General features: G+C 68.4%; 41 protein-coding genes and 1 pseudogene (1 of these 42 cut by a window edge). 35 read left to right on the forward strand and 7 right to left on the reverse strand.

All coding sequences use genetic code 11. The features are described 5' to 3' along the window. A protein-coding gene (locus tag EV640_RS12000; protein WP_133726539.1) for a quinone-dependent dihydroorotate dehydrogenase crosses the window boundary here: on the forward strand, window positions 1–257 show its end. 817 nt of this gene lie to the left of the window's left edge; 257 of the gene's 1,074 nt are visible here — the last part of the coding sequence; its start codon lies off the left edge, out of view; its stop codon occupies window positions 255–257. A gap of 68 nt (window positions 258–325) precedes the next feature. Here EV640_RS12000 and EV640_RS12005 read toward each other — a convergent pair whose 3' ends face one another. After that, a complete protein-coding gene (locus EV640_RS12005; RefSeq protein WP_036475994.1) occupies window positions 326–934 on the reverse strand; it encodes a DUF3043 domain-containing protein in 609 nt (202 codons plus the stop codon). 130 nt (window positions 935–1,064) lie between these two features. Here EV640_RS12005 and EV640_RS12010 point away from each other — a divergent pair, with 130 nt between their 5' ends. The 5 genes and pseudogenes from EV640_RS12010 to def form a co-directional block, all read left to right on the forward strand. Further along, complete coding sequence (locus tag EV640_RS12010) at window positions 1,065–1,481, forward strand: HesB/IscA family protein (RefSeq protein WP_036476139.1); 417 nt, start codon at window positions 1,065–1,067, stop codon at window positions 1,479–1,481. Window positions 1,482–1,855: 374 nt separating this feature from the next. Then, entirely contained in the window at window positions 1,856–2,731 is an 876-nt protein-coding gene (ctaC, locus tag EV640_RS12015) for an aa3-type cytochrome oxidase subunit II (RefSeq protein ID WP_133726540.1), read from the forward strand. A 2-nt stretch (window positions 2,732–2,733) separates the two neighbouring features. Next, complete coding sequence (gene ctaD / locus EV640_RS12020; RefSeq protein WP_133726541.1) at window positions 2,734–4,458, forward strand: aa3-type cytochrome oxidase subunit I; 1,725 nt, start codon at window positions 2,734–2,736, stop codon at window positions 4,456–4,458. Further along, window positions 4,458–4,859 (forward strand): cytochrome c oxidase subunit 4, encoded by a 402-nt coding sequence (locus tag EV640_RS12025; protein ID WP_036475996.1) that lies wholly within the window; start codon window positions 4,458–4,460, stop codon window positions 4,857–4,859. Before ctaD ends, EV640_RS12025 begins: the two co-directional genes overlap by 1 nt. A gap of 129 nt (window positions 4,860–4,988) precedes the next feature. Then, a pseudogene (gene def, locus EV640_RS12030) lies at window positions 4,989–5,561 on the forward strand (peptide deformylase); the annotation flags it as partial. A gap of 127 nt (window positions 5,562–5,688) precedes the next feature. Here the strand turns inward: def and trpD are convergent. Next, the gene (gene trpD / locus EV640_RS12035) at window positions 5,689–6,771 is read right to left on the reverse strand and encodes an anthranilate phosphoribosyltransferase (RefSeq protein ID WP_235181058.1); all 1,083 of its coding nucleotides are present in this window, start codon (window positions 6,769–6,771) and stop codon (window positions 5,689–5,691) included. Between the two features lie 200 nt (window positions 6,772–6,971). Here trpD and ctaE point away from each other — a divergent pair, with 200 nt between their 5' ends. The 4 genes from ctaE to qcrB all read left to right on the forward strand — a co-directional run bounded on the left by ctaE (window position 6,972) and on the right by qcrB (window position 11,326). After that, entirely contained in the window at window positions 6,972–7,619 is a 648-nt protein-coding gene (gene ctaE, locus EV640_RS12040; protein ID WP_084479604.1) for an aa3-type cytochrome oxidase subunit III, read from the forward strand. A gap of 60 nt (window positions 7,620–7,679) precedes the next feature. Then, window positions 7,680–8,477 carry a cytochrome bc1 complex diheme cytochrome c subunit gene (qcrC, locus tag EV640_RS12045; protein ID WP_036476005.1) on the forward strand — a complete coding sequence of 266 codons (798 nt, stop codon included), beginning with the start codon at window positions 7,680–7,682 and terminating at the stop codon, window positions 8,475–8,477. 63 nt (window positions 8,478–8,540) lie between these two features. Continuing rightward, window positions 8,541–9,593 (forward strand): cytochrome bc1 complex Rieske iron-sulfur subunit, encoded by a 1,053-nt coding sequence (qcrA, locus tag EV640_RS12050; RefSeq protein ID WP_036476007.1) that lies wholly within the window; start codon window positions 8,541–8,543, stop codon window positions 9,591–9,593. Window positions 9,594–9,598: 5 nt separating this feature from the next. After that, window positions 9,599–11,326 carry a cytochrome bc1 complex cytochrome b subunit gene (qcrB, locus tag EV640_RS12055; protein ID WP_051501241.1) on the forward strand — a complete coding sequence of 576 codons (1,728 nt, stop codon included), beginning with the start codon at window positions 9,599–9,601 and terminating at the stop codon, window positions 11,324–11,326. Window positions 11,327–11,576: 250 nt separating this feature from the next. On the opposite strand, the gene EV640_RS12060 is transcribed toward qcrB, so the two are convergent. The 3 genes from EV640_RS12060 to hisS all read right to left on the reverse strand — a co-directional run bounded on the left by EV640_RS12060 (window position 11,577) and on the right by hisS (window position 16,301). Further along, window positions 11,577–13,007 carry a replication-associated recombination protein A gene (locus EV640_RS12060; protein ID WP_036476009.1) on the reverse strand — a complete coding sequence of 477 codons (1,431 nt, stop codon included), beginning with the start codon at window positions 13,005–13,007 and terminating at the stop codon, window positions 11,577–11,579. Between the two features lie 67 nt (window positions 13,008–13,074). Further along, the gene (aspS, locus tag EV640_RS12065; RefSeq protein WP_051501242.1) at window positions 13,075–14,907 is read right to left on the reverse strand and encodes an aspartate--tRNA ligase; all 1,833 of its coding nucleotides are present in this window, start codon (window positions 14,905–14,907) and stop codon (window positions 13,075–13,077) included. Window positions 14,908–14,960: 53 nt separating this feature from the next. Beyond that, window positions 14,961–16,301, reverse strand: a complete 1,341-nt coding sequence (gene hisS / locus EV640_RS12070; RefSeq protein ID WP_133726542.1) for a histidine--tRNA ligase — start codon at window positions 16,299–16,301, stop codon at window positions 14,961–14,963. Between the two features lie 82 nt (window positions 16,302–16,383). Between hisS and EV640_RS12075 the strand changes: the two genes are divergently transcribed. The 20 genes from EV640_RS12075 to metK all read left to right on the forward strand — a co-directional run bounded on the left by EV640_RS12075 (window position 16,384) and on the right by metK (window position 38,037). After that, window positions 16,384–17,808 carry a DUF349 domain-containing protein gene (locus EV640_RS12075; RefSeq protein ID WP_036476012.1) on the forward strand — a complete coding sequence of 475 codons (1,425 nt, stop codon included), beginning with the start codon at window positions 16,384–16,386 and terminating at the stop codon, window positions 17,806–17,808. Between the two features lie 94 nt (window positions 17,809–17,902). Next, on the forward strand, window positions 17,903–19,606 hold the full coding sequence (locus EV640_RS12080; protein WP_051501243.1) for an endolytic transglycosylase MltG: 1,704 nt from the start codon (window positions 17,903–17,905) through the stop codon (window positions 19,604–19,606). After that, window positions 19,603–20,583, forward strand: a complete 981-nt coding sequence (locus EV640_RS12085) for a shikimate dehydrogenase family protein (protein ID WP_036476013.1) — start codon at window positions 19,603–19,605, stop codon at window positions 20,581–20,583. Before EV640_RS12080 ends, EV640_RS12085 begins: the two co-directional genes overlap by 4 nt. 8 nt (window positions 20,584–20,591) lie before the next feature. After that, window positions 20,592–21,839 (forward strand): chorismate synthase, encoded by a 1,248-nt coding sequence (aroC, locus tag EV640_RS12090; protein ID WP_051501265.1) that lies wholly within the window; start codon window positions 20,592–20,594, stop codon window positions 21,837–21,839. Then, window positions 21,839–22,399: a shikimate kinase gene (locus EV640_RS12095; RefSeq protein ID WP_051501244.1), complete on the forward strand. Its 561-nt coding sequence runs from the start codon at window positions 21,839–21,841 to the stop codon at window positions 22,397–22,399. Before aroC ends, EV640_RS12095 begins: the two co-directional genes overlap by 1 nt. Continuing rightward, window positions 22,396–23,559: a 3-dehydroquinate synthase gene (aroB, locus tag EV640_RS12100; RefSeq protein WP_133726543.1), complete on the forward strand. Its 1,164-nt coding sequence runs from the start codon at window positions 22,396–22,398 to the stop codon at window positions 23,557–23,559. Before EV640_RS12095 ends, aroB begins: the two co-directional genes overlap by 4 nt. A gap of 110 nt (window positions 23,560–23,669) precedes the next feature. After that, entirely contained in the window at window positions 23,670–24,233 is a 564-nt protein-coding gene (efp, locus tag EV640_RS12105) for an elongation factor P (protein WP_036476014.1), read from the forward strand. Between the two features lie 8 nt (window positions 24,234–24,241). Continuing rightward, window positions 24,242–24,667 (forward strand): transcription antitermination factor NusB, encoded by a 426-nt coding sequence (gene nusB / locus EV640_RS12110; protein WP_036476015.1) that lies wholly within the window; start codon window positions 24,242–24,244, stop codon window positions 24,665–24,667. A 127-nt stretch (window positions 24,668–24,794) separates the two neighbouring features. Further along, complete coding sequence (pyrR, locus tag EV640_RS12115; protein WP_036476016.1) at window positions 24,795–25,391, forward strand: bifunctional pyr operon transcriptional regulator/uracil phosphoribosyltransferase PyrR; 597 nt, start codon at window positions 24,795–24,797, stop codon at window positions 25,389–25,391. Then, window positions 25,391–26,386, forward strand: a complete 996-nt coding sequence (locus tag EV640_RS12120; protein WP_133726544.1) for an aspartate carbamoyltransferase catalytic subunit — start codon at window positions 25,391–25,393, stop codon at window positions 26,384–26,386. Before pyrR ends, EV640_RS12120 begins: the two co-directional genes overlap by 1 nt. Further along, window positions 26,383–27,759 (forward strand): dihydroorotase, encoded by a 1,377-nt coding sequence (locus tag EV640_RS12125; RefSeq protein WP_084479605.1) that lies wholly within the window; start codon window positions 26,383–26,385, stop codon window positions 27,757–27,759. Before EV640_RS12120 ends, EV640_RS12125 begins: the two co-directional genes overlap by 4 nt. Then, complete coding sequence (locus tag EV640_RS12130) at window positions 27,756–28,340, forward strand: PH-like domain-containing protein (RefSeq protein WP_051501246.1); 585 nt, start codon at window positions 27,756–27,758, stop codon at window positions 28,338–28,340. Before EV640_RS12125 ends, EV640_RS12130 begins: the two co-directional genes overlap by 4 nt. After that, a complete protein-coding gene (carA, locus tag EV640_RS12135; RefSeq protein ID WP_133726545.1) occupies window positions 28,337–29,707 on the forward strand; it encodes a glutamine-hydrolyzing carbamoyl-phosphate synthase small subunit in 1,371 nt (456 codons plus the stop codon). Before EV640_RS12130 ends, carA begins: the two co-directional genes overlap by 4 nt. Further along, window positions 29,700–33,095, forward strand: coding sequence for a carbamoyl-phosphate synthase large subunit (gene carB / locus EV640_RS12140; protein ID WP_036476021.1), 3,396 nt, complete (start codon window positions 29,700–29,702; stop codon window positions 33,093–33,095). The genes carA and carB overlap by 8 nt, the downstream gene beginning before the upstream one ends. Further along, window positions 33,092–34,009 carry an orotidine-5'-phosphate decarboxylase gene (gene pyrF, locus EV640_RS12145; RefSeq protein WP_036476024.1) on the forward strand — a complete coding sequence of 306 codons (918 nt, stop codon included), beginning with the start codon at window positions 33,092–33,094 and terminating at the stop codon, window positions 34,007–34,009. Before carB ends, pyrF begins: the two co-directional genes overlap by 4 nt. 125 nt (window positions 34,010–34,134) lie before the next feature. Next, the gene (gene mihF / locus EV640_RS12150; RefSeq protein ID WP_036476025.1) at window positions 34,135–34,455 is read left to right on the forward strand and encodes an integration host factor, actinobacterial type; all 321 of its coding nucleotides are present in this window, start codon (window positions 34,135–34,137) and stop codon (window positions 34,453–34,455) included. After that, window positions 34,452–35,087, forward strand: coding sequence for a guanylate kinase (gene gmk / locus EV640_RS12155; RefSeq protein WP_051501247.1), 636 nt, complete (start codon window positions 34,452–34,454; stop codon window positions 35,085–35,087). Before mihF ends, gmk begins: the two co-directional genes overlap by 4 nt. Next, a complete protein-coding gene (rpoZ, locus tag EV640_RS12160) occupies window positions 35,084–35,347 on the forward strand; it encodes a DNA-directed RNA polymerase subunit omega (RefSeq protein WP_036476028.1) in 264 nt (87 codons plus the stop codon). Before gmk ends, rpoZ begins: the two co-directional genes overlap by 4 nt. Window positions 35,348–35,434: 87 nt before the next feature. Next, window positions 35,435–36,775: a bifunctional phosphopantothenoylcysteine decarboxylase/phosphopantothenate synthase gene (locus EV640_RS12165; protein ID WP_051501248.1), complete on the forward strand. Its 1,341-nt coding sequence runs from the start codon at window positions 35,435–35,437 to the stop codon at window positions 36,773–36,775. 44 nt (window positions 36,776–36,819) lie between these two features. After that, window positions 36,820–38,037 (forward strand): methionine adenosyltransferase, encoded by a 1,218-nt coding sequence (gene metK / locus EV640_RS12170; RefSeq protein WP_036476033.1) that lies wholly within the window; start codon window positions 36,820–36,822, stop codon window positions 38,035–38,037. Window positions 38,038–38,163: 126 nt separating this feature from the next. On the opposite strand, the gene EV640_RS12175 is transcribed toward metK, so the two are convergent. Continuing rightward, on the reverse strand, window positions 38,164–38,850 hold the full coding sequence (locus tag EV640_RS12175) for a TVP38/TMEM64 family protein (RefSeq protein WP_051501249.1): 687 nt from the start codon (window positions 38,848–38,850) through the stop codon (window positions 38,164–38,166). A gap of 86 nt (window positions 38,851–38,936) precedes the next feature. Between EV640_RS12175 and EV640_RS12180 the strand changes: the two genes are divergently transcribed. Then, window positions 38,937–40,955, forward strand: a complete 2,019-nt coding sequence (locus tag EV640_RS12180; RefSeq protein WP_051501250.1) for a primosomal protein N' family DNA-binding protein — start codon at window positions 38,937–38,939, stop codon at window positions 40,953–40,955. A gap of 58 nt (window positions 40,956–41,013) precedes the next feature. Here the strand turns inward: EV640_RS12180 and EV640_RS12185 are convergent, their stop codons facing one another. Further along, window positions 41,014–42,060, reverse strand: a complete 1,047-nt coding sequence (locus EV640_RS12185) for an alpha/beta fold hydrolase (RefSeq protein ID WP_166645922.1) — start codon at window positions 42,058–42,060, stop codon at window positions 41,014–41,016. Between the two features lie 158 nt (window positions 42,061–42,218). Between EV640_RS12185 and leuS the strand changes: the two genes are divergently transcribed. The 4 genes from leuS to EV640_RS12205 all read left to right on the forward strand — a co-directional run bounded on the left by leuS (window position 42,219) and on the right by EV640_RS12205 (window position 48,130). Next, window positions 42,219–44,774 carry a leucine--tRNA ligase gene (leuS, locus tag EV640_RS12190; RefSeq protein WP_133726547.1) on the forward strand — a complete coding sequence of 852 codons (2,556 nt, stop codon included), beginning with the start codon at window positions 42,219–42,221 and terminating at the stop codon, window positions 44,772–44,774. Continuing rightward, entirely contained in the window at window positions 44,774–45,775 is a 1,002-nt protein-coding gene (locus tag EV640_RS12195) for a DegV family protein (protein WP_036476035.1), read from the forward strand. Before leuS ends, EV640_RS12195 begins: the two co-directional genes overlap by 1 nt. A 130-nt stretch (window positions 45,776–45,905) precedes the next feature. Then, window positions 45,906–46,853, forward strand: a complete 948-nt coding sequence (locus EV640_RS12200) for a ComEA family DNA-binding protein (RefSeq protein WP_051501251.1) — start codon at window positions 45,906–45,908, stop codon at window positions 46,851–46,853. Next, on the forward strand, window positions 46,850–48,130 hold the full coding sequence (locus EV640_RS12205; protein ID WP_133726548.1) for a ComEC/Rec2 family competence protein: 1,281 nt from the start codon (window positions 46,850–46,852) through the stop codon (window positions 48,128–48,130). The genes EV640_RS12200 and EV640_RS12205 overlap by 4 nt, the downstream gene beginning before the upstream one ends. Window positions 48,131–48,204 lie beyond the last annotated feature (74 nt).

The raw sequence follows: 48,204 nt of genomic DNA on the forward strand, positions 1-48,204 counted from the left end.
AGGCCGCCGGGGCCGGCGGGCTCAGCGGTCCGGTGCTCGCAGAACGGTCCAAACAGGTGCTGATCCGACTGCGCGCCGCGCTGCCGCGCACCACCACGATTATCTCCGTCGGTGGTGTGAGCACCGGGGCAGAGGTCGCCGAACGGCTCGCACTCGGAGCCGACCTGGTCCAGGGCTACACGGCCTTCGTCTACGAGGGCCCCTTATGGGTCCGGCGGATCAACCGTGACCTGCGCTCCGCGCTGCGAAGCGGCTGATGTTGCCGCTGATGTCGCCACTCATGTTGCAGTTGCGAAGCGGCTGAAGTCCCGCCGAGGCTGCAGGCTCAGGCGGGGAAGTGGCCCCGGGAGACCAGAGGCTTGGGCAGGCGGAGCCGACGGATCTGCAGTGAGCGCATTGCGGCGTAGAACGGAAGACCGCGTTCGCGGTTCTCGACACCGAACTTGGCGTCGATCTTCTTACGCACGACGCGCCCGACCCACACGGCCTCCACGAGCACGGCGAGGACGAAGAGCCACAGGATCTGGCTGACGATGATGCGCATCTCTTGGTTCATGACGAAGGATGCGAAGAGGAAGACCAGCACCAGGACGAGCATCCACTCACCGATGCCGAATCGTGCATCGACATAGTCCCGGACGTAGCGACGCTGCGGACCACGGTCACGGGCCGGAAGATACTTCTCCTCACCGGTCTCCATCGCCCGGCGCATCTTCACCCGCTGATCGGCCATCTGCTGGCGCTGCGCGGCGCGGGCGACCTTCCGGTCGTTCTGCACCAGCGGCCGTTTGCGGGCCGCCTGCTGCTGGCTGCGCTTTGGTGTCGGCACACCCTTCTTCTCAGGCTGGCGCTTGGTGGTCTGGGCCTGCTCGCGGGCAGCCGCGGCCTCGGCTTCGGCAATATTCTCGGCGGAGTTTCTCTTACGTCCTAGCACCCTGCCAGTGTAGCGGGAATAATGGGGCCGGACCCTGCAACGTGCTGGGCCGACGGGAATGAACCTCGTGGCCCCTGGCGTTGTTACCGTAGAGCACAGGCCTGCCGCTACAACGAGAGAGGTGTATTCCATGAGCACCACCACCCAGGACACCGCCGCCGGATCCGCTGCTGAGTCCGCATCAGCCGAGATCACCGGATCCGCCGTCGATGGCTTCAAGACCCACCAGGTCGAACTCAGCGGTACTGCCGCTGAGAAGGTCTCCTCGCTGCTTCAGCAGGAGGGACGTGAAGATCTCCGGCTGCGCGTGGCCGTGCAGCCCGGAGGCTGCTCCGGATTGATCTATCAGCTCTACTTCGACGAGCGCGTGCTCGATGGAGACGCACTGCGCGACTTCAGCGGTGTCGAGGTCGTCGTGGACAAGATGAGCGTGCCCTACCTCGAGGGCGCGAAGATCGACTTCGAGGATTCGATCTCCAAGCAGGGGTTCACCATCGACAACCCCAACGCCGGCGGCTCCTGCGCCTGCGGCGACTCCTTCCACTGATCGAGTTCCGCAGCACCCCGCTGGGCGCCGCGATCAGGGTCTGAGGCTGGACTCCTGCCCGGTCAGCTGGGTCACAACGTCACAAAGCAGTCATATCGGCGGCGGATTCACTGTCTGCCGGCCCGAGCGAAACTCCGCTTCTCCCGTTTTCTACACGGGGTAGAAGCGGAGTTTTCTCGTCTCCAGGGCTCGGTGGGGGACTCGAAGGAGCAGATCAGTTGCGCCGGCCGCGGGTGTCCGTCCTCCCTGTCCTCTACAGGACGTAGTAGTCTGGAGCGCGAAGCGTCCATGGTGGTTCGATCTCTGCGCACAGCGCGGTCAGCGGGTCACGGAGAACGCAACATTCGCACATCGAGATAGAGGAAGGGCCGTCTGTGAGTTCGCATAAACGAACCGGCAGCCGAGGCCGTGCATTGAAGTCAGTTGCACTGGCCAGCGCGGCGGCACTGGTGTTCAGCGCCTGCTCGGAAGAGCAGCCTGTACAACGAGGATGGCTCCCGGGCAGCCGGGACACCACCAGCAACACGGCCGAGATCACTGACCTGTGGGTCAACTCTTGGATCGCGGCGCTGATCGTCGGCCTGATCACCTGGGCATTGATGCTCTGGTGCATGGTGGCCTACCGCCGTCGCAAGGGGGAGACCGGCTACCCGCGTCAGCTCGCGTACAACGTGCCGCTGGAGATCATGTACACCATCGTCCCACTGGTCATGGTGGGCGTGCTGTTCTTCTACACCAACGAGGTCCAGCGCTCGGTCGATGAGCCCTACACCGATCCTGATCTGGTCGTCGATGTCCGAGGCAAGCAGTGGGCCTGGGACTTCAACTACAACTACGACGGCGAGGAGCGCTACTTCGCCGGCGTCCAGGCCGAGCTCACCGGTGAGGAGGGTGTGCGCGAGACGCTGCCCACCCTCTACCTCCCGGTGGACCAGCCCGTGACCTTCGAGCTGAACGCCCGCGACGTCATCCACTCCTTCTGGATCCCCGCCTTCCTGCAGAAGCGCGACATGATCCCGGGTCGCACCAATGAGATCCACCTGACCCCTCAGGAGCTCGGCAGCTTTGACGGCAAATGTGCCGAGCTCTGCGGCGAGTACCACTCGGAGATGCTCTTCAATGTGGAGGTCGTCACCGAGGAAGAGTTCCGTGACTACCTCGAGACCCTGCCCGAGGGTCAGCTCGGCGACGAGTATGACCGCAATCCAAACCTCCACGAAAATGTGGCCGGAACTGAAGGGGACGACTGACAGTGGCGACCCTCGAATACACAGCCGACGAAGCGCGTGAGGTCTCGCGCGTCGTCCCCCGCTCCAAGGGGAAGATCGTCGTCAGCTGGCTGACGACCACCGATCACAAGGTGATCGGTTACATGTACCTGATCACCTCCTTCCTGTTCTTCTGCGTCGGCGGCGTCATGGCGCTGCTGATCCGTGCGGAGCTCTTCGAGCCCGGCATGCAGCTGCTGCAGACCAAGGAGCAGTACAACCAGCTCTTCACCATGCACGGCACCGTCATGCTGCTGATGTTCGCGACGCCGCTGTTCGCCGGCTTCGCCAACGTGATCATGCCGCTGCAGATCGGCGCACCCGACGTCGCGTTCCCGCGGTTGAACGCGCTGGCCTTCTGGTTCTTCCTCTTCGGCGCCCTGGTCGCCATGGCAGGCTTCCTCACCCCACAGGGTGCGGCCTCCTTCGGCTGGTTCGCCTACGCTCCGCTCTCGGACACCACGTATTCCCCGGGCGTCGGTGGAGACCTATGGGTCTTCGGTCTGGCGCTGACCGGCTTCGGCACGATCATGGGTGGTGTCAACTTCATCACCACGATCCTGTGCATGCGCGCACCGGGCATGACCATGTGGCGGATGCCGATCTTCGTGTGGAACACGCTGATCACCTCGATCCTGGTCCTGATGGCCTTCCCGCCGCTGGCGGCAGCGCTCTTCGGACTCGGCCTCGACCGGCGGTTCGGCGGTCACATCTTCGATCCCGAAGCCGGTGGTGCGGTCCTCTGGCAGCACCTGTTCTGGTTCTTCGGACACCCGGAGGTCTACATCATCGCGCTGCCGTTCTTCGGCATCGTCTCCGAGATCCTGCCGGTCTTCAGCCGCAAACCGATCTTCGGCTATAAGGGCCTGGTCTACGCCACCATCGCCATCGCCGCCCTCTCGGTGACCGTGTGGGCCCACCACATGTATGTCACCGGGGCCGTGCTGCTGCCGTTCTTCGCGCTGATGACCATGCTGATCGCGGTGCCCACAGGGGTGAAGTTCTTCAACTGGATCGGCACGCTCTGGCGAGGGTCGCTGACCTTCGAGACGCCGATGCTCTGGAGCCTCGGATTCCTGGTGACCTTCCTCTTCGGCGGACTCACCGGCATCATCCTGGCCGCCCCGCCGCTGAACTTCCACCTCTCGGACACCTACTTCGTGGTCGCGCACTTCCACTACGTGGTCTTCGGCACCGTGGTCTTCGCGATGTTCGCAGGCTTCTACTTCTGGTGGCCCAAGTGGACCGGCAAGATGCTCAACGAGCGTCTGGGCAAGATCAACTTCTGGATGCTCTTCGTCGGCTTCCACGGCACCTTCATGATCCAGCACTGGCTGGGCGTCATGGGCATGCCGCGTCGTTACGCGGACTACATGGTCGAAGACGGGTTCACCACCATGAACCAGTTCTCCACCGTGTTCTCGATGCTGCTCGGCGCCTCGCTGATCCCGTTCTTCTGGAACGTCTGGATCACCTCACGCAAGGGCAAGAAGGTGCTGGTGGACGACCCGTGGGGCTTCGGCGGCTCGCTCGAGTGGGCGACCTCCTGCCCACCGCCGCGGCACAACTTCTATTCGCTGCCGCGCATCCGCTCCGAGCGTCCTGCGCTGGATCTGCACCACCCTGAGCTCGCTGACCGGCACACGCTGCAGACGCCTGCGGGCAAGATCTTCGGCCCGGCAGATCAGTCGGACAAGGAAGGCGTCTGATGAAGGCAAATATCGGATTGTTCCTGGGCCTGGGCATCTTCGTGTTCATCGTGGCCTTCATCTACGGCTTCTGGAGCGGATGGTCAGACATGGCCGGATTCCCGCTGCTGCTGCTCACCGCGGGCATGGGCTTCATGCTCTGGTTCTACCTGCGCATGGTGGCGAAGAACCATGACGTGCTCGACGGGGACAACCCCGAGGGCGAGATCGAGCACATGGCCGGCAACTACGGGGAGTTCGCTCCGTGGAGCTGGTGGCCGCTGGGCCTCGGCTTCTCCGCAGCGTTCGCATTTTTCGGGCTGGCCATCGACTGGTGGGTGTTCTTCCTCGCCCTGATCCCGGGCCTGTTCTTCATCACCGGCTGGGTGATGGAGTTCAACCGGAAGCGCTACGCGCACTGATCCACACCGACACACGTCTCAGGAAGGCCCGCCGTGAGCATCGACTCGCGGCGGGCCTTCCTGTATCCCGGAGCAGGACGTGGCGGGCCTCGTCTCTCGGCGCACGAGGTGATGCGTAGAATTCTGGCTATGACGATCCGCCCCATCACGATCCACGGTGAACCAGTCCTGCATCGACGCGCGCAGGAGGTCGAGCGCATCGACGACTCCATCCGCGAGCTCGTGGCCGACATGATCGAGACCCAGGACGCCGCCCACGGTGTCGGGCTGGCGGCCCCGCAGGTCGGCGTCGGGCTGCGCATCTTCACCTACAGCTTCGCCGACTCCGGGGATCAGCCCTCCCGCGCAGTGATCATCAACCCGCGGCTGCGCCTGATCGGCAAGGTCTCCAAGGAGTCGGCTGACCCGGAGGAGGAGTCCGAGGGCTGCCTGTCAGCCCCGGGGTACAACTACCCGCTCAAGCGCAGCGAGCACGTGGAGATCACCGGCCTCGACCTGCGCGGGGAGCCGCTGCGGTTCGAGGCCACCGGCTGGTTCGCCCGGATCCTGCAGCACGAATACGACCACCTCGACGGCTATCTCTACGTCAACCGGCTCGACCCGAAATGGGCTCGGCGCTGGAAGAAGGCCGTGAAGAAGGAGGGCTGGAACCAGCCCGGGCTGACCTGGCTGCCCGGGGTCGACCCCGACCCGTTCGGCCATGACGAGCCCGAGGACCTTGCCGAGCCGGAGGGACTGGTCGAGCCGGAGAACCTTGCCGAGCCGGAGGGGCTGGTCGAGCACGACGGCGCAGGTCAGTCGAAGGGCACCGGCTCTGCGGAGCGGGGTTTCAGCTCATACCCTGGCTGAACGCCACCCAGCGGCGCAGCACCTGCGCGGCGGCGCCGGAGTCGAGGGCCTCCTCGGCCCGGCGCATATTGGCCCTCAGCCGCTCCACCAGCGGCCCGCCAGCCTGTTCATCGAGACTGGTGAGTCCTCCCGCGGCATTCAGGACGACGGCGTCGCGCACAGGCCCAGGCTCCCCGGAGAGCAGGCGGTGCACGATCTGCGCGTTCTCGGTGCCGGTGCCCCCGCGCAGGTCTGCCACCGCGACCCGGGGGAGTCCGACGTCCTCGGGCTCCAGGACGGTGTGCGAGACCTCTCCGGAGCGGACCTCCCAGATATCGGTGGCCGCCGAGGTGGTGATCTTGTCCCGCCCGTCGCGCCCGCGGAACACCAGGCCGCGGGTGCCGCGCATGGCGAGCACCTGGGCCATCTTCGGTGCCAGCGTGGGACTGGCGCAGCCCAGGGCCTGGGCGGTGACCCGTGCCGGGTTCGAGAGCGGCCCCAGGAAGTTGAACACCGTCCGGATGCCCAGCTGACGCCGGACAGGTCCCACATGGCGCATCGAGGGATGGAAGCTCTGCGCGAAGAGGAACGTGATGCCGACCTCCTCGGCGGCCCGGGCCACCTGCTCTGCGCTCAGGCTCAGATTCACCCCGAGCGCCTCGATCACATCGGCGGCGCCGGCCGTGCTGGAGGCCCCGCGATTGCCATGCTTGACCACTCGAGCCCCGGCGCCGACCGCGGTCAGCGAGGCCATCGTCGAGATGTTCACGGTGCCCAGCATGTCCCCACCGGTGCCCACGATGTCCAGGGTGGGTCCGGGGATGCGGAGCGGCACCGCCTTGTCCATCATGGTGCTGCTCAGCCCGACGAGCTCCTCCGCGACCTCGCCCTTGGCGCGCAGCGCGACCAGGAAGGCCGCGACCTGCCCGTCGCCCAGGGCGCCGCTCATCAGATGCTCCATCGCCCAGGCAGAGGTGGCGGCCGTGAGGTGCTCCCCGGCGAGCAGAGTCTCGAGCAGCTCTGACCAGCTGGCCGGCAACGCAGGGCTGAGGGGAAGCGGATCAGGGGAGTGTGGAGGTTTCACAGCCCCAGACTATCGGCCGATTCCGCGTGGAGTCCGTCCAATTTCGACACGCTGTAGAAATATTGTCGACTTTTTTGACCGGCTCCACCTTGGCGGATCCTGGGAATGGCGCGGAATCCGCCCCCTGACAAGGATCTGGAACCACGCCATAGTGGTCAACGGTGTCGCAAATCGCTGGGGTTTCAGGACATAATGAATGCGTGACGTCTGCAACCCAAGCCCCAATCGCTCCGGCGCGAACCTTGCCGAACCGCCCGAACATGGTGTCCGTGGGCACCATGGTCTGGCTCACCAGCGAGCTCATGTTCTTCGCCGGCCTGTTCGCCATGTTCTTCACACTGCGTTCCACGCAGTCTGAGATGTTCGCCGAGGGTGCCAGTGAACTGGACATCCCGTTGGCCACCACGATCACGGTGATCCTGGTTGCCAGCTCGGTGACTGCTCAGTTCGGTGTCTTCGCGGCCGAGCGGCACCAGCCGCGCCGCACCGGAGGCACGTTCCAGATCCAGCACTGGGGCATGGTCGAGTGGTACATCCTCTCGTTCATCATGGGTGCGATCTTCATCGGCGGCCAGGCCTACGAGTTCGCGGTGATGGTCTCCCATGGGATCACCGTCTCCTCGAACGCCTTCGGCTCCGCCTTCTACATCACCACCGGCTTCCACGGGCTGCACGTTATCGGTGGACTGATCGCCTTCCTCTACGTGATCGCGCGGGCGTACTTCAGCGTGAAGTTCACCCATAAGGAGGCTCACGCCGCCGTCGTCGTCTCGTACTACTGGCACTTCGTCGACGTCGTGTGGATCGCTCTGTTCGGCATCGTCTACCTGCTGCCGCTGTTCGCTTGATTGACCGCGCCAGCCGGCGCACACCAGCTTGTATCGCATCGAAAAGTTAGGAACCGGCACGTGAAGGCACTCTCACAGAAGCGTCGCCACCCGCTCGCGGCAGTGGCGCTGCTCCTCCTGGGCCTCTTGCTCACCGGAGGGCTCTACGCCGCGGCGACCTCCATCAACGAGGCTCAGGCAACCAATGCTGCCGATGCCTACTCCGCCTCCGACGTGGAGGAGGGCGAACGGCTCTTCGTGGCCAACTGCGCCACCTGCCACGGGATCAACGCCGAAGGCTCCGACGCCGGACCCTCGCTGATCGGCTCCGGCGCCGCCTCGGTCGACTTCCAGGTCGGCACCGGCCGCATGCCGATGCAGATGTCCGGACCGCAGGCGCAGAAGAAGCCGGCTCAGTTCAACGACGAACAGACCATGCAGCTCTCGGCCTACGTGGCCTCGCTGGGCTCCGGCCCCGCAGTGGCCGACGAGGAGTACCTCGACGTCGAGCAGGGCAACATCGCCCGCGGCGGTGAGCTCTTCCGGATCAACTGCGCCATGTGCCACAACGCTGCCGCTGCCGGTGGCGCGCTGACCGAGGGCAAGTACGCGCCCGCGCTGGACGGCGTCGAGTCCCGGCACATCTATTCGGCCATGGTGACCGGTCCGCAGAACATGCCCGAGTTCAACGACTCGAACATCCCTCCTGAGGACAAGCGCGACATCATCGCCTTCCTGAAGAACAACGAATCTCAAGGCGTGCCGGGCGGGTTCTCGCTGGGCTCGCTGGGACCGGTCTCGGAGGGTCTGCTCATCTGGACCCTCGGACTGGCCCTGCTGATCGGTTCGATGGTCTGGCTGACCTCACGGTCCTCCTGAGCATCACCGGCAGCACCTAAGCACCCCGCACACGTAAACACTGAAGCAAAGGACGAGAACCATATGGGCGAGCACGGTAACGGCGGTCCGAACTCGGGCGCCGTCATCAAAGCAGGTGAGGGAAGGTCGAGCGGCTACGCCATCGACAACCCAGGCCTGCCCCCGCACCGCCCGCGGTTGACAGACGCGGACGAGAAGGCCGCCAGGCGCGCCGAGCGCCAGGTCTCTGCGCTCTTCCTGATCTCGATCATCGGTACGGTGATGTTCTTCGTCGGCTACTTCGCCGTCGGCGTCACCGACGGTGATCTTCAGATGCTCCGGCTGCAGAACACCCTGCTCGGCGTCGGCGTGGCCTTCGCCATGCTCGGCATCGGACTCGGCGTCGTGCAGTGGGCCCGCGCCCTGATGCCGGACCATGAGGTCATCGAGGACCGCAAGCCGCTGCGCAAGGAAGCAGAACGCGCCGAGGCTGCCCAGACGGTCAACGAGATCGTCGACGAGACCCAGATCAAGCGTCGGCCGCTGCTGCGCAACACGCTCATCGGCGCCGCGCTGCTGGCCCCGCTGCCCGCCGTCGTCGTCTTCCGCGACCTCGATCGCTCCGAGGACTTCGGGCCTGAGCGGATGCGCCACTCGCTCTGGGCCGAAGGGGTGCGCCTGGTGCGCGATCCCACCGGCACCCCGATCCGCGCCTCCGACCTCACGGTCGGCTCCGCGGTGCACGCGATCCCGGAGACGCTGCGCGAGGTCTCCGGGCACGGCGATCGCCTGGCCGAGAAGGCCAAGGCCGTCGTCCTGCTGATCCGGATGAACCCGGATGACTTCGAGCCCGTGACTCCGGGTCGTGAGGATTGGAAGTACGAGGGGATCATCGCCTGTTCCAAGGTCTGCACGCATGTCGGCTGCCCGGTTGCGCTCTACGAGCGTCATACTCACCACCTGCTGTGTCCCTGCCACCAGTCGACCTTTGACGCCGCTGAGGAGTTCAAGGTCATCTTCGGTCCGGCAGGCCGTCCGTTGCCGCAGCTGCCCATCACAGTCGACGATGAGGGCTTCCTCATTGCGCGCAGCGACTTCACCGAACCCGTCGGCCCCACCTACTGGGAGCGTGGCTAGAAATCATGAGCAGTCAGTCTCTGGAATCCAAGTACACCGAGGAGCAGTATTCCGAGGTGGATCAGTACCAGCCGGCGACCCGCACCGGCAAGATCGCGAACTACGTCGATCAGCGTGTGGGCGGAACCGGTATGGTCCGCGAGTTCGGCCGCAAGGTCTTCCCGGACCACTGGACCTTCATGTTCGGGGAGGTGGCGCTGTACAGCTTCGTCATCACGGTGATCTCCGGGGCGTTCCTGACGTTCTGGTTCGATCCCTCCATGTCCAGCACCCGCTATGACGGCTCCTATGTGCCGCTGCAGGGCGTGGAGATGTCCATGGCCTACAACACCGCGCTCCAGCTTTCCTTCGATGTGCGCGGCGGTCTGTTCATGCGCCAGCTGCACCACTGGGGTGCGCTGATGTTCGTGATGGCGATGGCGATCCACATGCTGCGTGTGTTCTTCACCGGCGCGTTCCGCAAGCCCCGTGAGCTCAACTGGGTCGTGGGCTGCACCCTGCTGCTGGCAGGCCTCGGCGCCGGCTTCACCGGCTACTCGCTGCCTGATGAGGTGCTCTCCGGAAACGGTCTGCGCATCATCGACGGCATGCTCAAGGCGATCCCGGTGGTCGGCACCTACATCTCCTTCTTCCTCTTCGGCGGCGAGTTCCCCGGCGACGAGGTCATCCCGCGGCTGTACTCACTGCACATCTTCATCATCCCGGCAGTGATCCTGATCCTGATCGCGGTCCACCTGTTCATGGTGGTCACCCACAAGCACACCCAGTACCCCGGCCCGGGCCGCACCGAGCGCAACGTGGTCGGCTACCCGATCGGGCCCGTGTACGCGGCCAAGGCCGGCGGCTTCTTCTTCGTGGTCTTCGGCGTCCTGGCCCTGCTGGGAGGCACCTTCCAGATCAACGCACTGTGGAACTACGGGCCCTATGACCCCTCCCCGGTGCAGGCCGGCACGCAGCCTGACTGGTACATCGGCTGGTTCGATGGATTGCTGCGCCTGATGCCGGGCTACATCGGCGGCGTTCCGCTTGAATTCGTCATACCGACGCCATGGGGCGGCAACAGCGTGGCAACGCCTGTGCTGGTCACCTTCATCCCGATCACCGCGCTCCTGCTGGGTCTGTTCGTCTGGCCCTGGATCGAGTCCTGGATCACCGGTGACAAGAGGGAACACCACATCCTGGACCGGCCGCGCAACGTCCCCGGACGCACCGCCTTCGGCATGGCCATGATGATCTGGTACTTCGTGATGTGGGCCGCCGCGTCCTCCGACCTGATCGCGACCCACTTCTCGCTCTCGTTCAACGATGTGCTCATCTGGCTTCGAGTCTTGTTCTTCGCCGGACCGATCCTCACGTTCATCATCACCAAGCGGATCTGTCTGGCCCTGCAGCGCAAGGATCGCGAGATCGTGCTGCATGGCAACGAGGCCGGCGTCATCGAGATGCTGCCCCACGGTGAGTTCCGCGAGAAGCACACCCGGGTCAGCGACTACGAGCTCTACACGCTGGTCTCCTACGAGTCGCCCGGGGTCACTGCAGCCCGGCCGAACGCGAAGGGCAAGGTCGGACTGCTGGAGAAGTCACGGGTCAGGATGAACCGGACCTTCTTCGAGGATCGGGTCGAGCCTGTGAGCCGCGAGGAGTACATCGAGGCCCTCTCGCACGACGACCACGGCACTCCCGCAGAGCTGCCTGCCGGCTCCGTCGGAGCGATCGAGTCCCGGAAGAGCTGATCACCCTGGGGCACCGATTATTCGGTGCTCACCATGAAGAAGCGGCCGTCTCCCTCTCGGGAGGCGGCCGCTTCTTCATGTGGCGTGAAGTCACCAGCCCCTCGGGTGTGGGCTGACTGACCCGGGTTGGCGGGCTCGGGCTGACGGGCTCGGGCTGACTGACTCGGGCTGGCGGGCTCAGGTTGCTGGGTCAGGGGGTGCGACTCTCAGCGCCAGAGGGGGATCCCTGCGGGGTGCCGCCTCATGCCCGCTAGGTCCGGTCCGCACCCCGGATGATCATCCGCAGCTTCTCAAGCCGTTCGGCGACCGCGCGCTCGGCCCCGTTGCCGGTGGGCCTGTAGTAGTCCACACCGATCAGCTCATCAGGCACATACTGCTGGGTCGCGACGTGATGCGGCTGGTCATGGGCGTAGATGTAGCCCTTGCCGTGGCCCATCCGGTGTGCACCGGAATAGTGCGCGTCGCGCAGGTGCGGCGGGACCGAGCCGGATCTTCCGGCCCGCACGTCCGCGATGGCGGCGTCGAGCGCCTTATAGGAGGCGTTGGACTTCGGTGCGGTGGCGATATGCACCGTGGCCTGGGCCAGCAGGATCCTGGCCTCTGGCATGCCGATCAGCTGCACGGCGTCGGCGGCGGCCATCGCGGTCAGCAGCGCCGAGGGGTCGGCCATCCCGACCTCTTCACCCGCGGCGATCACCAGGCGTCGGGCGATGAAGCGCGGATCCTCTCCGGCCACCACCATCCGTGCCAGGTAGTGCAGCGCCGCGTCGGGGTCCGAGCCGCGCAGCGACTTGATGAATGCCGAGACGATGTCATAGTGCTGGTCTCCGTCCCGGTCGTAGCGCTGCACGGCGAAGTCCATCGCCTGCTCGGCATCGTGGGCGGTGATCAGCACCGGGGAGTCCTGCGCCTGATCGGCGGCGGCCTCGCCGTCCTCGGGGGAGCGCCCCATGGCGACGGCGGCGGCGGCCTCCAGGGTGGTCAGGACCCGGCGCGCATCGCCGCCGGCCATGCGCAGGATGTGGTCGCGGGCCACGTCCTCGAGCTCGAAGGCCGAGTCCAGGCCACGGGGGTCCTGCAGTGCCCGGGTGATCAGCCCGGAGAGGTCTTCCTGGGTCAGGGAGCGCAGCGTGAGCATCAGCGACCGGGACAGCAGCGGAGCGATGATCGAGAACGAGGGATTCTCCGTGGTCGCGGCGACCAGGATCACCCAGCCGTTCTCCACCCCCGGCAGCAGCGCATCCTGCTGCGCCTTGTTGAACCGGTGGATCTCATCCAGGAAGAGCACCGTGGTCGTCCCGCGCAGGTCGCGGTCCTCCAGTGCGCGGTCCATGACCTGCCGGACGTCCTTGACGCCAGCCCGAATCGCGGAGAGCTCCACGAACTTCCGTGAGGCGCCCCGGGCGAGCACATGGGCCAGCGTCGTCTTCCCGGTGCCGGGAGGACCGTAGAGGATCACCGAGGAGGCCCCGGCGGGGCCGCGGTTGCCCTCGGCCAGCACCCGCAGCGGGGACCCCTGCTCGAGCAGATGCTGCTGGCCCAGGACCTCTTCCAGCGCCCGGGGGCGCATCCGCACCGCCAGCGGCGTATGCCGTCGACGCGCGCCCGTCTCAGTCGCGGCGGCGGGCGCGTCGTCGAAGTCGTCGGAGGCGAAGAGGTCCCCGGTGATCGGATCGGCCACTGCGCCTCCTAGGGCTGGCTGCGTCCACGGATTCGAGAAGGATCCGTTTCAGATTACCCGGTGAGGCTCAGGCCTGAGCCTTCGCCGGTGCCTTGCCCGAGGGGGTGCCCTCGGGCTTGGTCTCCCCGGCAGTCTCGGGCTTCGGCTCGGGCTTGGCGTCCACACCGGCCTCCTTGCGCTGCTGAGCGGTGATCGGAGCGGGCGCCGCGGTGAGCGGATCGTAGCCGCCGCCGGACTTGGGGAACGCGATGACCTCGCGGATGGAGTCCTCCCCGGCGAGCAGGGAGACCACCCGGTCCCAGCCGAAGGCGATGCCGCCGTGGGGCGGCGCGCCGAACTTGAACGCGTCCAGCAGGAAGCCGAACTTCTCCTGGGCTTCGTCCTCGGGGATGCCCATGACCTTGAAGATCCGTTCCTGGACGTCGCGGCGGTAGACGCGCAGCGACCCGCCGGCGATCTCATTGCCGTTGCAGACCAGGTCGTAGGCGTTGGCCAGAGCCGAGCCGGGATCGGTGTCGAAGCTGTCCGCGAACTCCGGCTTCGGTGCGGTGAACGCGTGGTGCACCGCGGTCCAGGCCCCGGAGCCCACTGCCACATCGCCGGCGGCCTGGGCCTGCGCGGCGGGTTCGAACATCGGGGCATCGACCACCCAGACGAAGGACCAGGCCGTCTTGTCGATCAGTCCCACGCGCTCGGCGATCTCGTTGCGCGCGGCACCGAGGAGTCCGCGCGAGGGGGAGACCTCGCCGGCCGCGAAGAAGATGCAGTCTCCCGGGGAGGCGCCGGTGGCGGAGGCCAGTCCGGCCTTCTCGGCCTCGGAGAGGTTCTTGGCCACCGGGCCGCCGAGCTCGCCGTCCTCACCGATCAGCACATAGGCCAGGCCCTTGGCGCCGCGCTGCTTGGCCCACTCCTGCCAGGCGTCGAGGGTGCGGCGGGGCTGCGAGGCGCCGCCGGGCATCACCACGGCACCGACGTAGGGTGCCTTGAACACTCGGAACGGGGTGTCCTTGAAGTACTCGGTGAGCTCGGTGAGCTCCAGGTCGAAGCGCAGGTCGGGCTTGTCGGAGCCGTAGCGCGCCATCGCCTCGTGGTAGGTGATGTGCGGGATCTCGGCGGGCAGCTCGACGTCGATGAGCTCCCAGAGCCGGCGTACCAGCTCCTCGCCCAGGGAGAGGATGTCCTGCTGCTCCACGAAGCTGGCTTCGATGTCGAGCTGGGTGAACTCGGGCTGACGGTCCGCGCGGAAGTCCTCGTCGCGGTAGCAGCGGGCGAGCTGGTAGTACTTCTCGAAGCCACCGACCTGGAGCAGCTGCTTGAACAGCTGTGGGGACTGAGGCAGCGCATACCAGGCGCCGGGCGCCAGACGCGCCGGGACCAGGAAGTCGCGGGCACCCTCGGGGGTCGAGCGGGTCAGCGTGGGGGTCTCGATCTCGGTGAAGGACTCGTGGTGCAGCAGGTCCCGGGCGACCCGGTTGGCCTCGGAACGCAGGCGAAGCGCGCGCTGCGGGCCGGCCCGGCGCATGTCGAGGTAGCGGTGGCGCAGCCGCGCCTCCTCGCCGATCTCGACGTGTTCATCGATCTGGAAGGGCAGCGGGGCTGAGGTGTTGAGCACCGTGACGGTCTCGGCCAGGACCTCGACCTCTCCTGAGGGCAGGTTCGGGTTCTCGTTTCCGGCCGGGCGGCGCTCCACAGCACCGGTCACCTGCAGCACGAACTCGTTGCGCAGCGGATCGAAGTCCGCCTCCTCGCGCACCACGACCTGGGCCACGCCGGAGGAGTCACGCAGATCGAGGAAGGCCACCCCGCCGTGGTCTCGGCGTCGCGCCACCCATCCGGTGAGGGTGACGGTCTGGCCTATGTTCTCGGCGGTGAGGGAGCCGGAGGTGTGTGTGCGAAGCACGGTGTCCTTCCTGAGGGATCAGTTGCTCGAGTGCGGGCCTGCGGCCCGGGGAGTCAGTCGGTGGCCGATTCTACTATCCGCGGGAGCGCGTCCTGGGCCGGGGGCGTCCAGCTGGCCGGATCGGCCGGAGTCTGTGCTCCGGTGCGGATGTCCTTGACCTCATGGGTGCCCTCCTCCTCGGTGAACCAGACATAGGGGATGCCGCGGCGATCAGCGTGGCGGATCTGTTTGCCGAACTTCTCGGCCTTCAGCGCGACCTCCACGTTGATCCCGCGGGCGCGCAGCGCGTCAGCCACGTCCTGGGCGGCGCCCCAGTCGGCGTCGGAGCGCAGCGCCACGAAGACCGCGGCGGGAACCTTGCGGCTGGCCCGGATCCCGCCCTCGGCCAGGATTCGGGAGATCAGCCGGGTGACACCGATGGAGAGACCGACGCCGGGGAAGGTGCGGCTGCCCTTGGCGGCGAGGGACTCGTAGCGGCCGCCGGAGCAGATGGAGCCCAGGGACTCGTGGCCGATGAGCACGGTCTCGTACACCGTTCCGGTGTAGTAGTCGAGGCCTCGGGCGATGGAGAGATCGGCGGTGACCCGACCGGGGACCCGCTTGTTGAGCTCCGCGACGACCTCTTCGAGCTCGCTCAGTCCGGCCTCGAGCAGCTCATCGGGCGCTTTCGAGCCCAGCAGTTCGCGCACGGCGGCGACGAAGGTGGTGTCCGTGGCGCGGATCTGGGCGAGTTCCAGCGCTTGCTGCGCCTGTTCCTGAGTGGCGGCTCCGGAGGAGACCAGCTCCTCGCGCACCTTCTCGGCGCCGATCTTCTCCAGCTTGTCGATGGCGCGCAGCACCGCGGTGGTGTCATGCAGCCCGATGGAGCGGTAGAAGCCCTCAGAGAGCTTGCGGTTGTTCACCCGCAGCATGAAGTCGCCGATCGGCAGCGCCTCCAGCGCCTTGGCCATCACCACGCCGATCTCGACATCGCTGCGGAACGGGAGCGCGCCGTCGCCCACCAGGTCGATGTCGGCCTGGGTGAATTCGCGGTAGCGGCCGTCCTGGGGCCGCTCCCCGCGCCAGACCTTCTGGATCTGGTAGCGCCGGAACGGGAAGTCCAGGTGACCGGCGTTCTCCACCACATAGCGGGCGAAGGGCACGGTCAGGTCGAAGTGCAGCGCCAGACGGGCCTCACGCCCGGATTCCTCCTGAAGGCGAGCGACGGCGTAGATCTCCTTGTCGATCTCGCCCTTCTGCAGCAGCGTGTCGATGGTCTCCACCGCCCGTGATTCGATCGAGGCGAAGCCGTGGCGTTCGAACACCTCACGAAGCGTGTCCAAGACATGCAGCTCCACCAGCCGCTCCTCGGGGAGCCATTCGGTGAAGCCGGAGAGAGAGCTGGTTCGAGCCATGAGTGTGCGCGCAGTCCTTGGGTCGTCGGGGGGAGCCTGGAATCGGGCCCGTTCAGCATAACGGCTCCGGTAGGCTGGTGGGATGAGTCCTGCAGTCAAGCCCGACCACCATGAGACCTCCCTCGCCGAAGCCCGCCGATTCGCTCGGGTGGATGAGGAAGGCCATGTCTACGCACTGGCCCCCGCAACCGGTCAGCCGGTGAGCGCGGCCTCCGCAGTCCCAGAGGTTTCCGCGGCAGCGCCGGAGGCTGACGGAGCAGCGCCGGAGGCCGTCGCGGAGGGCACCGAGGCTGCTGCGACCGAGCCCGGAGAGCCCGAGGCAACCGTTCAGCCACCGGCCGCCGAGACCTACGTCGGGCAGTTCTCCGGCGCCAGCGCCGATGAGGCGCTGCATTACTTCACCCGGAAGTTCGACGAGCTCTACAACCGTGCGCTGCTGCTGCGCGCCCGCGCCGCGGCCGGAGCCGACTCCGCCAAGGCGCTGCATGAGTCCCTGGGACATATCCGCAAGGAGCTCACCGCGGGCACCTGGGTCGGCGACGTGGCGGTGCTGAGCGAGCTGCTGAAGGAGATCTCCACAGAGATCGATCAGCGCGCAGCCGTGGAGGCCCAAGAGGCCGAGGTCGTCCTCGCCGAACACCTGGCGGTTCGCGAGCAGATCGTGGCCGAGGTGGAGCTGCTGGCGGATGCCGACCCGAGCACACAGCATTGGAAGAGCGCCCAGGCGCGGATGAATGAGCTGTTCGAGGCCTGGAAGGCCGAGCAGAAGAAGCCCCCGAGGCTGACGAAGTCCCAGGAAGACCCGTACTGGAAGCGATTCCGCGCCGCCCGTAACCTCTTCGAAAAGAACCGGCGTGCCTTCTTCGCCACCCGGGACAAGGAGCACGGCGACGTCAAGGCCGCCAAGGAGGCGCTGATCGCCGAGGCGGAGCAGCTCAAGGACTCCGATGACTACGGAGCGACCACCAAGGCCTACCACCGGCTGATGGATGACTGGAAGGCCCTGGGCCGCGGCGCCCGCAAGACCGACGACGCGCAGTGGGCCCGATTCCGCGCCGCGCAGGACGTGTTCTTCGGCAACCGGGACAAGGTCAACGCCGAGACCGACGCGGAGTACGCCGAGAATCTCACCGTGAAGCTGGCGCTCCTCGAGGAGTTCGAGGCGCTGATGCCGATCGAGAACCCCGAGGCCATCCGGGAGAAGCACCAGGCGCTGCTGAACCGTTGGGACGCCGCCGGGCGTGTGCCACGGGCGGACATGAAGTCCGTGGAGAGCCGGCTCAAGCGGGTCCAGGATGCGTTCCGTGACGCCGAGCAGACACACTGGCGCAAGACCGACCCCGAGACGCTCGCGCGGCAGAACTCGATGCTCACCCAGCTCGACGAGGCCATTGCTGAACTTGAGGCGGCACTCGCTGCCGCCCAGGTCAGCGGAGACGACAAGCGAATTTCCGAAGCCAAAGAAGCATTGGACGCAAGAAGAAGCTGGCGAGATATGTTGAAGTAACGAATGGATTACACTCTTCAAAGATCCGGTGACCCATGAGCCATTCCCGATGGGTCCCTGGCGTTGTGCCGTCGACATCCAGTAAGGACCCCGCGTGAGCGATCATCAGCCGCATGAGTTGGGCTCCCCGCGCAGCCGTCGCGAGATTCGCGAGGACCGGGAGCGCGAACTCGTGGTGAAGCCTGAGCGTCATAGCGGCGCGCAGAAAAGCGCTCTTGACGAGACGCTGCGATCCGTGAATGCCCGCTCCGCGGCCTCGGCCGCCGCCGCGGCGCAGCGCGACGAGGACGCCGCGGCGGACCCCGGCACGCCCCGGGTGCCGCTGCCCGCCATCGCGCCGGTCCAGGCCACGGTGGTCTTCGACCAGACGGCGATCTTTCATCCGGATGACGTCACCGAGGACAGCTGGGAACGCACGGAATCGCACCTCGCTGCTCCCTCCGCAGTGACCCCCTTCGATCAGGTGATGACCGGCTCCGACCAGGTGCTCTCCGGGGAGGAGGCGGAGGAGGAGTCCGAGTACGCCGTGGCGGAGGATTCGGATCTCCTGTACGACGAAGACCTGGAAGACGACTACTACGAAGGCACCCGCATCGATCACGACGACGACGGCACCCCGCTGCTGATCTCCTCCTCCAGCCATGGCCGCGGCTACCAGACGGTCTCCGCCGTCGAAGGGGGTGCGACCCAGGCGGTGCTGGAGAAGCGCCGGCGTCGCCGCCGTCGGCGCAACCTCACGCTGAGCGTGGCCTTCGGACTCTTCGCGGCGCTGCTCGTGGGCTTCGTGGTCGTGCTGCAGTCTCTGTTCGGCGGGGGCGGCCCCGAGGACTTCGAGACCCAGGCCGGTGATGTCGTGGACTTCACCGTGGAAGAGGGCGACGGTCCCGCGCTGGTGCGCAACCGGCTCCTGGAAGCCGGGATCATCGCCAGCGATGACGCATTCGATGAGGCCTTCGCAGAGCTCCAGGAAGCGCCCGAGCTGCAGCCCGGGGAGTTCGAGCTGCGCGAGCAGATGCCCGCCGAGGATGCGCTGGCAGTGATCTTCGAACAGGGCGAGGCGTTGCACTACATCTCGCTCCAGGACAACACCCGCATCGACGCGGCGCTGAGCTCCATCGCCGCGCAGACCGGGATCCCGGAGAGCGACATCCGGCAGGCCGCCGGGGACCCCGGGGCCTATGGGCTTCCCGAGGAGGCCGAGACGCTCGAGGGCTACCTGGCGGCCGGTGAATACCAGCCCAGCCTCGAGGCCACACCTGAAGAGATCCTGCAGACGATGGTGGACACCACCTTCGAGCGGCTCGACGAGCTGGGCATCACCGAGGAGGACGAGCAGTGGCGCACCGTGATCGTGGCCTCGCTGCTCACGGCGGAGGGCCTGCCCGGTGACTACGAAGAGATCGCCGGGATCATCGAGAACCGACTGGCCCCGAACAACTCGGAGACCGACGGACTGCTGCAGATCGACGCCACCGTGATCTACGGCCTCGGCACGCAGAGCGTGCACTTCACCGAGCAGGAACGGGCCGACGCCTCCAACGAGTACAACACCTACCAGAACCCGGGTCTGCCCCCAGGACCCGTGGCGGCGCCCAATATGGCGACCCTGGAAGCTGCCGCGAACCCAGAGGAGAACGACTTCTTCTACTGGGTCACGGTGGACCTCGAGACCGGAGACACCGAGTTCGCCTCCACCTACGAGGAGCACCTCGGCTACGTGGAGGAGTTCAACGCGTACTGCGAGGACAACCCCGAGATCTGCGAAGGCGAGCCGACCCAGGAGAACGCGGGACCGTGACCCGACAGGCCGCTGTGCTGGGCCACCCGATCGCCCACTCGCTCTCTCCGCTGCTGCACACCGCCGCCTACGATCACCTGGGGCTCGATGCCGACTACCGACGCATCGACGTTCCCGAGCAGTCCCTGCAGGACTTCCTGCGCGGTGAGGGCGCCTCGGAGGACTGGATGGGCTGGTCGGTCACCATGCCGCTGAAGGCCGCCATGGTCGCCGCAGTGGACTCTCCCTCAGCGCGGGTCACCGCGTTGGGTGTGCTCAACACCGTCGTCCACCGACCGATCGGCCATGGTGCCAGCGGCCCCGCCGACTCGGGCAGCGCCGGCGGCACCACCAACTCGGGCAGCGCCAGCAACTCCGGGGGCTCGCGCACGCTCTTCGGGGAGAACACCGATGTGGACGGCATCGTGGCCGCCCTGGGCGAGGCCGGGTTGCACCCGGGCTCATCCTCGGACCGGGGGAGATTCGGGATCATCGGTGCCGGGGCCACCGCCACCGCCGCGCTGGCCGCCGCCGCGGAACTCGGCTACACCCAGGTGCACAGCTACGCGCGCTCGGTCCAGCGCGGCCTGGAGCTGGCACCCGTGGCCGCCGCCCTGAGGCTGCGGCTCAGCGTGAGCGAACTCTCGGAGCTCCCCGAAGACCTGCGCGCCGGCCCTCAGGACCCTGACCGAGTCCGGCTCGACGCCGTGGTCTCCACGTTGCCGCCGCGCGCCGCCGACGAGCTCTCCGCCACCCTGCCCCGGCTGGACCGCCCGATCCCGCTGCTCGACGTCGCCTACGACCCCTGGCCCTCGGCACTGGCCAGCTCCTGGGAGGCCTCGGGCGGCCGCGTGGTCAGCGGTCTGGTGATGCTGCTGCACCAGGCGGTGAAGCAGGTGGAGCTCTTCAGCGCGGCCACCTCGACTCCGGCCGGTGAGCTCCCGAAAGAGTCCCACGCCCAGATGGTGGCAAAGATGAGGCGCTCCATCGGTTTATGATGGACCCCATGTTGCGCTGGCTCACTTCCGGAGAATCACACGGCAAATCCCTCGTCGGAATCCTGGAAGGGCTTCCCGCCGGCGTCTCGCTGAGCACCGCAGCGGTGCAGGAGAAGCTCGCCCGCCGCCGTCTCGGCTACGGCCGCGGAGCCCGGATGAAGTTCGAGCAGGACCAGGTCGCGCTGCTGGCCGGGGTGCGCCACGGCGTCACCATCGGCGGCCCGCTGACCATCGAGGTCGGCAACACCGAATGGCCCAAATGGGAGAAGGTGATGTCTGCGGATCCGGTGGACCCCGCAGAGCTGGCCCACCTCGCCCGCAACGCCCCGCTGACCCGGCCACGCCCCGGTCACGCCGACTACACCGGGATGCAGAAATACGGCTTCGGCGAGGCCCGCCCGGTCCTGGAACGCGCCTCGGCGCGCGAGACCGCCACCCGCGTGGCCCTCGGCGCCGCGGCCCAGTCCTTCCTGGACGAGCTGGGGATCACGACCGTCTCACACACCACGGCCATCGGCCCGGTACAGATCCCGGCCGACACCCCGCTGCCAGGCGCCGCAGACGCATCCGCCCTGGACGCAGATCCGTTGCGCTGCTTCGACGCGAAGACCTCCGAGCGGATGGTCGCCGAGGTCGACGACGCGCACCGCGCAGGCGAGACCCTCGGCGGCGTGGTCGAAGTCATCGTCGAGGGGCTCCCGCCGGGACTCGGCAGCTACGTCCACTGGGACCGCCGGCTGGACTCACGGCTGGCCGGGGCGCTCATGGGCATCCAGGCGATCAAGGGCGTGGAGGTCGGCGACGGCTTCGAGACCACTCGACGCCGCGGGTCTGCCGCCCACGACGAGATCACCCTCGACGAGCAGGGCCAGATCGCGCGCACCTCCAACCGCGCCGGCGGGATCGAAGGCGGCATGAGCATCGGCGGCCCGTTGCGGGTCCGCGCCGGGATGAAGCCCATCGCCACCGTGCCGCGCGCGCTGCGCACTGTGGACACCGCCACCGGGGAGGCGACCACCGCCCACCACCAGCGCTCCGACGTCTGCGCCGTCCCGGCCGCCGGGGTCGTGGCCGAGGCCATGGTGTCACTGGTCATCGCCGAGGCCGTGCTGGAGAAGTTCGGCGGGGACTCGGTGACCGAGGTGCGGCGCAACCTGCGCAGCTACCTCGAGCACCTCCCCGAGCTGGGCGGCGACCCCTCCGGCGCCGGAGCCGACGGCGACCCGCTGCAGGCCCCGGCCGCGATGCAAGACTGATGCGTCAACCGGCAGCCGCGGAACAGCGAGGCGACGGCCGAAACATCGTGCTGATCGGACCGATGGGCTCCGGGAAGTCCACCGTCGGTGCGGCGCTGGCCCGCCGGCTGCACCGGCCCCACGTGGACAGCGACCACTTCTTCGTCGCCCGTCACGGCCCCATCCCGGAGTACTTCTCGCTCCACGGCGAGGACGCGTTCCGGGCCGAGGAGCAGAGCATCGTCGCCGAGCTGCTGGACTCCCCGCGCCCCTCGGTGATCAGCCTCGGCGGGGGCGCGGTGCTCAGCGCCGGCACCCGCGAGCTGCTGCGCGATCAGCAGGTGGTCCTGCTCGACCTCACCGAGGACCAGGCCGCGCTGCGGCTGGGGGACGGGTCCAGCCGACCCATCCTCGGCGCCCACCCGGTGCAGGCCTGGAAGCGCATCTACGCCGAACGCGAGCAGATCTATCGAGACTGCGCTGATATCGTCATGACCCCGGACGATGCCCACATCGACGTGCGCGTCGATCACATCGTGCGAGCCCTCAACACCACCTCCAGGAGAGACCCAAGCGTATGAGTCACCAGGCCGAGACCGAGGCTTCCGCCCCCGCCGCGGAGCCCACGATCATCACCGTCGGGGAGGGCGCGGGCACCGGAGGTCAAGAGCTGGGCTACGACGTCATCATCGGCAACGGGCTGCTCTCCCGGCTGCCCGGACTCGTCGGCCCGCAGGCCGAACGGGTGCTGGTGATCCATCCTCGGGCGCTGCGCGCCACCGGCGACGTCGTCCGGGAGGACCTCGAGAAGGCCGGGTACCAGGCGCTGGTCGCCGAGATCCCGGACGCCGAGGAGGGCAAGCACATCCAGGTCGCCGCGTTCTGCTGGCAGGTCCTGGGGCAGAACGACTTCACCCGCTCCGACGCGATCGTCGCCGTGGGCGGGGGCGCAGTCACCGATGCCGCGGGCTTCGTGGCCGCGACCTGGCTGCGCGGGATCCGCGTGGTCCACATGCCCACCACGCTGCTGGGCATGGTCGACGCCGCCGTGGGCGGCAAGACCGGGATCAACACCTCCGAGGGCAAGAACCTGGTCGGCTCGTTCCACCAGCCGGCCGGGGTGCTCGCCGATCTGGACACGCTGCTGACCCTGCCGCGCAACGAGCTGGTCGCCGGACTCGCCGAGGTGGTCAAATGCGGATTCATCGCCGATGAGCGGATCCTCGACATCATCGAAGCCGCCCCGGAGCAAGCCCAGAACCCGCACTCCTGGCAGATCCGCGAGCTCATCGAGCGCGCCGTCGCGGTCAAGGCCCATGTGGTGGGGCAGGACATGCTCGAATCCGGTGTCCGGGAGTCGCTGAACTACGGCCACACGCTGGGCCACGCCATCGAACTCGCCGAGCGCTATCAGTGGCGCCACGGCGCGGCCATCTCGGTGGGCATGATCTTCGCCGCCGAGCTCGGGCGCGGCCTGGGCCGGCTTGACGACGCCACCGCTGACCGCCACCACGCCGTGCTGACCCTGCTCGGGCTGCCCACCACCTACCGCGATGACCGCTGGAGCCAGCTGCTCGAAGGCATCCGTCGGGACAAAAAGAACCGCGGCGACCAGCTGCGATTCGTGCTGCTCAACGGACAGGGACAGCCGGCCACCGTGGAGATCCCGGACGCCTCGATCCTCTTCGCGACCTACCAGGAGATCGCCCAGCCGGAGACGGGCAGCATGATCTCGCTCTGAGGTCGGCGCGCAAGCCTGTAGAATCAACGGGCGCCGCGTGGAGCAGCCATGGCGTCCAGCCTCGGCTGTGCATCCAACTCCATGCCCTCACGACCCAGGAAAGGCAGATTGTGGCCAGCTCGAACGACATCAAGAACGGCTCCGTCCTCAAGATGGAGGGGCAGCTGTGGAACACGCTCGAGTTCCAGCACGTCAAGCCGGGCAAGGGCGGCGCGTTCGTGCGCACCAAGCTGAAGAACATCCGCACCGGCAAGGCCGTGGACAAGACGTTCAACGCCGGCGCCAAGGTGGAGTTCGCCACGGTCGACCGCTCCAACTACCAGTACCTCTACCAGGACGGTGAGGACTTCGTCTTCATGGACCTGCGCGACTACGACCAGATCACCGTGCCCGCCGCCGTGGTCGGCGACGCCGCGAACTTCCTGCTGGAGTCCCATGAGGTCACCATCGCCCTGCATGACGGGACCCCGCTCTACCTCGACCTGCCGCCCTCGGTGGTCCTGGAGATCACCTACACCGAGCCGGGCCTGCAGGGTGACCGCTCCAACGCCGGCACCAAGTCCGCCACCCTCGAGACCGGACACGAGATCCAGGTCCCGCTGTTCGTGGACCAGGGCACCCGCGTGAAGGTCGATACCCGCACCTCCGCCTATCTCGGCCGAGTCACGGACTGATCCCGCCAGTGGCAAAGCGAAGCAAAGCCCGCCGTCGGGCCCTCGAGATCCTCTTCGAGGCCGAACAGCGAGACATGGACCCCTTCGAGGTCCTGAGGGTCCGCCGCGAGCGCGCGGACCTGATCGTGAACGAATACGTCCTCGAGCTCATCGACGGGGTGAAGTCCGAACAGGAGCACATCGACGAGATCCTCGCCACCTACGCGCGCGGCTGGACCCTGGAGCGGATGCCGCGGGTGGACCTGATGGCGCTGCGCATCGGGGCCTGGGAGCTGCTGTGCAACACCGAGATCCCCGACAACGTGGCGGTCTCCGAGGCCGTCGCCCTGGTCAAGGAGCTCTCCACCGACGACTCACCCAGCTTCGTGAACGGCCTGCTCGGCCGGATCCAGGTGCTCAAGCCCACGCTGGTCGAGGTCGATGACGTAGAGTGAACCCGGCGCGTGAATCACGCGCCGACGCAGGACAGCAGCTGCGCCGCGATGCGGCGGCAGCCGCCGAGAACTGAAGATCCAGACTTCCTTTAAACATCGTCCAGTGAGGCGAGGAAGGAGTCATACGGTGACCCGATCACCCGAGACCTCTCATGTGATGTCCGCCTCCGACATGGACCGGGCGCTCACCCGCATTGCCCACGAGATCGTCGAATCCCACCGCGGGGTCGAAGGTCTGCTGCTGCTGGGCATCCCGCGCCGCGGAACCATCCTGGCCCGCCGGCTGGGCGAGCGGCTCGCCCGGATCGACCCCGGCTTCGATCCCAGCCAGGCCATCGGCTCCCTGGACATCACGCTCTACCGCGATGACCTGCGCGCCCATGGCGCCCGCACCCCGGAACCCACAAGGATCCCCGGCGCCGGCATCGACGGCGCCACCGTGGTCCTGGTCGATGACGTGCTCTATTCCGGGCGCACCGTGCGCGCGGCCCTGGACGCCCTGCAGGCGCTGGGCCGTCCCGCCGTGGTCCGGCTCGCCGTGCTGGTGGACCGCGGCCACCGCGAGCTGCCGATCCGCTCCGACCACGTCGGCAAGAACCTGCCCACCTCCCGGGACGAGCGCGTCTCGGTGCTCCTCGACGAGGTCGACGGCGTGGCCCGCAGCCAGGAGGCCGTGGTCATCCAGCGCGGCGGCGGCATGAAGTCCCAGGCGGGTGAGCGCTGATGCGGCACCTGCTCTCCACCGCGGATCTCAGCCACACCCAGGCGCTGAGCATCCTCGACACCGCCGAGGAGATGGCCGCCGTCTCCACCCGCGAGGTCAAGAAGCTGCCCACACTGCGCGGGCGCACCGTGGTGAACCTCTTCTTCGAGGACTCCACCCGCACCCGGATCTCCTTCGAGGCCGCCGCCAAGCGGCTCTCGGCCGATGTGATGAACTTCTCCGCCAAGGGCTCCTCGGTCTCGAAGGGCGAGTCGCTGAAGGACACCGTGCAGACCCTGGAGGCCATCGGCGCCGACGCGATCGTGATGCGGCACTGGGCCTCCGGGGCCGCCGCGCAGCTCGCCGGCTCGGGCTGGACCGACTGCGCGGTGATCAACGCCGGCGACGGCACCCATGAACACCCCACCCAGGCGCTGCTCGACGCGCTGACCCTGCGCCGCGGCTGGTCCGCCGCGCACGGGGAAGACCCACGCGGCACCGACCTGACCGGGATGCGGGTGCTGATCGTCGGAGACATCCTGCACTCCCGGGTGGCGCGTTCCAACATCTGGCTGCTGCGCACCCTGGGCGCCCAGGTCGGCCTGGTCGCCCCGGCCACGCTGCTGCCGGTGGGTGTGGAGAAATGGCCGGTGAGCGTCTACTACAGCCTCGACGAGGCGCTGGGCTCCGGCCCGGAGGCCGGCCCCGATGCGATCATGATGCTCCGGGTCCAGGCCGAGCGGATGGGCGGCGCCTACTTCCCGACCGCCGCCGAATACACCCGCCGCTGGGGCCTGACCGACGAGCGGCTGGCTCGGCTGGCGGCCCACCGCGGCGCCGCCGGGCAGCGACCGATGATCCTGCACCCGGGCCCGATGAACCGCGGAGTCGAGATCTCCGCCGCCGCCGCCGACTCCCCGATGAACCAGGTCCTGGATCAGGTCTCCCACGGAGTCTCCGTCCGCATGGCCGTGCTGCACCTGCTGCTGAGCAGCTCAGAGAGGAACACCGCATGAGTGACACCCCCACCGCCGCCACCCTGATCCTGGGCGCCCGGCCCTATGGGGAGGCGCCGCTCGACCTGCTGATCAAAGACGGACGGATCGCCGCCCTCGGAGAAGCGGCCCGAGCCCAGGCCGAGCAGCTGAAGGCGGAGCAGGTGACCACCGTTGAGGCGGAAGGACTGATCATGCTCCCGGGCATGGTGGATCTGCACACCCACCTGCGCGAACCAGGCCGGGAGGATGCCGAGACCGTGGAGACCGGCAGCCGCGCCGCCGCCAGGGGCGGATTCACCGCGGTCCACGCGATGGCGAACTCCTCCCCGGTGGCCGACTCCGCCGGCGTCGTGGAACAGGTGCACCGGCTGGGCCGGGCCTCCGGCTGGACCGAGGTCTACCCGGTCGGCGCGGTCACCGTGGGTCTCGCCGGTGAGCGACTCGCCGAGCTCGGCGCCATGGCCGAGTCCTCCGCGCAGGTTCGGATGTTCTCTGACGACGGCATGTGCGTGCACAACCCGGTGCTGATGCGCCGAGCCCTGGAGTACGTGAAGACCGTGGACGGATTCATCGCCCAGCACGCCCAGGAGCCGCTGCTCACCGAGGGCGCCCAGATGAACGAGGGCGACGTCTCCGCGGTCCTGGGACTGCCCGGCTGGCCCGCCGTGGCCGAGGAGTCGATCATCGCCCGCGACGTCCTGCTGGCCCAGCATGTGGGCTCGAGGCTGCACATCTGCCACGTCTCCACCGCCGGATCGGTGGAGATCATCCGCTGGGCCAAGGAGCGCGGCATCGACGTCACCGCCGAGGTGACCCCGCACCATCTGCTGCTCACCGACGAGCTGGTCCGCGGCTATGACCCGGTGTACAAGGTCAACCCGCCGCTGCGCACCGGCGCCGACGTCGAGGCGCTGCGGGCCGGACTGGCCGACGGCACCATCGACGTCATCGGCACCGACCACGCCCCGCACCCCACCCAGGCCAAGGAATGCGAATGGTCCGCCGCGGCCATGGGCATGACCGGGCTGGAGACCGCGCTGCCGGTGGTCATCAAGACCATGATCAACACCGGACTCATGGACTGGCGACGCTTCGCGGAGGTCACCTCGATCACCCCGGCGCGGATCTATCGCCACGCCCATCAGGGCCGGCCGCTTCAGCCGGGGGAGCCCGCCAACCTGATCCTGGTCGACGCCGAGGCCACGCAGACCGTGGACCCCGAGGGCCACGCCAGCAAGGGCCGAAACTCGCCCTTCCGCGGCATGGAGCTGCCCGGCGCGGTGCGCGCGACCTTCCTGCACGGGCACCCGGTGGTGCTCGACGGCGAGCTCAACACCCCGCTGAGCGAGGCCTCCGCGGGCGCCGCCGGATCGTCACAGGTGAGGCCATGACGCTCACGTTTGCCACGCTGGGACTTCCCGCGACCCTGGGCACCACCGCCGCGGACATGACCGGCACCTACCTGAACTACCTGTGGATGGCCCTGGGCATCATCGCGGTGCTGCTGGGCCTGCTCTGGCTCGGCTGGCGCGGACGCAAACGCCGCCAGGGCGGACTGCCGGTGCCCGATGAGGTCCCCGCCACACTCATCGAGGCACAGCCGCGCGCAGCCGCCGAGGGCATGGTCATCGGCACCGTGAAGGCCGGGGACTACCTGGACCGGATCGCCGTCCACGGACTCGGCGTGCGCACCAACGGACGCCTCGAGGTCCACAGCCAAGGCGTCGCCGTGTTCCGCTCAGGAGCCCCGAACTACCTGATCTCCGCGGCCGCGCTCGAGCATGTGCGCACCGACCGGGGAGTGGTCGGCAAGTTCGTCGAACGCGACGGCGCCATCATCATCGGCTGGCGACTCGGCGAGGAACCGGTGGAGACCGCCTTCCGCGCCCGACACGCAGAAGCCCATCAAGAGCTCCTCGACGAGCTCACATCCGTCATCCGTCCCTCCGACGAGGAGTCAGAACCTTCATGACAGCACATCCCTCCGCCACCCCGGCCCAGTCATCGGCCCCGGCCGCGGCCCCGGCCCCGGCCCAGTCACCCGTCGCCACGCAGGCTCCCCTCCAGGCCGCCGCCCCCGCGCTGCTGGTCCTCGAGGACGGCACCGTGCACCGCGGCGCCGCCTACGGCGCCCAGGGCGCCCGCCTGGGCGAGGCGGTCTTCGCCACCGGGATGACCGGCTACCAGGAGACCCTCACCGACCCGTCCTACGCCCGCCAGATCGTGGTGCAGACCGCCCCGCACATCGGCAACACCGGCATCAACGACGAAGACGCCGAGTCCCGCAGGATCTGGGTCGCCGGTTATGTGGTGCGCGACGCCGCCCGTCGGCCCTCGAACTGGCGCTCCCGGCGGACCCTGCACGAGGAGCTCAGCGCCCAGGAGATCATCGGCATCAAGGATGTCGACACCCGGGCGATCACCCGGCACCTGCGCAGCGCCGGATCGATGAAGGCCGGGATCTTCTCCGGGGACCAGGCAGCCCGGCCCATCGCCGAGCTGATCGCCGAGGTCAAGGCCCAGCCCTCCATGGCTGGGGCGCGGCTGGCCGAAGAGGTCTCCACCGACACCGCCTACACCGTCGAGCCGGGCGACCACGGCTGGGGCGCGGAGATCGTCGCCACCGTGGCCGCCATCGACCTCGGCATCAAGACCATGACCCCGGTGCGGATGGCCGAACGCGGACTGCGCGTGCATGTGCTCCCGGCCACGAGCAGCTTCGCCGAGATCGAGGCGCTGAACCCGGACGGGGTCTTCCTCTCCAACGGTCCCGGGGACCCGGCCACCGCGGCGAACCAGATCGGGCTGCTGCGCGAGGTGCTCGATGCCAGGACCCCGTTCTTCGGGATCTGCTTCGGCAACCAGATCCTGGGCCGCGCGCTGGGCTTCGGCACCTATAAGCTGCCCTTCGGTCACCGCGGGATCAACCAGCCGGTGATGGATCACGCCACCGGCAAGGTGGAGATCACCTCGCAGAACCACGGATTCGCCGTGGACGCCCCGGTGGGCGAGGTCCTCACCGCCCCGCAGGACCGCTTCGGCCGGGTCGAGGTGAGCCACTCCAGCCTCAACGACGGCGTCGTGGAGGGCCTGCGCTGCCTGGACATCCCCGCCTTCAGCGTCCAGTACCATCCCGAGGCCGCGGCCGGACCGCATGATTCGGCCTACCTCTTCGACCGATTCGTCGAGCTGATGACCGATGCGCGCACCAAGACCGGGGCCGACACCGTCAGCGCCGCCGACGGTGCGACCGGCCCCGCGAGCACCTCCGGCACCACTGAGACCACTGAGACCACTACCGACACTGAGACCCGTGGAGGGAACCCACTCAATGCCTAAGCGTCAAGACCTCAAGTCCGTCATGGTCATCGGCTCCGGGCCGATCGTGATCGGACAGGCCGCCGAGTTCGACTACTCCGGCACCCAGGCCCTGCGAGTGCTCAAGGAGGAGGGCCTGCGGGTCATCCTGGTCAACTCCAACCCGGCCACCATCATGACCGACCCCGAGTTCGCCGACGCGACCTACGTGGAGCCGATCAGCCCCGAGGTGGTCGCGAAGATCATCGAGAAGGAGCGCCCGGACGCGCTGCTGCCCACGCTCGGCGGGCAGACCGCGCTGAACACCGCGATCGCACTGGACAAGGACGGTGTGCTGGAGAAGTTCGGCGTCGAGCTGATCGGCGCGAACATCGCCGCCATCGAGCTCGGTGAGGACCGGCAGAAGTTCAAGGGCGTGGTGGAGCGCTCCGGCGCGGAATCCGCGAAGTCGCTGATCGTGCACTCCATGGAGGAGGCGCTGGCCGCCGCCCAGGAGCTGGGCTACCCGATGGTGGTGCGCCCCTCCTTCACCATGGGCGGACTCGGCTCCGGCATGGCCTACGACGAGCGGGACCTGCACCGGATCGCCGGCGCCGGGCTGCAGTACTCACCGACCACCGAGGTGCTCCTGGAGGAGTCCATCCTCGGCTGGAAGGAGTACGAGCTGGAGATGATGCGCGACTCCAAGGACAACGTGGTGGTGGTCTGCTCCATCGAGAACTTCGACCCGGTGGGCGTGCACACCGGCGACTCGATCACCGTGGCTCCGGCCATGACGCTCACCGACCGCGAGTACCAGCGGCTGCGCGACATCTCGATCAACGTGATCCGTGAGGTCGGGGTCGCCACCGGCGGCTGCAACATCCAGTTCGCCATCGAGCCCGGGACCGGCCGCGTCGTCGTCATCGAGATGAACCCGCGGGTCTCGCGCTCCTCGGCGCTGGCCTCGAAGGCCACCGGGTTCGCGATCGCCAAGATCGCCACCAAGCTCGCCCTGGGCTACACCCTGGACGAGATCCCCAACGACATCACGCAGAAGACCCCGGCCAGCTTCGAGCCGGTGCTGGACTACGTGGTGGTGAAGGTCCCGCGCTTCGCCTTCGAGAAGTTCCCCGCCGCGGACCCCACGCTGACCACCACCATGAAATCGGTGGGCGAGGCGATGGCGTTCGGGCGCAACTTCACCGAGGCCATGCAGAAGGCCCTGCGCTCCCTGGAGCAGCGCGGCAGCGAGTTCGACTTCACCGTGGCCGAGCCGGAGGAGCTCGAGCAGCTGCTGGAGAAGATGGCGACGGCGACCACCGAGCGGCTGCACCAGGTGCAGCGGGCGCTGCTCTCCGGCGCCTCGATCGAGACCGTCTATGAGATCACCGGGATCGACCCCTGGTACCTGGATCAGCTGCAGCTGATCAACGAGACCGCGATGGCCGTGGCCTCGGCCCCCGAGCTCGACGTCGAGGCGCTGCGCCTGGCCAAGCGGCACGGCTTCTCGGATGAGCAGATCGGCGCGCTGCGGCACATGGACGCCGCGGTGGTCCGCGGGGTCCGGCACGCGCTGGGGATCCGCCCGGTCTATAAGACCGTGGACACCTGCGCCGCCGAGTTCGAGGCCTTCACCCCGTACCACTACTCCTCCTATGACCTCGAGGATGAGATCCTGCACCACGATCAGCCCTCGGTGATCATCCTGGGCTCCGGGCCCAACCGGATCGGGCAGGGCATCGAGTTCGACTACTCCTGCGTCCACGCCACCATGGCGCTGCGCGAGGCCGGTTACGAGACCGTGATGGTCAACTGCAACCCCGAGACCGTCTCCACCGACTATGACGTCTCCACCCGGCTCTACTTCGAGCCGCTGACCCTGGAGGACGTGCTGGAGGTCATCGCGGCCGAGGAGCGCACCGGGGGAGTGGCCGGGGTCTTCGTCCAGCTCGGCGGGCAGACCCCGCTGAAGCTCGCCCAGCAGCTCGCAGACGCCGGGGTCACCATCCTGGGCACCTCCCCGGAGGCCATCGACCTCGCCGAGGACCGCGGCGCGTTCGACCAGGTGCTCCAGCGCGGCGGACTCATCGCGCCGAAGAACGGCACCGCGGTGAGCTTCGAGGACGCCAAGAAGGTCGCCGACCGCATCGGCTACCCGGTCCTGGTCCGGCCCAGCTACGTGCTCGGCGGACGCGGCATGGAGATCGTCTACGACGAGCCCGGCCTGGAGCGCTACATCGCCAACGCCACCGAGGTCACCCCGGAGCACCCGGTGCTGGTGGACCGGTTCCTCGAAGACGCCATCGAGGTCGACGTCGACGCCCTCTACGACGGCGAGCAGCTCTATGTGGGCGGCATCATGGAACACATCGAGGAGGCCGGGATCCACTCCGGCGACTCCGCCTGTGTGCTGCCCCCGATCACGCTGGGCCCCGACGTGCTGGAACGGGTCCGGGTCGCCACCCGGGTCATCGCGGAGGGTGTGGGGGTGAAGGGCCTGATCAACATTCAGTTCGCCCTGGCCTCAGACATCCTCTACGTCATCGAGGCCAACCCGCGGGCCTCGCGCACCGTGCCGTTCGTCTCCAAGGCCACCGGGGTCCAGATGGCCAAGGCCGCCGCGCACATCGGCACCGGGGTCAGCATCGCGGCGCTCCGAGCTGGTTCCGGAGACCCGCTCTCCGGGCTGCTTCCGGCCACCGGGGACGGCTCCGAGCTGCCCCCGGGCGCCCCGGTCTCGGTGAAGGAGGCGGTGCTGCCCTTCGCCCGTTTCCGCACCCCCGAGGGTCGCGTGGTCGATTCGTTGCTCGGCCCGGAGATGCGCTCCACCGGCGAGGTGATGGGCATCGACAAGCACTTCGACACCGCCTTCGCCAAGGCCCAGCAGGCGGCGAACAACCCGCTGCCCACCTCGGGCAAGGTCTTCGTCTCGGTAGCCAACCGGGATAAGCGCGCGATCATCATGCCGGTCAAGCGGCTGGCCGACCTGGGCTTCTCCATCGTCTCCACCGGCGGCACCGCCGATGTGCTGCGCCGCAACGGGGTCGAGACCACCACGGTGGCGAAGATCGCCGACGCCGAGACCCCGGGCGGCACCATCCTGGAACGGGTGGAGAGCGGCGAGATCGCGCTGATCATCAACACCCCCTCGGGCGGTGACGCTCGCAGCGACGGCTACGAGATCCGCGCCGCCGCGACCTCGGTGGGCACCCCGGTGATCACCACCGTGGCCGAGTTCGGTGCGGCGGTGCAGGCCATCGAGGCGCTGGGCCAGTTCAGCTGGTCGGTCGCCTCGCTGCAGGAGCACGCCGAGCGGCTGAAGCAGGCCGAGGCGCGCCAGCAGGCGGAACAGCGCAGGCAGGCGGATCTGCGTGAGCAGGCCGACGCGTCGAAGCAGGCTGAGCCGGTGGGCCAGGCCGGGGCATGACCTCGCCTCTCCCGGGCCGGGCCGCCGGAGTCTCCTTCGGCGCACGCCTGGCCGCGGCGATGCGCACCCACGGCAGGCTCTGCGTCGGCCTGGATCCGCACCCGCAGCTGCTCACCGACTGGGGGCTCACCCAGGACGCCGCCGGGCTGGAGGTGTTCTGCGACCGGGTGCTCCAGGCCTGCATCGGCCGGGTCGGGGTGCTCAAGCCTCAGGTGGCGTTCTTCGAGCGCTACGGGGTCGCCGGCATGCAGGTGCTCAGCCAGGTCCAGCACCAGGCCCGTGCCGCCGGGCTGCTGGTGATCGCCGACGCCAAGCGCGGAGACATCGGGTCCACCATGGCCGGCTACGCCGAGGCGTGGCTGAACCCTGAGGGGGACTTCGGCGCCGACGCGCTCACCGTGAGCCCCTACCTGGGCTTTGGATCGCTGCAGCCCGCGCTCGACGCCGCCGCCCGCCACCGGGCAGGACTCTTCGTACTGGCCCTGACCTCTAACCCTGAGGGTCAGCAGGTCCAGCTCGCTCAGAACGCTCAGGGCGTCACCGTGGCCGGCCAGATCGCCGCCGAGGCGGCGGCCGCCTCCATCGCGCTGGGCCAGTCCCACACCGCAGCAGGTTCCGCAGGGGCTGAAGATCCGCGCGCGGGCGCTGCGCTGGGCAGCATCGGGCTGGTCGTCGGTGCCACGACGGCGGGGCTCGCCGCCCAACACGGAATCGACCTCGCAGCCGGCCGGATGCCGCTGCTGGCGCCGGGCTACGGGGCCCAGGGAGCCGGGGCCGAGGAGCTGCGCGCAGGCTTCGGCGAGTCCTACGCCGAGCAGGTCCTGGTGAACTCCTCGCGCGGGATCCTGAGTCAGGGACCGGACCCAGATTCGCTGACCAGGGCCATCGAGCTGGCGAAGACGGATCTGGGCTGAGGACTCGCCAGGCCGCACTCTCTTGATGTTCCACCCTCCAGCCGTTAGATTCTGCTCATCATCACCTGGTGCCGCCGGCAGAAAACCGTTCCTAGCGGGTGCACCACGGAAGTTGGGGGAGAATCGTGGCACTGCGAGAACTGACCAAGGAAGAGCGGGACACCGCCCGTCGCAAAGCACTGGCCGCCCGCGTGGAGCGGGCCCAGCTGAAGAAGGAGTTCGGCAACGGAGGCATCGGCTTCGATGAGGTGCTGCAACGCGCCTCAAGCTCCGAGGCGGTGGCCCGGCTCAAGACGCTCGAACTGCTGGAGTCTCTCCCCGGGGTCGGCCGCGTCACCGCCACCAAGGCGCTGGAGGACCTGGGCATCTCGGTGAACCGGCGTCTCGGCGGGCTCGGGGTCAAGCAGCGACGAGCCTTGAAGGAGTATCTGGCAGAATTGGGATGACCACCCCAGCCCAAGGAGCCAGTGCATTGTCAGCAGTCCCCGGCAGTCCCGCCGTCACAGTGCTCGCCGGACCGACCTCCGTCGGGAAGTCCACGCTGAGCCGATTCATCCGCACCCACTACCCGGAGGTGCACTTCTCGGTCTCGGCCACGACCCGAGCACCGCGCCCGACCGAGGAGGACGGTGTCGATTATCACTTCATCGATCCCGCTCGCTTCGACGAACTCGTCGAAGCGGGGGAGTTCCTGGAGTGGGCCACCGTGCACGGCAAGCACCGCTACGGCACGCTGCGCTCCACCGTGGATGCCGCCCTGACGGCCGGGAAGCTGGTCCTGCTGGAGATCGATCTGCAGGGAGCCCGCCAGGTCAGGGCCACGATGCCAGAGGCGCAGTTCGTGTTCCTGGCGCCTCCCTCATGGGAGGACCTGGTCTCCCGCCTGGTCGGTCGCGGCACCGAATCTGAGGAGGAACAGCGGCGCAGGCTGGAAACGGCTAAGATAGAACTCGCCGCAGAGCAGGAATTCGACGTCTCGATCATCAACGACGAGCTCGACCGTGCCGCAGCTGAACTTGTAGCCCGCATGGGCTTCACCCATGCATCACCCCAATCTGAAGGACGACTCCCCACGTGACTGAGCAGACCGAAGGCATCATCTACCCGTCGATCGACTCCCTCCTGGAGAAGAGCGCCTCGAAGTACTCGCTGGTGCTCTTCGCCTCCAAGCGCGCCCGCCAGATCAACGCGTACTACGCTCAGCTGCACGAGGGCCTCTTCGAGTACGTCGGACCGCTGGTGGACACCAAGCTCAACGAGAAGTCGATGTCCATCGCCCTGCGCGAGATCAACGAGGACCTGCTGGTCAACCACCCCGCGGTCAACCCCGCCTCCTGATCAACAGCCGCTGCGCACCCGCTCCGCCGGGTGAGCAGCAGGACCCCGCAGTCACCCCCACCTGGGACTGCGGGGTAATCTGGGCGGATGCGCATCGTTCTTGGAGTCAGTGCCGGCATCGCCGCCTATAAGGCGGTCCACCTCCTGCGACTCATGCGAGAAGCCGGTCACCAGGTCGATGTCATCCCCACTCCCGCCTCGGAGAAGTTCGTCGGACGCGCCACCTGGGAGGCGATCAGCGGCCGCCCCGTGACCACCTCGGTGTTCTCCGGAGTCGACGAGGTCCGCCACGTCCGGCTGGGCCAGGAGGCCGATCTGATCGTCGTCGCCCCCGCCACCGCCGATCTTCTGGCCCGGGCGCGGGCCGGTATGGCCGATGACCTGCTGACCACCACGCTGCTGGCCTCCGAGGCCCCCACGCTGCTGGTCCCCGCGATGCACACCGAGATGTGGAACAGCGCCGCCACCGCGGACAACGTCGAGGTGCTGCGATCCCGTGGCGTGGAGGTCATGGAACCCGCCGTCGGCCGGCTCACCGGCAAGGACACCGGCCCAGGACGGCTGCCGGAGCCCGAGCAGATCTTCGCTCGGGTCACCGAGATCCTCAGCAACCCTGAGGACTTCGGATATGCCTCCGCACCGCGCGCCGGAACCTTCCATGCGCCTGACCCCGAGGTTCAGCCGCCGCTCTCGGGCCGGACCGTGGTGGTGACCGCCGGGGGCACTCGCGAACCCCTGGACCCGGTGCGCTACCTCGGCAACCGTTCCTCCGGCAAACAGGGCATCGCGCTGGCCGAGACCGCCGCCGCCGCGGGCGCGCAGGTGCATCTGATCGCCGGGATCATGGACGTCCAGGCCCCGGAGCACATCGCGAACATCACCGTGGAACGCATCGAGACCGCCGCCCAGCTGCAGGCCGCGGTCCAGCGGGTCGCACCGCAGGCGGACCTGCTGATCATGGCCGCCGCCGTCGCCGACTTCCGGCCCACCGCCTACGCCGCGCAGAAGATCAAGAAGACCGAGGACGGCGAGAACCCGGTGATCACCCTGGAGCGCAACCCCGACATCCTCGCCGAGACGGTGCAGCACCGCCGCGCCGAAGGGACCGGGCCGCGCGTCATCGTCGGCTTCGCCGCCGAGACCGGAAGCGCCGAGGCGGACCCGCTGGAGCTGGCCCAGGCCAAGCTGCTGCGCAAGGGCTGCGACCTGCTGGTGCTCAATCAGGTGGGGGAGGCGCTGGTCTTCGGCCGCGACGAGACCGAGATCCACATCCTCACCTCGCCCACGCTCACCGCACCGACTCGAAGCGCACCGGATGGCAGCGCACCCACTCTCAGCGCCGCCGACTCAGCCGTGACGACCCGGCGCGGTACCAAGCACGAAGCCGCCCAGGCGATCATCGCCGCGGCCGCCGCTTACGTCGTGTGAAGCTAGCTCCTCAGGTCGGGATCGGCCTGCCGTAGGATGACCCAGTGACGAATTCCAACACCTCCGCGGCTGGGTCCTCGCTGCGCCTCTTCAGCTCAGAATCCGTGACCATCGGCCACCCGGACAAGATCTGTGACCAGATCTCCGACGCCATCCTCGACGCGCTGCTCGCCGAGGACAAGAACTCGCGAGTGGCCGTGGAGACGCTGACCACCACCGGGCTGGTGCACGTGGCCGGTGAGGTGACCACCTCGGGCTACGTCGAGATCCCGCAGATCGTGCGCAACACGCTGCTGGACATCGGCTATGACTCCTCGGCCAACGGATTCGACGGCGCCCGCTGCGGCGTCTCGATCTCCATCGGTCAGCAGTCCCCAGAGATATTCGCCGGAGTCTTCAACTCCATGGAGGCCCGCGGGGGAGCAGAGGACCGCCGGGACGCCCAGGGCGCGGGTGACCAGGGCATCATGTTCGGCTACGCCACCAATGAGACCCCGTCCTATATGCCCAGCGCCATCTCGCTGGCCCACCAGCTCTCTGCGCAGCTGACCAAGGTCCGCCAGGACGGTCAGCTGGCCTATCTGCGCCCCGACGGCAAGACCCAGGTCACCATCGGCTACGACGGCGACCGTCCGGTCAGCCTCGACACCGTGGTGGTCTCCACCCAGCACACGGCCGAGATCTCCCAGGAGCAGCTCCAGAGCGAGATCAGCGCCCAGGTGATCGCACCGGTGCTGGAACACACCTCTCTGGACCTGGCCACGCTCTCCGAGATCATCAACCCCTCGGGCCCGTTCGTGGTCGGCGGACCCGTGGGCGACGCCGGGCTGACCGGACGCAAGATCATCGTCGACACCTACGGCGGCTTCTCCCGGCACGGCGGCGGCGCCTTCTCCGGCAAGGACCCCTCGAAGGTCGACCGCTCAGCGGCCTACGCGATGCGCTGGGTGGCCAAGAACGTCGTCGCCGCCGGACTCGCCGACCGCGCCGAGATCCAGATCGCCTACGCGATCGGTCGTGCGCACCCGGTGGGCATCTACGTGGAGACCTTCGGCACCGAGAAGGTCGATCCGGCACGGATCTCGGCCGCCATCGACGCGATCTTCGACCTGCGCCCACTGGGCATCATCGAGGACCTGGACCTGCTGCGCCCGATCTACCGCGAGACCTCCAAGAACGGGCACTTCGGCCGCGACGGAGAGAACTTCCCCTGGGAGCGGCTGGACCGGGTGGATGCACTGAAGTCCTTCTTCAACGCCTGAACCGGCTGAGTCGGGGCAGCGTTCGGTCAGCAGGCGCTGCAGGGCTGCTGTGCGGACCTGCGCCTGGCGCGGCGCCGGTGCCACTGCGGGCGGGCGTCGGATGCCCGGCGGACGGCGTGCCTGCGCTCAGGCGGAGGCCCCGGGGAGGCGGTGACTCGAGGTGCCGCGCCAGCTCCGGTAGGCCCAGATGGTCATGGCCACCACCACCGACCAGGCCACACCGATGACCACGCCGTTGACGATGGTCTGATCCGCGATGAAGGCCCCCAGCGCCACCAGCGCGACCTGTCCGGGCACGGTGGCGACCGCACTCGCCACGACGAAGTCACGCTGGGTCACTCCGAAGGCGCCGCTGCCGTAGTTCACCGGCCAATAGGGGACCCCCGGGGTCAGGCGCAGGGCGCAGACCGCCTCGAAGCCGGCCCCCTCCAGATGCGCCTCGACCTTCTCCGCATGGGACCCCAGCAGCTTCCGCACCGCCTGGGTGCCCAGGAAGCGTGCCAGGTGGTACGCCGCGAAACAGCCGATGAGCACCCCGACCACCGAGAGCAGACTGCCCAGCAGGGTGCCGAAGACCAGCCCGCCGCTGACCGCCATGATGGTGACCGGGATCGGGGTCATGGCCACCGCCGCGTAGACGGCGATGAACACGATCCACGCGGCCCAGCCGAAGTCCTCGATGCGCTGCTGCAGCTCGTCCAGAGGCGGCAGCCGCAGATTGAAGGCCGCATAGATCATGCCGGCGAGCACTGCCACGAGCAGCGCATTGCGGATGAAGGAGCCCCAGGCGGGACCGAGGGCTTTTTCGCTCATTGGCTCAACTCTACGCATCTGCCCGTGTCCCTGGTGGGAGATACGATCGCAGGGCAGCGGAAATCACGGCGAGGGGGTGGATCAGCGTGGCGCAGGAGCCGACATTACAGGCGGGGCAGCAGTCGAACCAGCCAGCCCTGCTGGACTCGCTCGCGCCTGCGCCTGCCGCGCAGCTGCCCGCCGGGGCCACCGAAGAGCTCCCCGTGGCGGAGGTGCTGCTGGAGTCTGCAGTGCCCCACCTGGATCGCCCGTTCGACTACGTGGTGCCCATCGACCTCGCCGAGAAGATCGTTCCCGGCTGCCGGGTGAAGCTGCGGTTCTCCGGTCGGGAGATGACTGGATATGTGCTGCGCCGCAAGCAGGAGCCCTCCACCGCCTCACGGCTCTCCCTGATCACCAAGCTCGTCACCGCCCTGCCGGTGCTCTCCCAGGACATCCTGGAGCTCGCCCAGCAGGTCGCCGAACGCGGCGCCGGGGTCACCGCAGATGTGCTGCGCGCCGCCATCCCACCTCGGGCGGCCCGGGTGGAGAAGGACTACGCCGGCCTGCGCGCCCCCGCTGCCGATCTCGACCCCGAGAACCCCCGTCCACGCAGCGCCGCGCTGGCGCTGAAGTCCTATGGGGAGCAGTCGTGGACGACCCAGGTGCTGGATCGGGTGCACGAGTGTCTGGCGGGGGAGGGTGACGCCGTGGTGGTGGTGCCGGACCAGCGCGACGTCGAAGCCCTGATGGAGGTGCTCACCGGGACGCTGGGCAGCGGGGTCGCGGTGCAGCTGACCGCCGAGATGGGTTCCTCCGCGCGGTACCGTTCGTTCCTGGATCTGCGCTACGGACAGGCCCGAGTCGCTGTGGGCACCCGTTCGGCGGTGTTCGCCCCGGTGGCCCGGCTGCGGCTGCTCATGGTCTTTGAGGACGGCGAGCAGACCCACGCTGCGCCACGCGCGCCGTATCACCATGTGCGTGAGGTGGCGCTGCTGCGAACGGTGCAGACCGGCGCTGAGCTGGTGATGCTCTCCACCTCGCGCAGCCTGGAGGTGCAGCGGCTGGTCGAGCGCGGCTGGCTCGCCGAGGCGGCGCCCGAGCGGGAGGACCGCCGGACCGCGGCGCCGCGGATGATCGCCACCGCCGACTCCTATGAACAGGAGCGCGAACCGGCCTTCCGAGCGGCCAGGCTCCCCGCGGCCGCGTATAAGGCGGCCCGGGACGGGCTGACGCAGGGACCGGTGCTGATCCAGGTCGCACGCAGCGGGTTCATCCCGGCGGTGCTCTGTGAACGCTGCCGCAGCCGCCAGCAGTGCCCGCAGTGCCACGGACCCCTGAGCCTGCCAGCTCATCACGGGCAGTCCCGGACGCTGAAGTGCCGCTGGTGCGGGCTGCACCACCGCAACCACCGCTGTACCGAGTGCGGCTCCACCACCTTCCGGGCTGGCACTCGTGGGGCTGATCGCACCGCCCAGGAGCTCGGCCGCGCCTTCCCGAACACCCCGGTGATCTCCTCGACCTCGGATCATCCGATCGCCGAGGTCGGACAGGAGCCAGCCCTGGTGGTCAGCACGCCCGGAGTGGAGCCCGTGGCGCAGACCGGCTACGCCGCCGCGCTGCTGCTCGACGGGGACACCCAGCTCAGCCGTGAGGGCCTGGACGTGCCCCGCCAGGTGCTCTCCCGCTGGTTCCGCGCGGCCTCGCTGGTGCGCCCGCACAAGACTCACGGCGGCACCGTGGTGATCACCGCCGACGCCGAGGAGCTCACCGCCGCTCTGGTGCGCTGGGATCCGGTGGCCTATGCCCGCAGGGAGCTGTACAGCCGATTGGAGCTGGGACTGCCGCCGGCACAGCGGATGCTCAGCCTCACCGGAGACCCGGCCGAGGCTGAGGCCTTCCTCGCCCAGGTGCAGCTGCCCGAGGGCAGGGCGTGGATCGGGCCTGCGGCGCTGGATGATGGGCGGCACCGCTACCTGCTGTTCTTCGGGTACGCCGAGGCCGCCGCAGTGGTCACCGAGATCCGTCGGATCCGACGCACCCACAGCGCGGCGCCCCCGGGAGCCGCACGCGGCAGCCGCGGTCTGCGGATCGCCATGGACGACATCGCAAGCCTGCAGTTCTGATGACGCAGTTCTGATCCTGCAGTTCTGATCCTGCGGATCAGGGGCGGCGCGAGGGTGCTCAGTCCAAGGTGGAGATGAAGCGGCGCAGCGCCCGGGCCGCCTGCGCCGGCTTCTCGTAGTGCAGCAGATGACCGGTCTCACACAGCACCTCGGTGTGCGCCCGTGGGATCATTGCGCGCAGACGCCGCTGCCCGGCCGGGGTGCTCAACTGATCTTTCGCCCCCGGCGCCAGCAGCACCGGCAGCTCCAGCCGGTCGGCGAACTCGGTCACGGTGTGCCGGCTGGAGGCCCAATAGGCCTGCAGCAGCGTGTGCGGGTCCGCGTAGCCGCTGAAATGCTGCCGGTGCTGATCCCGGATATACGCGACCTGATCCGGCTCGCGGGTGACGATCATGGAGGCGTTGGTGACCGCCTGCGCCAGCGGAGACCGCAGCAGCGCCTGCGCCAACCGCTCGGGCAGCCACTGGCTTGCTCGGTAGTACAGATCCACGGCGGCCGCGCCGGGGAGCAGTCTGCCGGTGAAGATGTCATTGCTGATCGGGGCCAACAGCCCCAGCCCCGCCCAGCGCCGAGGTTCCTGCGGCGGCGCCGCGGGGTTGGTCTGCGCGGCGTGGGCCGCTGGGTTGGTCTGCGCGGCGTGGGCCGCGACGATGATCGAACCGAAGGAGTGACCCACCAGGACATCCCCAGCCCCCAGCTCCAGGGCCTCCGCCAGTGCCTCCACGAAGCCCGCATAGGCGTCCAGGGTGTGCTTAGCGGGGCCCTGCTTGCCTGGACCCTGCTTGCTTGGACCCTGCTCCGCGGGACCGTGCTTTCCGGGGAGAGAGTCGGCTGCGTCGCTGGTGGCGCGCTGCAGCGGCGGGGTCGCCCCGAAGCCGGGAAGGTCCGGGACGAAGACCTCGAACTCCGGCAGCGCGTCCACGATCAGCGCCATCCCGTGATGGTCCCCGCGGAAGCCGTGGATCAGCAGCAGCCGGCGCGCCGGAGCCTGCGACGCGGCAGAGGGACCGGGCTCCGACGCCTCGGCGGGGTAGTGCCAGACCGCAGCCGTCGTGCCCAGCCATGCGCCGCCGTCGTCGACGGTCTCCCGTCCGGGACTGCTCACGACCCTTCGAGCGGTGAAGTCCACCGGGACGTCTCGTCTGATTCCTGCCCGAACTGGGTGCTCGGTCCACGTCTGGCTCACTGGCCCAGCCTACCGGGGAACTCAATTAGACTGGCGGGGTCCAAGATACGACCCGACGACGACGAGGTGCCCCCCAGGTGAGCCACGCGAGCGAAACCGCTGCAGCCGATACCACTGCGACGCAGCCCAGCAGCCCTTCGGCTGACGCCCAGGGTGGCGAGAAGAAGCAGTACTCCTTCCAGGAGATGGAGGCCCGCTGGCTGCCCCTCTGGGAGGAACAGGGCACCTTCGTGGTGGACCCGGCGGACACCCGGGAGAAGAAGTACGTGCTGGACATGTTCCCGTACCCCTCCGGCGATCTGCACATGGGTCACGCCGAGGCCTTCGCCATCGGGGACATCCCCGCCCGGTACGCCCGGCTGCGCGGCTACAACGTGCTGCACCCGATCGGCTGGGACTCCTTCGGGCTGCCGGCCGAGAACGCGGCGATCAAGAACGACGCCCACCCTGCGGACTGGACCTACGCCAACATCGAGACCCAGGCGGCGTCCTTCAAGCGTTACGGGATCAGCACCGACTGGACCCGCCGGCTGCACACCTCCGACGAGTCCTACTACCGGTGGACCCAGTGGCTGTTCCTGCAGTTCTACAACAAGGGCCTGGCGTATAAGAAGGATTCCCCGGTCAACTGGTGCCCGAAGGACCAGACCGTGCTGGCCAATGAGCAGGTCGTCGAGGGTGCCTGTGAACGCTGCGGGACTGCGGTGATCAAGAAGTCGCTGAACCAGTGGTACTTCAAGATCACCGATTACGCCGACCGGCTCCTGGAGGACATGGACGAGCTCAAGGGCCACTGGCCCGACCGGGTGCTCTCGATGCAGCGCAACTGGATCGGCCGCTCCACCGGCGCCTCCGTGCGCTATCAGATCCCCGCCGCGCAGGGCGCGCCCGAGCACCCCCCGGTGGAGGTCTTCACCACCCGCCCCGACACCCTCTACGGGGTCACCTTCATGGTGGTCGCCGCCGACGCCGACCTGGCGATGGAACTGGTCACCGACGGTCAGCGCGACGAGCTTGAGGCCTACCGGGCCGCGCTGGGCAGCGTCTCCGACATCGAGCGCCAGTCCGCCGAGCGGGAACGCACCGGGGTCTTCCTGGGCCGCCATGCGATCCACCCGGTCACCGGTGAAGAGCTGCCCCTGTGGGCCTCGGACTATGTGCTCGCCGACTACGGCACCGGCGCCGTGATGGGCGTGCCCGCCCATGACCAGCGCGATCTGGAGTTCGCCCGCACCATGGGGCTGAAGGTCCGCGTGGTGGTCGACACCGGCGAAGAGGACCCGGCCGAGACCGGCATCGCCACCGCCGGTGAGGGCACCGCGATCAACTCCCCGGCCTGGGACGGGCTGAACAAGGACGCCGCGATCGCGCGCGCCATCGAGGTGCTCGCGGAGAATACGGTGGGCGAAGCCAAGGTCAACTACCGACTGCGCGACTGGCTGCTCTCCCGGCAGCGCTTCTGGGGCGCGCCGATCCCGATCATCCACTGTGCCGACTGCGGCGAGGTCCCGGTGCCCGAGGACCAGCTGCCGGTGAAGCTGCCCACCGGCATGCGCGGCGAGCAGCTGGCGCCGAAGGGAAAGTCCCCGCTGGCCGGTGCCACCGACTGGGTCAACGTGGAGTGTCCCTCCTGCAGCGGCGCCGCCACCCGGGACACCGACACCATGGACACCTTCGTGGACTCCTCCTGGTACTACCTGCGCTATATCGACCCGAACAACGACGCCGAGATCTTCCCCAGCGAGGAGATCAACAAGTGGCTGCCGGTGGATCAGTACGTGGGCGGCGTCGAGCACGCCATCCTGCACCTGCTCTACTCCCGGTTCTTCACCAAGGTGCTCTTCGACCTGGGCCTGGTGAACTTCACCGAGCCGTTCAAGGCGCTGCTGAACCAGGGTCAGGTGCTCAACGGGGGCAAGGCCATGTCCAAGTCTCTGGGCAACGGGGTGAACCTCGGCGAGCAGCTCGACATCTACGGCGTCGACGCGATCCGGCTGACCATGGTCTTCGCCTCCCCGCCGGAGGACGACGTGGACTGGGCCGACGTCTCGCCCTCGGGCTCCGCGAAGTTCCTGGCCCGTGCCTGGCGCTTCGCCCAGGATGTCAGCTCCGAGGCCGGCGTCGACCCAGCCCATGGCGCCAAGGCGCTGCGCGTGGTCACCCACCGGACCATCCAGGACGCCGCGCAGCTGGTGGAGGACAAGAAGTTCAACGTGGTGATCGCTCGCACCATGGAGCTGGTCAACGCGGCCCGCAAGGAGATCGACTCCGGCGCCGGCGCGGCCGATCCTGCCGTGCGCGAGGCCGCCGAGGTCACCGCGCAGATCCTCTCCCTGGTCGCGCCCTACACCGCCGAGGACATGTGGGCCCTGCTCGGCCACCAGCCCTCGGTGGCGAACTCCGCCTGGCCCGCAGTGGATGAATCGCTGCTGGTCCAGGACACCGTCACCGCGGTGGTCCAGGTCAAGGGGAAGCTGCGAGACAAGCTGGAGGTCGCCGCAGACATCACCGAAGCCGAACTCGAGGCCCAGGCGTTGGCGCTGCCACGGATCCAGAAGTACATCGCCGAGGGTGGCGGAGTGCGCAAGGTGATCGTGCGTGCACCCAAGCTGGTCAACGTCGTGACGGGCTGATGAGCCCCCGGCCAGCAGAACGCTGCCAGCAGAGCCTGGCCCGATGGCGCAGCGCCCTCGAGGCCGACCTGTTGGCGCGGCGGGCTGCGGTGCCGGGGCGCAAACCCAATCTGCGCCGCAAGAAGGGGCGCATCGCGGTAGTGACCGACTCCTCCTGCTCGCTTCCGGTGGATCGTGGAACCCAGGAGGTGCTGCTGGGCCCGGTCGGGGTCAACGTCATCTCGGTGCCGATCCCGGTGATGATCGGGGATCAGATCTACCCGGAGACCAGTCACGAGCTGGACCGAGATCTGCCCCTGGCGCTGGCCCAGGGGAGCCCGGTGCGCACGTCTCGGCCGTCTCCGGGACGGTTGCTGGAGTCCTACGAGTCGCTGCGGGCCCAGGGCTACGCCGGGGTGGTGTCCATCCACCTCTCGGCGAAGCTCTCCGGCACCGTGGAGGCCGCCCGGCTGGCCGCGGGAGAGCTGGACTTTCCGGTCATCGTGGTCGATTCCCGCCAGGCCGGCCTGGGTCTGGGGCACAGCGTGATCGACGCGGCGATCACCGCGCAGCTCGGCGGATCCCTGGCGGCGGTCGCGGAGGCCGCGACACGCAGCGCCCACGCCGCAGAGACGATGTTCGTGCTGCCCAACCTGGACCAGCTGCGCCGCGGGGGACGGATCAACGCGATGTCCACACTGATCGGGGGACTGCTCTGGGTCAAGCCGCTGTTGCAGCTTACCGAGGGCGAGATCCAGCCCATGGAGCGTCCGCGCACCATGCCGCGCGCCCTGGAACGACTTCAGGCCCGGGTGGCGCAGCACGCCCACGGCATGGACGCGCCGCGCTTGGGAGTGCATGGATTCGGCAACCCGGCCCAGGCGCTGGAGCTGGCAGAGACGCTGGCCCCGCTCTCCGCGGCCCCGGTGCCGGTGGTGGACCTTCCCCCCGCCCTGGGCGCTCACCTCGGCCTGGGAGCGCTGGCCGTGTCGTTGAACCCGGCCCTGCCCACCACCTCCTGAGGCTGCGCACCAGGTTCTCCGGCTCGGACCGGTCTTCCCCAACCCTGGACTGAGGACGACGCCGCGGCCCGCTGCGCACAGCGGATGCTGAACCGCGCATCCGAGTCGATCACGGTCCTAGCGTGATCCCATGGAGGACCGAGCTGAGGAGCAGCTGACACGTCGGGAGCGGCTGCGCGCGGAGCGCGAAATCGAACACGCCGCCCCGGCCAGGATCCGGTTGAAGCTGGCCGGCGTGATCGTGATCGTCATCGCCCTGCTGAGCTGGCTCGCCGTGTCCTGGTTCAGCAGCACCGCTCCGTCGGGAGCGCCCACCCTGCCGGAACCCCCGCAGCTGCAGGGCGCGGAACATTCCGGAGCGGGCCCTGGTGGCGGCCCTGGAGACGGCCCCGGTGGCGCATCGGGTCAGGCCGATGCTTCTTCGATGCCGAACAGCCCCGGCGCCTCCGCCGTGACCGACACCGGGCCCGGCACCGGACCCGAGGGTGCCTCGGATGGGATGCAGAGCGCTGAGCCGGGTGCGCAGGAGACGAGCCTTGTGGTGGTCCACGTGGGCGGTGCGGTGGTGGACCCGGGCGTGGTGGAGCTCGCCGCCGGGGCACGTGTGCATGAGGCGATCGAGGCCGCAGGCGGAATCACCTCGAAGGCAGATCCAGGTGGGCTGAATCTCGCCGCGCCGGTTCAGGACGGCACTCAGATCTGGGTGCCCACACCGGAGGAGCTTGAGACCGGGACCGGACCCCCGGATACCGGGCAGGACTCACCCGGGCCGCCGGGGACGTTGCCCGGCTCTGGTCCGGGGACAGCGCCCGGCTCTGGTCCGGGGACAGCGCCCGGAACAGCACCCGCCCCGGGGGCAGGAGCAGCACCCGGGGCCGGTGCCGGTGACCTGATCAACCTCAACACCGCCGATGCCACAACACTTCAGGAGCTCCCCGGGATCGGACCGGCGCTCTCGGAGCGGATCATCAGTTACCGCGAGGCCAATGGCCCCTTCGGCTCGCTGGAAGAGCTTGCCGGGGTCAGCGGCATCGGGCCTGTGATCCTGGCGGATGCGGAGGGTCTGGTGACCTGGTGACGCCTGGGAAGCCGCTGGACCTGCGGCTGCTGCCCGCCGCGCTGGCCGCCTGGGCGGCGGCGCTCATGGCGGTGCATCTGCCGTGGGAGTCGGCGCTGCGGCTGGGCTGGAGCTTCCTGGGTGGTGCCGCGCTGCTGGGCCTCAGTGCCGGTCTGTTCACGCGGCTCGTTGCCCATCCGGTGACGCTGCATGCGCTGCTGTGCTGCGTCTTGGTAGGAGTCGTCGCGCTCCAGGCGGGGACAGACGCTCGGGCGCATGCGATGAGCGGATGGGTGCAGGCGGTGCAGGGCGACGCCCCGGTCATGGTGACGCTGCGGATCTCTGGCCAACCGCAGCTGCTGGCCACCCCGGGGTTCGGCGGTGAGGCACGGGTCATGGCCCACGGGGTCGTGGAGACGGCGACCATGATGGGGGAGCCGCTTCCCGTCCTTGTAGATGCTCCGGTGGTGATGATTCAAGCTGTCTCAGCGGACTTCGACCCTGAGAACCCAGGAGAACCTGAACCCGCGCCCGGTGAGACACCCGTCGAGGACTCTGTCGAGGACCTCGTCGATGTGTCCGGCGGTAAGACTGCCGCACGGGGCCTGCCGCTCATCACGGGTCAGCGCTATCAGGGGCTGGTGAAGCTCAGCCCCACTGACCCGGGCCAGCGGGAGACCGCTGTGCTCTTTCCGTTCGGGGAGGAGCTGGAACGGCTCCCCGCAGATCCTCGCGCCGAGTTCACCGAGATCTTCAACGAACTGCGCTCTGCCACCGTGGCCGCGTCCTCCCACGCGGTGGGCGACGCTCCGGGACTGCTGCCGGGGCTGATCCTGGGAGACCGGACACACCAGGATCAGGAGGTCCGCGAGGCGATGCGCGCGGCGGGCCTGAGCCACCTGACCGCGGTGAGCGGAGCAAACTGCGCGCTGGTCATGGGCGCTCTGATGGGAATCGTGCGCCTGATGCGGGCACCGCGCTGGATGACTGTCCCGGTGGCGCTGATCGGGCTGGTGCTGTTCGTGCTGCTGGTACACCCTGAGCCCAGCGTGATCCGAGCCGGAGTGATGGGCAGCATCGCCGCGTTCTCGCTCTTCGCCGGGCGCGGTCGCTCCGCGTTCTCGCTGCTCTGCCTCTGCGTGCTGGGCCTGCTGGTGTTTGACCCGTTCTACGCCACCGAACCGGCGTTCCAGCTCAGCGCGGCGGCCACGGCCGGGATCGTAGTGATCGGAACGCGGATCCGGGAGCGCCTGGAGAGGTTTCTGCCAGCGGTGCTGGTGAGCCGCCCCCTCTGTTAGGTCCACACGTTGTGGGAGTCGTCGTTCTCCGTTTGGTAGGTGCATTGCCGAGCGTACTCGGCGGGCGTGAGGTA

This window comes from Nesterenkonia aurantiaca (assembly GCF_004364585.1).
GTDB classification, from domain to species: Bacteria; Actinomycetota; Actinomycetes; order Actinomycetales; family Micrococcaceae; genus Nesterenkonia; species Nesterenkonia aurantiaca.

Bases quoted from the DNA above. Each gene is read 5' to 3' on its own strand.
- EV640_RS12010 (WP_036476139.1), top strand. From the start codon at position 1,065: ATGAGCACCACCACCCAGGACACCGCCGCCGGATCCGCTGCTGAGTCC.
- EV640_RS12025 (WP_036475996.1), top strand. From the start codon at position 4,458: ATGAAGGCAAATATCGGATTGTTCCTGGGCCTGGGCATCTTCGTGTTC.
- qcrA (WP_036476007.1), top strand. From the start codon at position 8,541: ATGGGCGAGCACGGTAACGGCGGTCCGAACTCGGGCGCCGTCATCAAA.
- qcrB (WP_051501241.1), top strand. From the start codon at position 9,599: ATGAGCAGTCAGTCTCTGGAATCCAAGTACACCGAGGAGCAGTATTCC.
- hisS (WP_133726542.1), bottom strand. From the start codon at position 16,301: ATGGCTCGAACCAGCTCTCTCTCCGGCTTCACCGAATGGCTCCCCGAG.
- EV640_RS12075 (WP_036476012.1), top strand. From the start codon at position 16,384: ATGAGTCCTGCAGTCAAGCCCGACCACCATGAGACCTCCCTCGCCGAA.
- aroC (WP_051501265.1), top strand. From the start codon at position 20,592: ATGTTGCGCTGGCTCACTTCCGGAGAATCACACGGCAAATCCCTCGTC.
- EV640_RS12095 (WP_051501244.1), top strand. From the start codon at position 21,839: ATGCGTCAACCGGCAGCCGCGGAACAGCGAGGCGACGGCCGAAACATC.
- aroB (WP_133726543.1), top strand. From the start codon at position 22,396: ATGAGTCACCAGGCCGAGACCGAGGCTTCCGCCCCCGCCGCGGAGCCC.
- EV640_RS12120 (WP_133726544.1), top strand. From the start codon at position 25,391: ATGCGGCACCTGCTCTCCACCGCGGATCTCAGCCACACCCAGGCGCTG.
- EV640_RS12125 (WP_084479605.1), top strand. From the start codon at position 26,383: ATGAGTGACACCCCCACCGCCGCCACCCTGATCCTGGGCGCCCGGCCC.
- EV640_RS12130 (WP_051501246.1), top strand. From the start codon at position 27,756: ATGACGCTCACGTTTGCCACGCTGGGACTTCCCGCGACCCTGGGCACC.
- carA (WP_133726545.1), top strand. From the start codon at position 28,337: ATGACAGCACATCCCTCCGCCACCCCGGCCCAGTCATCGGCCCCGGCC.
- carB (WP_036476021.1), top strand. From the start codon at position 29,700: ATGCCTAAGCGTCAAGACCTCAAGTCCGTCATGGTCATCGGCTCCGGG.
- pyrF (WP_036476024.1), top strand. From the start codon at position 33,092: ATGACCTCGCCTCTCCCGGGCCGGGCCGCCGGAGTCTCCTTCGGCGCA.
- gmk (WP_051501247.1), top strand. From the start codon at position 34,452: ATGACCACCCCAGCCCAAGGAGCCAGTGCATTGTCAGCAGTCCCCGGC.
- EV640_RS12165 (WP_051501248.1), top strand. From the start codon at position 35,435: ATGCGCATCGTTCTTGGAGTCAGTGCCGGCATCGCCGCCTATAAGGCG.
- EV640_RS12175 (WP_051501249.1), bottom strand. From the start codon at position 38,850: ATGAGCGAAAAAGCCCTCGGTCCCGCCTGGGGCTCCTTCATCCGCAAT.
- EV640_RS12195 (WP_036476035.1), top strand. From the start codon at position 44,774: ATGAGCCCCCGGCCAGCAGAACGCTGCCAGCAGAGCCTGGCCCGATGG.
- EV640_RS12200 (WP_051501251.1), top strand. From the start codon at position 45,906: ATGGAGGACCGAGCTGAGGAGCAGCTGACACGTCGGGAGCGGCTGCGC.